We start from the raw sequence: 55,254 nt of genomic DNA on the forward strand, positions 1-55,254 counted from the left end.
TGCTTCGTGGGACCACGTCGTCGAACAGCGCGCCTTGCTCGGCGGGAGGCGGGGGAGGCTGGAGGACCCGAGGCGGAACCGGCATTTCGTCGTCTTGCGTGAGTTTTTCCGCGCTGCGGGCATAGTCTGTGTGGGCCGTGAACTCGGAATGGACCAGGATGGCGCGGCAGAGCGTGAGGTCATGGCAACGCTCCAGTTCCACCCCCGCTTGGAGCATCGCCGGGTACCAATCCTGGGTCCGGTTCCAGACCCAGCGCGGATGGATCTTCTCCAACATGGTTACGACGCCGGCGAGATCGGCCGTTCGTACGACGCGCGGCTCCGCCACGGCTACTCCGGCGGCGTCGCTTTCCTGAATAGCTGCGCCGTCTGGATGGGCGGCGAGCAGCAGGTACATGCTGACAATTCTGCCCTGTGATTCCGTGGAACCTTGCACTTTGCGGACAGCTGCCGTCCGCGATGCTTAGTCGTCCCCCACAGGGGTTGTTGTGGCTGCTTATCCACATACGCCGATACCGGCCTTCAATGCTCGCGGCGAAACGGAGAGAGTGGCTTCATGAGCGGGCAACATCTTGAGCGGAACCACAACAGCGGTGGAAGCGGGGCCGGGTCTAACGGCGAGCGCGGCTCGACGGTGCTTCAACGTGGCCGTCCACGGCCCGGAAGATCGGGTCCACGGTCCGGACCGGAGCCAGACCATGTGCCCGGAGAGCCGTGGCTTCCTGCCAGTTCCGGGGAAGTCCTCTTAGTGACAGGAAACGTCAGGTTACAAGCTGAAACAGAGAGGATCGCGGCCGCTGTCGGCGCCAATCTCCGTACAGTCGTCGATTCATCCGCTGCCTTGCCTATGTGGGACACCGCACGGATGGTTCTTCTTGGCAGCGATGTCCGCGAACTTCCGCCCCGTCGTCGTGCACCTTCCATCTTGCTGGGCCTCAACGGTGAAGGGGACTCTTTGTGGCAATTGGGAGCCGCACTGGGGGCCGAACGCGTGGCCGTATTGCCGGAAGCTGCAGCCTGGCTGGCGGAGCACCTCGGTAGGTCCCATGATCCGGACCCCGGAGGACTGGTGCTCGGGGTGATAGGAGGATGCGGCGGTGCCGGCGCGTCCACGACTGCGGTCTGGCTGGCCCAGGAAGCGGCCGTCCACGGAGTCCGGACGCTACTGGTTGATGGGGATCCCCGAGGAGGGGGCCTTGAGCTTTGCCTGGCCGCTGAAGATGCGCCAGGACTGCGCTGGCCCGATCTTGCAGGTGCCAGCGGCAGCATCGGAACCGGGCAGCTAAGCGACTCACTGCCCACAGCCGGAGGATTCTCCTTTTTGTCTTGGCCGGGCAGTCGCGACCGCTCCCCGGACGTGGAGCCCGGGGCCGTCACGGCTGTCCTTGATGCGGCGAGGCGGGGATTTGAACTAGTCATTGTCGACATCGGCCGCGGAACAGAATCGCTTGGCAGCTTCGCCTGGGACTGCGACCGGATCCTTCTGGTGGCACCGGCCCAACTCCGGGCAGCAGTCGCTGCAGCCAGGCTTCTGCAGGAGTTGCCGCCCGTGGACACAGCCCTGGTGATCCGGGGGAATGCCGGTTCGGCCCTGGACGCACCGCTCATAGCCGAATCGCTGGGATTGCCTCTCCACGGCGTGCTCCCCGAACTCCGCGGCACTGCCGCGGCGGCTGAGCTCGGACGCCTTTTGGAATTCGGCAAGCGCAAGGCCGTGCGTCGCTTTGCGGAGTTAGTCCTTCAACTACTCGGCGACGGCGCAGTATGAGTGCCTCATCATTCCCCAGCGGCGAGCGCCGACGCAATACCCCGCTCTTGGACGCCGCGCTCCTTGAAACCGTGCGGGAAACCGTCATGGCCGACGCCGGACCGGTCACTCCGTCGCGCGTGGCAGCGGCCGTCCACGCGACGGGCAGGCTGCTCGGAACCGCGGGGGCGCTTGCCGCCGTCGAATCGATCAGCGCAGAACTAAGCGGACTTGGACCGCTCCAACAGCTTGCACGCGATGGCTCAGTGACGGACATCTTCGTCAATGGCCCGGACTCGGTGTGGTTCGACCGCGGCAAGGGGCTGGAACGGGCCCGGGTGCATTTCGACGGCGAATCCCAGATCCGTGCCTTGGCCTCCCGGCTTGTGGCGGCCGGTGGGCGTCGCTTGGACGACAGTTCGCCGTGCGTCGATGTCCGTCTCGAGGGCGGATACCGGGTGCACGCGGTACTGCCTCCGATTTCCACCGCCGGAACCTTGTTGTCCGTGCGGATTCGGCGCGAGGAGGTTTTCTCGATGGACGAGCTGCGTTCTGGAGGCATGTTCGGGGCGCCGGTCCAGCAGGTGCTGCAGGCCATGGTTGACCGCAGGCTGAGCTTCCTGATCAGCGGGGCCACCGGTTCCGGGAAGACCACATTGCTGTCCACAATGCTCGGCTTGAGCAGCCCGCATGATCGGCTCGTCCTGATTGAAGACGCTTCGGAGCTGAACCCGGTGCACCCTCACGTGGTTTCCCTTGAGTCCAGGCACGGGAACCTCGAAGGCGGTGGCGCACTCGACCTTGGCGAACTCGTTCGGCAGGCGCTGCGGATGCGGCCGGACCGGTTGATCGTGGGCGAGTGCCGCGGTGCCGAAGTCCGGGAGCTGTTGACGGCACTCAATACCGGCCATACAGGCGGCGGCGGAACAATCCACGCCAACACTGCTTCCGCGGTCCCGGCCAGGCTCGTGGCCTTGGGCGCGCTTGCAGGCTTGAGCCGGGAAGCCGTTCGACTGCAGCTTTCAACGGCATTGGACGCAGTGGTCCACGTCGAACGGACGCCCGCCGGAAGGAGAGTGTCCTGCATTGGATTGTTAGCGGAGGACGCGTCCTCCCAATCGATCGTTCCTGCTGTCGAACTGCTGGCGGGTGCCGCCGTTGCAGGGCCCGCGTGGAAGGACCTCGCAGCTCGCCTTGAGCTGGACCCCAGGCTCCTGCATAGGCCCCTGGGACCGATTTCCCGATCAGATCACCTTGGGGCGGTCGCGTGAGCGGATTCCTCATCCTCGTTCTGGCGGCCGCTGCGTGGGTGGTCTTCCAACCGTCCCGGGGATTTGGCAAACGGATAGTGCGCGCTTTGCCTGGTGCCCCCTCGGCTGGGCCAGTGGCTGTTGCTGGGGCCGTGGCGCGCATGCCGCGGAGACGCTCTCGCGCGGACGCATTGCCGCTGACGGTACTCGTACAGCAGTTGGCCGCTCTCCTTCGGGGAGGCCGTTCGACGTCGAGGCTCTGGGAGGAGCTCTGGATGGTGCATGGAGCCAGGGATCGCCGCAATGGTCCGGGCGACGCGGGGGTCCTCAAGGCGCGAGGAAAAGACCCGGGATCGCCCAAGCTGTCGTCTGGGTCTCTCCAAGTTCTCGCGGCAGCGCGGGCGGCCTCGATGATGGGGACGTCGGTCGCCGAAGCCATCAGGGTGTCGTCAGCGAAGGATCTCCGGGGCGGGAATTCCGTGGAACGCCGGATCTGGGGAGAACTTGCCGCCTGCCTGGATGTTGCGGAGGCCAGTGGTTGTCCGTTAGCCGACGTGCTGACCCGACTCGCCGCCCAGCTTGAGGCCGAGGACGACGCCGGTGATGCGCGGCAAACTGCCTTGGCCGGCCCGCAAGCCACCGTGCGCCTTCTGACCTGGCTGCCGGTGTTCGGCCTGGGGCTGGGCATGATGCTCGGCGTGGATCCGCTGGGGGTCCTGCTGGCGAACGGCGTCGGATTGGCAGCCCTCGCGGCTGGGTGCGTCCTGACCGTCACCGGCAGAATCTGGTCATCTCGATTGGTGGATGCCGCGGTGGGCGTTGACTGATGGGCTCGACCTTCCCTGCCATCGCGGTGTCCCTGGCGTTGATCTTCGCGGCCATTCTCGGACTGGCGTATCAGGGAAGAGCCCGGCGGCGCATAGCCTTGCGGATGCTTCGCGGCTCACCCGGGAGCAACGGCCCGCTGAAGAACGCTCGGACGGGCCAGGCAGCGGGCAATTTCCGGAATCCCGAGGGGCAGGAAGGCTTGCGCAATGTGCCCATGATCCTTGAGCTGGTGGCTGCCATGCTCGACTCAGGGGCGGGACTCGGACGGTCTCTTGAGTTGATCGCCGGATGCGCGTCCCCGCAGCTCAGCCGCTCCCTGCGAACCGTGGTTGCAGCCCTCGACATCGGAATGGACTGGGAGGCGGCATGGCGGAGTTCGGGCCAGAATTGCACTGAAGCGCACAAGCTCAAGGATGCGCTCGTCTTCGCTGCCCTGACCGGAGCGCCATCCTCGGCCATCCTTTATGCCCAGGCAGCACGCCTGCGGCGGGAACAGTTCAGGATGGCGGAGAAGCGCGCTGCCGCGCTCGGAGTGAAACTCGTGGTTCCACTGGGTCTGTGTACCTTGCCTGCCTTCATCTGTTTCGGTGTCGTCCCGGTGCTTTTGGCAATGCTTCCGTCCGGGGGATAGCCGGCAGTCCGGCCCGAGTTTCCCTCCACACGAACCGTCAGAAGGGAGTTTTCCACTTAGGAGACTTGGGGACTTTCGAAGCCTCGATGCCGACGGAAGAGTCGAAGTACAGCCGGCAGCCAGGCCGGCACGAAGAGAGGAACTGAAGTGAACGCAACCGTCGATGCCGTCGATACGGCCCATACCGCCCTGGCCCTCGCCCAGGCAGCTCCTCCTCGGCGGGAGGCCGAGGTCGTTGAACTGTTCCCGGGTTCGTCGGGAAGCAAGCCTGTCAGGCTGCCGATCCAGCTGCATTCCAGCGCAGAAACAAGCCGTGCGCGGTCCAGCGACGATTCTGCGGCTCAGAAACGGTCGAAGAAGCGGCTCATGGGGTCTGAGCTGGGGATGGCAACGGCCGAGTATGCCATTGCCACTCTTGCCGCTGTGGGCTTCGCCGGACTCCTGGTGGTCATCCTTCGCAGCGAGGAAGTACGTGGCTTCCTCCTCAACCTCATTCGCAGCGCACTCTCCCTGCCATGACACGGCGCCGGGGTTCAAAGCGCGGTGCCGAGCATTCGATGAGTCCGCGGGCATCGGCCTGGGCGCTCACTGGGAAGCAAGCCCGTTCGGCTGCCGCAGGTGTGCGGCGGTGGCCTCCTTCGATCAGACGGCCTCCTCCGACGGAGAAGCTGGATGGCCCGCGGAGGGACCGTCGGCGAGATGCTTTCCCTGAGAGGGACTACGGTGCCGTCACTGCGGAATTCGCCGTGGCACTGCCCGCTGTCCTGCTTCTTTTGGCCTTGCTTCTGGCAGGATCCGCCGCGGGAATTACGCAGCTTCGCTTGGAAGAGGCCGCCAGGGCAGGCGCCAGGGCCCTCGCCCGCGGAGATGGCCACGCGGTCGTAGACGGAATCGTTCGAAGACTGGCAGGCGATGGCGCCTCGGCTGCCGTTTCCGAAGACGGCGAATGGATCAACGTCACAGTCTCCGCCCGGGTCGCCGGCCCGTTGGGCTCCCTCATTCCGTGGAGGCTTTCAGCGACGGCATCTGCAAGGGGAGAGACCCCGCAGTCGTCAGCGGCCACTGAGCCCCTCCTTGCCGTCGGAGACTGCGTTGTCCACTTCAACGAGACTATGCCGTTGCTTGGGCTCCAAGCCACTGTGAAAGAGGTCGCGGCGTGAGGGCTGATGGCGCCCGCGCCGGTGATGGCCGTCGCGCGGCGGAGCGCGGCGTGAGGGCTGATAGCGCCCGCGCCGGTGATGGCCGTCGCGCGGCGGAGCGCGGCTCGGGAACCATCCTGGCTGTTGCGCTGGGCCTTGTTGTCATGATCTGCATGGCGGCGGCTTTGACCCTGGCCCAGGCCATGGCGATGGCCCAACGCGCAGCATCTGCCGCCGATCTCGCTGCGCTCGCGGGAGCCGACGCGGCCCGCGGCCTGACAACCGGAGATCCTTGTGTGGTTGCCAGCGAAACGGCCGCGCGGCACGGAGCTTCGTTGTCGGCTTGCACTGTGGGCGAAGGCGGGATCGTAGAGATCCGCACTGAGCTGGACCGCGGCGCAGTCTTCGGGACCGCAACCGGCCGCTCTCGGGCCGGGCCGCCGCCCTAGGTCGCGTCCCGCAGGAGCACATCGATCAGGGTAACCGCGGCGTCCTTGTCCAGTGGATTGTTCTTGTTGCCGCATTTGGGGGACTGGACGCAGGAAGGGCAGCCGGTGTCACACTCGCATGCTTTGATGGCGTCCCTTGTAGCGGTTAACCACACTTTGGCTTTCTCAAAGCCGCGCTCGGCAAATCCGGCGCCGCCGGGATGGCCGTCGTACACAAAAATCGTGGGAACTCCGGTGTCGGCGTGGAGGGCTGTTGAGACTCCACCGATATCCCAACGGTCACTTGAAGCGACCAGTGGGAGAAGCCCGATGGCGGCGTGCTCGGCGGCGTGAAGAGCGCCCGGGAACTGGGCCTCGACAAGTCCTGCGCCAGTCAGCGAACGGTTGTGAACCACAAACCATACCGCCTTGGTGAAGAGATCCCTGGCCCCGAGTTCCAGCGGTTCTTCCCCCAAAACCTCATTGGAAATCAGCGCCTTACGCTGGAAGGAGACGACCTGTGTTGTTACCTTCACTTCGCCGAAGTGGACCGCGATATCCCCCCACTCCATGGTCCGGAGAGTCTGCAGGACCTCAATCTGGGTCACGTCCCGCGCTGTGGTGTAGTAGTCCGGGTTGGTGCGACGAACCACCACGCAGTGGTCCTCTTCGTTCAGTTCCTCGACCAAGTAACTGTCGCCTTGGTGCACATAGATCGCACCCTTATGCGCCTGATAGTGCGTCTGTGGCGAGTCCATGGTGCCCAACAGGGAGCCAGTCTCGGAGTCCACGATGCTTACCGGGCCGCCGCCATCTGCGCGGAGGTTCACCATGGCCGCGGCGCTCTCGGGATGGGTCCAGAACCAGCCCGCAGGCCGTTTCCTCAGGTACCCCTGTTCCACCAGCTGATTCAGCAGGGACTCGGACGTTGGCCCGAACATGTCAAGTTCGGCCACGCCGATCGGGAGCTCGGCCGCCGCCGCGCACAGATGGGGGCCGAGCACGTAGGGGTTTCCGGGATCGAAGACGGTGGCCTCGACTGAGACATCAAAGATTGCCTCCGGATGGTTGACGAGGTACGTGTCCAAGGGATCGTCGCTGGCCACGAATGCGGCAATGGCGTCTTGGCCTGCGCGGCCGGCCCGTCCGATCTGTTGGAACAGGGACGCCCTCGTCCCGGGCCAGCCGGCTACAAGCACCGCGTCGAGCCCGGAAATGTCGATACCCAATTCCAATGCGGACGTGCTCGAGACGCCAAGCAGCTCACCGGAACGCAGAGCCCGTTCCAAAGCCCGTCTCTCCTCGGGGAGATAGCCGGAGCGGTACGCAGCAACCCGCTGGGGCAGGCTGGGGTCCACCTCATCGAGGAGGCGCTTGGTGATAGACGAAATTGTTTCTGCGCCGCGCCTGGATTTGATGAAGGCGATGGTCCGTACACGGGAGGACACCAGATTGGCCAGCAAGTCCGCGGTCTCGGCCACGGCTGTTCTGCGGGATTTTGCCCCGTTTTCGCCCTTCAGCTCGGTCAGGGCAGGTTCCCAAAAAGCCACCGTGGTGGAGCCATGCGGTGAACAGTCCTCGGAAACTTCGCGGACGGGGGTGCCGATGAGCCGGGCAAAGGATGTGCCGGGGTCCGACGCTGTCGCAGACGCCGCAATGAATACCGGTTCAGGAAAGGAGGTGCCGGCACCGTAGTAGGCGCAGATTCGCCGGAGTCTCCGCATGAGGTTGGCGACGTGGGACCCGAACACCCCGCGGTAGCTGTGAGCCTCGTCCACGATGACGTACCGCAGCCTACGGAAAAAGCGGGCCCACCACGTGTGGTTGGGCAGGATCCCGAAGTGCAGCATGTCGGGATTGGCGAGGATGAAGTTGGCGTGGTCGCGGATCCAGCGGCGCTGGGACTGCTCGGTATCGCCGTCGTACGTTTCCGCCCGGACCGTTGGGAGCTTGAGTGCGCGGATCGCTGCTAGCTGGTCGGCCGCAAGCGCCTTGGTGGGAGAGAGGTACAGGGTGACGGCACCGTCGTCGTGGATCTTGCCCGGCTCGGACAGCACCCGCAGCTCCGAACGATGGATCGCGTCGAGGGCAGGCAGCTGATAGGCAAGTGACTTGCCTGAGGCGGTCCCCGTCGCAATGACGACGTTTTGGCCCGAGTGGGCGAGCTCGGCTGCTTCGATCTGGTGCCGGTACGGTTCGTGGATGCCCAAGGCCCCATAGGCGGCAACCACATCGGGGTGGGCCCAGCCCGGCCAGGACTCATGGACGGCTTGGCGCGCCGGAATAGTGCGGACATGTCGCAACTGCTCCGGGTCCGGGCTCCTGCCCAGAAGGGAGATCATCGATTCAGTTGCGTTCACTTGAACATTCTGTCATCGCGCCGGAAACCGACGGTTGTCGGTACGGCCGCTGACTGGTTGTCGGACCCGCCGCGGACCCGCTGCCGGCACCTTTCGGCGCCGAAGGCCGGCTTACGCCACAGGAAGGCCGGCTAGGCCACAGGAAGGCCGGCTAGGCCACAGACAGGTCAGTCTCGTCGACCAGTTTGGTGGACATCATGAGTACCTGGCACACGTGCTTCCAGCCAAGGTGGGAGTAGAGATGTTGTCCGTCCAAGGAAGCCAGGAGGAGGCCGCTTTCAACATCGTGTTGAAATGCCTGGGCGGCGAGGGCTTTCATGATGAAACTTCCCAGTCCCCGGCGCTGGTAGTTGGGTTCGGTGACGATCTTGTCGAAGACCGCCGTCTGCCTGACCACGAACACCTGACCGCTGGCCGCCACCTTTTCACCGGCATGGACCACCGCGTAATGGACCCCTTTGCTTTCGGAAGTCGTGAGCTTGAGGTCGTCATCCGAGAGCCACGGATCTTCCGCGTCCTGCGTCCCCATGTCCACGATCATCATGGTCTGGGAATCCGAGGTGATGTTCAGCCCGTTCTCGCGAGCCAACTGGGTATAGCGCGCGACGTCGTTGGTGAGGATCGTCAGGATACGAGTGTCCGCCTGGGCGGTCTTGGCTGCTAGCTCGGCGAACTCAGCATCCGACGGGTCGTGCGCAAAGAATTCCCAGTCGCCGGTTTTGTCCGCACGCAGGGCTGCCGGGAAGCGGCCTTCCTTGCGCGTTTCGTAGCTTCGGGACCCGGACCAGCCAGCCACCCAGACTTCGAGCAGCTCAGCGATGTCTTCAACCAAGGCGTCGTGACTCATGTAGAGAGACTATGCCAGCCGTCTGGGAATCAACAGGGGCCGTCAGTAACAGCTCCATTAACACTTAGAGCAGCCCGAAGACAGCCCGACACATGGTCTTGGGGCCAGCAAGTACCCTTAAATACGTGGCTTTAAACAGAATTGTGCTCTTCTATGGCTTTACTCCGATCACGGACGCGGACGCCGTCCGGCTCTGGCAGCGCGCCCTGTGCGAGAAGCTTGGCCTGACCGGGCGCATCCTCATTTCGCGGGACGGCATCAACGCCACCGTTGGCGGGGAACTGAACAACGTCAAGCAGTATGTGAAGACCACCAAGGAATACAAGGGCTTCCACGGTATCGACTTCAAATGGTCCGAAGGCGGCGCGGACGACTTTCCGAGGCTCAGCGTCAAGGTTCGCGATGAGATCGTGTCTTTCGGGGCCCCCGGCGAACTGAAGGTGGATGAGAACGGCGTCGTCGGCGGCGGCACACACCTTCAGCCTGAAGAGCTCCACGCACTCCTGGAGGAAAAGAAGGCGGGCGGCCAGGATGTGAAGTTCTTCGACGGACGCAACGCCTTCGAAGCCCAGATCGGCAAGTTCAAGGACGCAATCGTTCCCGACGTCGCCACGACCCACGACTTCATCAAGGAACTCGACTCGGGAAAGTACGACGACCTTAAGGACCAGCCTGTCGTCACCTACTGCACCGGCGGAATCCGTTGCGAAGTCCTATCCAGCCTCATGGTGAACCGCGGTTTCAAGGAGGTTTACCAACTCGACGGCGGAATTGTCCGCTACGGCGAAACGTACAAGGACCAGGGCCTGTGGGAAGGCTCCTTGTACGTTTTCGACAAGCGAATGCACATGGAATTCAGTGAGGAAGCCAAGACGATTGGCCAATGCGTCCGTTGCCAGGCGCCCACCAACAAGTTTGAAAATTGCTCCAATCTGAGCTGCCGCAACCTCACGCTGTATTGCGCCGAATGTGCCTCGAGCCCTGAAACGCTGCGTTGCCCGGAAGGCTGCGCCGCCTAAGCCCGGTCATTAGATCCGGCTCACCCGGTACGCGAAGTTCGCCGGTGCATTGCCGGTGATCGTGACACCCAGGACGGCGTCAGTCTCCAGCTGCAGGACCTTGACCCGTGTGGTGCCGCACCGCAGCATCATCTCGATGAGGACTTCGCTCCCGTTTCGCACGGTGAATTCGGCGCTGCGGGCACCTCGGCACGCCAGCGTCACCGCGTACGTGCCTCCGGGAAGCTGGGTGGTCTCTTCGTCGCGGGACTCTCCAGCGGACAACAGGCCGAAGCTGCTATAGAAGGACAGCCCGTTTACGTCCGGAAGCGCGTCCTGCGCCCAGGCCTTCAGCGCATCGCCCGTGACGGTTTGTCCCAAGGCCGGGTCGCGGGTCAGTACCGGATCCGTGATGGCCGGCGACGGCGGACTGCTCATTGGCGCACGGCCGTCGTCGTAGGTGTATTCGCACGACGCCATGGTGCCGCATGCGAGCACACTGGAAAGCACGACGGCGGGAATCGCCGACCGCGTCGTCGGTACCTTCAGGGCGCGTGCCCACCCCATAATCCGACTCTACGCCGCGCTGTAGACCCGAACGAGGGGCCGGTTACGAAGCCGGTACCAGTTGGTACGCGTAGATCACCGGCGCATCCACGCTGCTTGCGCTGATGCTCAGCGGACCGGTCGAAGGAATCTTGATACGGGACGTTTCTCGGCTGCCATTGCATGCAGCCCCGGCCTCGGTGATCTGCGTACCGCCCGAGGAAACGTCGAAGAATGCCTTGCCGCCGCCGTCGCAGGCAACAGTCAAGACGTAGCTTCCCGCAGCGACGCTGGCGAAGCTCTTGACCAGGGGGTCGCGGTTCGGGATTTTCCCGGAGTCCTCCACGACGACCCCGGCTGCGGAGGGCATGGTGGTCGCCTTCCACGCTGGGACGTCGGCGTTGGAGACAGACCCCCCGGAGGAGCATGCCGTCATCGCCAGGGTGGCTGCGCCAATGACCAAAAGTGCAGCGCGACGCCAAGTGGAGGGGTGAAATGCCATGATTCAACGCTACCTGCTCGAACGCCTCCCCGCCGACGCAGCCGCCGACGCCGACGCAGCCGCCCAGCCACAGCCCCAATAGACTTGCACGGTGACTGATCCCGCAACGCCCGCCATCTTTGGTACTACCCCCACCGCCCTCGACGCTCCCCGCAGCGACCTTCCCGAACTGCTCACAGCGCTCGCCGACGACCTGCGGAACGTTGGCTACACCGTGGACGGAGTGGCAGGACTTCTGGGGGAGTCCGCCCACGCGGCCCTCGCCCGGGATCAGCTCATCCCTGCGCTCATCGTCACCGAACCGGCTGCCTTAACCGAAGACCCGGCGACGGACCGCGCGAAAGCCGCGCTCGCCGTCGTCGTGCGCTTGTGGCTTCTCGCTGTCCCGCAAACCGAAGGCGACGTCGACGCCGCCCTGCCGCGCGTCCGCACCTCGGGCCTGATGGAGCTTGGCTTGGTGGAGAAGAACGACGGCGGTGCTGTCGCCGCCAAAGTGGATTTGCGGCCGTACGGTTGGGAGGGCGACTTCGGAGCAGACAACAGCGGCAGCGGCGGCGCCGAACTGTGGGTTTCCAGCGATCTCGCCGCCCACCAGCAGCCCGGCGTGCTCCGGCATGACCATGTGCTGGGCATCGGGCAGGCCTCCACCACGCTTGTCCAGACCACCATCCGCCGGCACTCGAAACGCGCCCTTGACCTCGGGACGGGCTGTGGAATCCAGACTTTCCACCTCCTGCACCACAGTGAGCACGTCACGGCCACGGACATCTCCGAACGGGCCCTCGCGTTCACCCGCTTTAACCTGATGCTCAATGCGGAGGCCCTGCACCTTGACCCCGCCGATCTCGAGTCACGGGTGAGCTTGCGGCTGGGCTCGCTCCTGGAACCCGTTGCCGGTGAGACTTTCGATCTGGTGGTGTCCAATCCGCCTTTCGTCATTACGCCGCGAAGTGCCGGCGAGCATTCTTCGGAGCAGTTCACCTACCGCGACGGCGGGCTGCCCGGTGATGACATCGTCGCCAACCTCGTCCGCACGCTGCCCGACGTCCTCGCGCCCGGCGGCACGGCGCAAATGCTCGGCAACTGGGAGATCCCTGCGGGCAGCGGCTGGAGCGAGCGGCCCGCTTCGTGGCTCGCAGGGTCCGGCACGGAGGCGTGGTTCATCCAGCGGGAACAGGTGGGTCCGGAGCTGTACGCGGAGACCTGGTTGCAGGACGCCTCCGAGGGCCGCGACCGCGAGCTTTACCGTGATGCCTACGCCGCCTACCTGGAGGATTTCGCGTCCCGTAACGTGCAGGCCATTGGATTCGGAATGATCTGGCTGCGCCGGCCGCAGGACGCGCGTCCAGGAGCCGCGCCGGTTCGTTTCGAGGAAATCACCTACCCGATCGAGCAGCCGATCGGTCCGCACCTTGCCGCGTCGGTCGAACGCGCCGACTGGCTGGCCACCCACGAGCTCTCCGACGCCCACCTGGTGGTGGCTGAGGACGTGACCGAGGAACGCCACCAGCGGCCCGGCGCTGAACACCCCGGCGTCATCTTGTTGCGCCAGGGCGCGGGGCTGCGCCGGACGAATCTGCTGAGCACCGAGCTGGCCGGCTTCGTGTCGGCATGTGACGGCGAGCTGTCCGTCCACCAGCTGATCGGCGCCTTGGCCGCCCTGTTGGGTGGAGGGGACGACTTCGACGACGACGCCTTCCGCGCCGGGTTGCTCTCCGACGTGGGGAACCTGGTCCGCGATGGCTTCCTGCTTCCCGCGGCATAGGACAATTGCGGCGGCACCGGCGGATAAACTGTTCCGGTGAATGAAGACAACGGGGTATCCACCGGGCTGGCATCCCCGAAGCGCCGGAAACGGCCCGAGAAGACGGTGGAGATCACCGACCCCAAAGCGATCCGTGCGCTTGCGCATGCCGCCCGGCTTGAGGTCATCTCGGAACTGTATTCCACACAGCTGAGCCGCACGGCCACGGAGCTCGCCGCGCAGACCGGGCTCACGCCGAGCGCCATGAGCTACCACCTGAGGGCCCTCCAGAAATGGGGGATTGTGACTGCCGCGGACAACGAGGGCGACGCGCGCGAACGCCGTTGGAAGGCCGCGGGTTCGGACTTCACCATCAAATCCGGCGGCAACGCGCCGAGCCCGGAGATCGCCGTCGTCGAACTCGAACTGGACGCGTTCCGGCGTCGGGCGACCGCCTTCACCCGGGCCCGTGGTGAGCGGCGCCAGCGCGGCGAGGCCGCGAACGAGGCAGCCGCCATGGTGTTGTCCAGCGATCTGCTGTACTTGACTCCGGATCAGCGGACGGATCTCAAGGCCAAATTCCAGGACCTCATCAGGTCATATGAACTCGAAGATCCCACGCGGATTCCCGAAGGAGCGGTGCGAATCGCTACGATGTGGTCAATGATTCCGGACGACCGGACGCCGTCTTCAAGCTAGTCCCCACCGCCACCCTAACCTCGCAAGCTCGGCCAGGGAACCCTGGCGGCGTGGGCCCACCCCACTGTTCGTCCACAGCACTTGTGCACATGGAAACGCACGATTCTGCAAAATATGGTGAACTAGGCCAATATGGGCACGAGCCCAAGCAATTCATTTTTCTGTAGGAGAACCGTGCCCAGCAAGGCAAAAACCGGCAAGAAACTCGTGATCGTGGAGTCTCCGGCCAAGAGCAAGACCATCGCCAAGTACCTGGGCGAAGGCTTCATTGTCGAGGCCTCGATCGGTCACATCCGCGACCTCCCGCAGCCGTCGGACCTCCCTGCAGAACTGAAGAAGACTTCGGTGGGCAAGTTCGCCGTCGACATCGAGAACGACTTCAAACCGTATTACGTGGTGTCCCCGGACAAGAAGAAAAAGGTTGCCGAGCTCAAGGCCCAGCTGAAAGACGCTGACGCGCTCTATCTCGCAACCGATGGGGACCGCGAGGGCGAGGCCATCGCGTGGCACCTCCTGGAGGTCCTGAAACCCAAGGTTCCCGTCTACCGCATGACCTTCGGTGAAATCACCAAGGAAGCCATCCACCGCGCCATGGACAACCTGCGCGACGTCGACAGCGCCCTCGTGGACGCCCAGGAAACGCGCCGCATCCTGGACCGACTGTACGGTTACGAAATCTCCCCGGTGCTGTGGCGCAAGGTTGCCCGTGGCCTGTCCGCCGGCCGTGTGCAGTCGGTCGTGACCCGTATGGTGGTCGACCGCGAACGCGAACGCATGGCGTTCAAGTCCGCTTCGTACTGGGACCTGACCGGTCAGTTCGGCACCGGCTCCGCGACCTTCAAAGCGAAGCTCGCTGCCGTCGACGGCGCGAAGGTGGCCAGCGGCCGTGACTTCAACGACGATGGCGTCCTCACCTCCGCGAACGCGGTCCACCTCAACGAGGAACTCGCGACGTCGTTGGCCGCCGGACTGGAGAACGCGGACTTCCGCGTCCGCTCAGTCGACACCAAGCCGTACACTCGCCGTCCCGCGGCGCCGTTCACGACGTCGACCCTTCAGCAGGAAGCCGGCCGCAAGCTGCGCTTCTCCTCCAAGAGCACCATGCAGATCGCCCAGCGCCTGTATGAAAACGGCTACATCACCTATATGCGTACAGACTCGTCCGCATTGAGCGACGAAGCCCTGACGGCCGCACGCCGCCAGGCGGCCGAGCTGTACGGTCCCGAGTACGTGCCGCAGTCCCCCCGCGTCTACGCCAACAAGGCAGCCAACGCACAGGAAGCCCACGAAGCCATCCGACCCGCGGGTGACTCCTTCCGTACCCCGGCCCAGGTGGCCAACCATCTGACCGGCGACGCGTTCCGCCTCTACGAACTCATCTGGAAGCGCACCATTGCCTCCCAGATGGGTGACGCCAAGGGCTCCACCGCCACTATCCGCCTCGGCGCAGTGGCTAACGATGGGCGCGACGCCGAATTCTCGGCCTCCGGAACCGTCATCACCTTCCCCGGCTTCCTCGCGGCCTACGAAGAAGGCAAGGACGAGAGCCGCGGCGACGACGACTCCGACGAAGCCCGGCGCCTGCCCAACGTGGCCAAGGACGATTCCCTCACGGCTTCGGAAATCGTTGCTGTTGGCCACGAGACCTCGCCACCGCCGCGGTACACGGAAGCATCGCTGACGGCGGAGCTGGAAAAGCGCGGGATTGGCCGTCCGTCCACTTACGCGTCCACGATCTCCACCATCCAGGACCGCGGCTACGTCCGGAAGCAGGGATCGGCGCTGGTTCCCAGCTGGATCGCTTTCTCGGTAATCCGCCTGCTCGAGCAGCACTTCACCGACTACGTGGACTACGAATTCACGGCCGACATGGAAGGCGACCTGGACAAGATCGCCAACGGTCAGGCTGTCGGCGCCGCCTGGCTCAAGCACTTCTATTACGGTGAAGACGCCGATCCCGGACTGCTGAGCATCGTCAACAACCTCGGTGAAATCGATGCACGCGAGATCAACTCGGTGCCGATCGCCGAGGGCATCACGCTGCGCGTCGGCAAGTTCGGCCCGTACCTGGAAAGCTCGATCCCCACAATCGATCCCAAGACCGGCGAAGTCGTGGAGTCGGCGCGTGCCAACGTCCCCGAGGACCTCGCTCCGGACGAGCTCACTGCGGCCAAGGCCGTGGAGCTCATGGAAACGGCTGCACCCGAGGAACGCGTCCTGGGCGCGGACCCGCACACCGGGCACACCGTGGTCGCCAAGAACGGCCGCTACGGCGCCTATGTCACCGAGATCATCCCGGAGATGACGGAAGAGCAACTGGCAAACCAGCCGGTGGAATACTACAAGAACGGCAAGCCCAAGCCGCCGAAGAAGCCGGTCAAGGCCAAGCCGCGGACAGGTTCGCTCTTCAAGTCAATGGCCGTTGACTCGGTCACGCTCGACGAAGCCATTCAGCTCATGAGCCTGCCCCGTGTCCTCGGCGCGGACGCCGAAGGCAACCCCATTACGGTGCAGAACGGCCGCTTTGGGCCTTATTTGAAGAAGGGCACGGACTCGCGGTCCATCGGATCCGAGGAAGAGATCTTCACCATCACCCTGGAACAGGCACTGGAGATCTACTCCCAGCCGAAGCAGCGTGGTGCCCGTGCTGCCGTGCCGCCCCTGGCCGAGTTCGGCCCGGACCCTGTTTCGGAGAAGAACATCGTGGTGAAGGAAGGCCGTTTCGGTCCGTACATCACCGATGGCGTCACCAACATCACGGTTCCGCGTGCCACGTCCCTCGAGGAGCTGACCCGGGAGCAGGCAATCGAGCTGCTTGCCGAGAAACGCGCCAAGGGCCCCGTCAAGCGGACCGCCACGGCCCGCAAGGCGCCTGCGAAGAAGGCAGCGGCGAAGAAGTAGTTCCGAGTTGCCGAATTCGTGGGTGTGGGCCGGGGGCTGCGTTCTGGAACGCAGCCCCCGGCCCACACCCACGTACGGGGTTTCCCTGGTTTCCACATAGCTCGATTAGCTGCTTCCGGGCACTCCGCTGTTCGCCGAAGCTAGAGCAGTGAACAGTTACGGAAACATTGACTCTGTTGTCCCGGTGGACCCGCTAGCGGAACTTTGGGATCAGTTGGAACCGGCGAAAGCCCCTGTGGCTTCAGCGCCCTCGGGTCCGGTACGCTCGGCAGTTCCAGCGCGCACAAGCTCGGGAGCGCCGTTGCTTCCCCTGCATGGAAACATGTGGCGGACAGAGGAATTGCTGTCCCAAGGACTGAGCAAGCGACGGATCAATGCGCACCTCCGCTCCGGCTCACTGGTGAGGGTCCGCACGGGCGTCCTGGTCCGGTGCGACTTCTGGAATGGGCTTTCGGACGATGGCCGGGAGCGCAGTCAGTTGGCGGCATATTGCCGTCGGACCCTCCGCGTTACGGCGGACGGGTTGACGTTCAGCCACACCTCCGCCGCCCGTCTGCACCGTTTGTATTTGTGGCAGGCAGATCAGTTGATCCACGTCATCATTCCCTACCACGCAGCTAGTGGATCCCATGCCGCCGACGTCAGGGCTCATTCAGCCCTCCTCCTGCCCGGGCAACGGATCGAGATTGATGGACTTCCGGTGACATCACTTGACCGCACCGTTCTGGACTGCGCGCAGATACTGAATTACCGGCAGGGCCTGATTCTCTTGGACCACGGATTGAGGCGCGGATGCAATCGCGAGTGGTTGGAGTCAGCGTGCGCCAATCTGGTCGGTGCCCGGGGAGTCACCGCGTTCCGAAAAGCCCTGGCCTTTGCGAACCCATTGTCCGAATCCCCAGGGGAGACATTGACCCGGGACGTGATCGCCAAGCTCGGATTCCCGGATCCTGTGCTCCAGTTGCGGGTCCAAACACCTCGTGGCGCTTACCGATTCGACTTCGCGTGGCCGCACCTTCGGGCCGCGCTCGAATTCGACGGCAAGGCAAAGTACTTCGACTACAAGCCAACTGCGGAAGTAATCTTCGAAGAACGGCAAAGGGAGAAGCTGCTGACTGAGCAGGGCTGGCGGATCCTGCGCATTGGTTGGAAAGACCTCTTCGACGAACGCGGCCTGAAAGTACGTCTGCTCAGGCTTCTTAGGGGCTGAGATCGTGGGTGCGGGCCGACGACTACGTTCCGGAACGCAGCCCCCGGCCCACACCCACGATCTCGACGGCGGGCGGGAGGCGGCGGGGGTGCGGGCCGGGCGGGCGGGCGGACCGGGAATTGCTTCGAGCGGGGGAACCGTGATCGAGTGGAACCATGACAGATCAGCCTGCAGCCCCGGAATCCTTGCCTTTGAACGACCTCGAATCCAAGCTCGCAAAGGCCGGGCAACCTGACGCGAACCCGGTGGACGTCATCCTGGCCTTCCTGAACAACGAGGTCTACATCCTGAGCACCGACTCCTTGGATAAGCCTGACGCCGCCGTGGAGCCACTTGTCCTCGCAAACTCGGAGGGCCAGCCTGTCCTCGCCGTGTTCAGCCACCCGAGCCGCGTGGAGTCGCACTTCCTCGAGGCCGCGCCCAACGTCCTGGGCACCCATGGTTCTGCGATTCTGGACAGCATCGGCGACGAGCTGGGCCTTGTGATCAACCCCGGCAGCGAGCACGGCTTCGAGATGGGCCCGGAAGGTATCGCCAACGTCCGCCGCGACTTCACCCGCACCGATGGCGCCGAAGCCGCCGACGAAGCCGCCGCCCCGGCCGCAGATGCGACCGTAGAAGCAGGCACCGACGGACCCCAAGACTAATTGACTAACTGCCGGTACGAATCGGCGGTCGAACTTGCTTCACACGCTTCGAATCGGGGAATAATGGCAGAATGCGTCTTGGCGTCCTAGACATCGGTTCCAACACCGTCCATTTGCTTTTGGTGGACGCGCATCCAGGCGCACGCCCGGTCGCGTTTGCCTCCCATAAGCGACCACTTTCGCTGGTTCAGTTCCTGGACGCCGAAGGTAACATCAACGACGCCGGACAACACGAGTTGATCGAGTTCGTCCTCGAAGCGTGGGAGTTCGCGGCCCGCCACAAGGCCGAGGACCTCCTGGCTTTTTGTACTTCGGCCATCCGCGAGGCCACGAACGGCGTCGAAGTCCTCGCCCGCGTGAAGCACGAGACCACCGTGACCTTGCAGGAACTGACCGGCAGCGAAGAAGCCTCCATGACGTTCTTCGCGGTTCGACGCTGGTACGGCTGGGGCGCCGGTCCGATCCTGGACCTGGACATTGGCGGCGGCTCCTTCGAAATGGCGTTCGGCCAGGACGAACTTCCCGAGCTCGCGGTGTCGGTACCACTCGGAGCAAGCCGTTTGACCAGGGACTGGCTCCACAATGACCCTCCCACGGCCAAGAGCGTCAAAGAGCTGCGCAAGTACATCCGCCACACTCTCAAGCCCGTCGTGCGTGAGTTCAAGCAATTGGGCCGGGCCAACCTGGTGGCCGGAACCTCGAAGACCTTCCGTTCGCTTGCACGCATCGCAGGCGCGGCCCCCAGCGGCGCCGGTCCGTACGTCAAGCGCGAACTCCACGCCACGGACCTGGGACTCTGGGCGCAGCGGATTTCGGCTATGACGGTCGAGGATCGGCTGTACCTCCCGGGCGTCTCGGATGCACGGGCAGCGCAGATCCTTGCGGGTGCCCTCGTGGCCGAGGCGGCATTGGAAATGTTCGAGTTTCCCAGCATGGAGATCTGCCCTTGGGCCTTGCGCGAGGGATTGATCCTGCGCCGGCTCGACCAGCTGATCTTCGACGGCCCGCTTGCCCCGGCCCCGCATGTCGGGCTCGGAGGTGCGGTACCGGTACCACGCCTGGGCGCCAACACCGGAACGGCCGCGCCCGCGGCAGTACCTACACCAATCCCCATCGCCGGGAGGCAGGCCAACTAACATGAGCACCGACGTCGAGCACTCCGAAGAAGACACGCCGAGGATCCCGGTGGCGCTATCCAGCGCTTCTGTCTATCCGCTCAGTGTCCATGACGCCTTTGCCGTGGCGCAGGACCTGGGGTACGACGGTGTCGAGGTGATGGTGACCAACAACGCCACCAGCCAGAACCCGGATGCCCTCATCCAGCTAAGCCATCGCTACGATCAGCAAATCGTCTCCATCCACGCGCCCACCCTGTTGCTGACCCAGCAGGTTTGGGGCCCGGCGTGGAACAAGATTGAGATGTCCTGCCAGATGGCGCGCGAGGTCGGCTGCAACACTGTGGTGGTCCATCCGCCGTTCCGGTGGCAGTCGAACTATGCGGAGAATTTCGCTGCCGGCGTGCGCGAGATCGCGGCGATGTACCAAGTGCACATCGCGGTAGAGAACATGTACCCGTGGCGTGTGCGCGGCCGGGAGGCGCTCGCTTACCTTCCGCACTGGGATCCGATGGGCCAGGATTACGACGACGTCACCTGGGACTTCTCGCACGCGGCCACCGCGGGGGCCAACAGCCTTGAGGCGATACGGGCGCTCGGGAGCAAGCTGCGTCACGTCCACCTCACGGACGGTTCGGGCTCGGGCAAGGACGAACACTTGATCCCCGGTTACGGGACCCAACAGTGCGCCGAGGCGCTGCAGTATCTCGCGTCCAACGGATTCGAGGGCACGGTGGTTGCCGAGATCTCAACGCGCAAGGCCAAAGCTGCTGGTGAACGCGAGGAGTGGCTCGCCGAAACGCTGCGCTTCGCGCGCCAGCACTTGGGGGCGCCACTCGTGGGAGCCTTCGAGATCTAGGTTCCTTAAACGAGAAAGCACCGGCGGTCGATACGGGAAAATGGGGGGAAACCCGTTCGACCACCGGTGCTTGTGGCGGACATCCCCATGCCCGCCTCATCACTCGCACCCTCAATGAGGTAACTACTAAGTTACGGAGCGATATTGGGTGCAGCCTGCAATAACCTTGGGAACTAGCTGGGAATCCTGGGCTCTCTATCGAACCCTGCAACTGGTTCTGCAGCGGCGCAGCTGAACTGGCATTATGGAGCCATGAGCAACCGAATCGCATTCCTTGGCTGTGGGTCCATGAACGAGGCCATCCTGGGTGGCCTGCTGGCCGCCGGCACGGATCCATCGGACGTGGTCGCCACGGTACGTCGAGCAGAACGCGCCGCCGAACTGGCTGAGCGCCACCACGTGATGACCATCGCCGGAGCCGAGGAGCCAGACAACAACAAGCTGGCCACGAAGGGCGCTTCGGTTGTCATCCTGGGTGTCAAGCCTGTGGGCATTGCCGATCTCGCCCGGGAGATCTCGCCGTCGCTGGCGAAGAGCACCATTGTGATCAGCGTTGCCGCAGCCGTGTCCATCGCCCAGTTGGAGGCTGCCCTGCCGGCGGGCCAGCCTGTCATTCGCACGATGCCCAACACGCCTGCCAAGCTCGGCCGTGGAGTGGTCTCCGTTTCGCCTGGAACCAGCTGCACTCCCGAGCAGCTCCAGCAGGCCAAGGACATCCTCGCCGCCGCCGGCACCGTGGTGGAAATCCCTGAGGAACAGGTGGATGCCCTGTCCGCCATCAGCGGCTCGGGCCCCGCGTACGCGTTCTACCTTGCCGAGGCCATGGCGGCCGCCGGCGTCGAACTTGGCCTTGATCCTGAGCTCTCCCTCATGATTTCCCGCGAGACCGTGGCAGGCGCGGGTTTCATGCTTGCCGAACCCGGAGCCGACCCCACTGCACTCCGCATCGCAGTGACCAGCCCCAACGGCACCACGGAACGCGCCATTGCGGCATTCAACGACGGCGGCATACCCGCGATCATCGCCGACGGAGCCCGCGCAGCCGCGGCCCGAGCCGCGGAAATCACGCAGCAGCTCGCCTAGCCTCGCCCTAAGAGTCAGCCTCGCCCTAAGAGTCAGCTACGGCCGCGCCGCGAACCGTTCCAGCAGGTCCACGTGCCCGGACACAATCAGCATGTCGCGGCCGGAAACCTTCGTGTCCGGCCGGGCGTAGGTGAAGTCCTCGCCCGGGGACTTCACGCCGACAATGGTCACGCCGTACTTGGAACGGACCTTGGACTCATCCAGCGTGAAGCCCACGGTTTCCTTGGGCGGGTACATTTTCACGATGGCAAAGTCGTCGTCGAACTCGATGAAGTCCAGCATGCGCCCCGACACGAGGTGTGCTGCACGGACGCCGGCGTCGGCCTCGGGGTAGATGACGTGGTTGGCGCCGATGCGCGTGAGGATCTTGCCGTGCGAGGCAGTGATCGCTTTCACCCAAAGGTGTTCGATGCCCAGATCCACGAGGTTCACCGTGATGAGCACCGAGGACTCGATCGACGTTCCCACACCCACCACGGCAGAGCTGAATTCCTGCGCGCCGAGTTGGCGGAGGGCATCGATGTTGGTGGCGTCCGCCTCGACGACGTGGGTCAGCACGGAAGCCCAATTCTGGACGAGCGTGCGGTCCCGCTCGATGGCCAGGACTTCGCGCCCCTGTTTGACGAGCTGCTCGGCGGTGGCTGCACCGAATCGGCCCAAGCCGATCACCAGCACGGGCGCGTTGTGCGCCGGCCGGTTGGGGGCGCCTGTTGAATTAGCCAATGATCGGCCTCTCTTCCGGATAATGGAATAGCTGCCTGCGCTGGCGGAGGGCCAGGGCGGAGGCAAGGGTTATGGTGCCGATGCGGCCGGCGAACATGAGGGCGGCGAGGACGTAGACCCCCGACGGCGGCAGTTCGGCGCTGAGGTTCGTGCTGAGTCCCACGGTGGCAAAGGCTGAAATGGTCTCGAAGAGTACCCGGTCCAGGCTGGCGCCGCTGATAGCCAAGAGCAAGAATGCGGATGCGCACACCAAGGTGGCACCAGCGACGATCACCGAGATGGCTACCCGCATGGTGCCTTCCGGGATCGTGCGGCCGTAGACCTTGACGTCGTCGTCGCCCCGGGCCTCAGCGACGATGGCGAGGAACATGACCGCTATGGTGGTCACCTTGATGCCGCCCGCCGTGGACGCCGAACCACCGCCGGCGAACATGAGCGCGTCCGACAACAGCCTGGTGGTTGAATCCATGTGGCCCTGGTCGACCAGGTTGAAGCCACCGGAGCGCGTCATGACCGAGGCGAAAATGGAATGCGTGATCTTGTCGCCGACGCTCATGTTGGCGATGGTGTTGGTGTTGTCCCACTCCATCAAGGCCCAGAGGGCTGCGCCGGCAACGAGGAGGATCAGGGAAACCTGGATGGTCAGCTTGGTGTGGAGGCTCCACTTCTTCCAATTGAAGCCATGCCGTCGGAGCACCAGCATCACCGGGAAGCCGAGGCTGCCGAGGAACACGCCAAGCATGAGCGGCACAAGAATCCACAAATCGGTCTCGTACGGCACGATTCCGTCGGAATGGGGTGTGAAACCGGCATTGTTGAAGGAAGAAATCGAGTAGAAGACCCCGTGCCAGACGGCCTGCCAGAAGTCCTCGCCGAGTGTCAGGAACCGCGGAATCATCGCGATGGCCAGTATGGCCTCAATGGTCACGGACGTCGAGATGACGATCCGCAGCAATGTACCCACTTCGCCCAAGCGTCCGGCGTTGTTCATGGCCTCCTGGGCAATGAGCTTGCCCCTCACGCCCAGCCGTTTGCTGACCATGAGTGCCAGGAGGGATGCGAGTGTCAGGGTTCCCAATCCACCCACGAAGATGCCCACGAGAATCACGAGCTGGCCGAAGAAGGTCCAGTGCGTCGCCGTCGACACAACCGTCAAGCCAGTGACGCAAACGCTGGAAACAGCGGTGAACAAGGCCTGGTGGATCGGAGTGACCGCACCGTCGGCCGATGCCGCTGGCAGGGAAAGCAGGCCGGTGAACAAGAGAATCGCGAAGACGTACGCCGTCAGCGCCAATCGCGCCGGCGAGGAGTTGGCGATGTTGTCGATGAAGTCGCGGATACCCGTGAAAATCCACAGGCCTCCCCGCTCCGGCTGGACGGTTTGCCAGCTGGCAGGGTCTCGGGACCTCGACTGGCTCTGAGTCATGGCAGTGCTGTTCGCTTCTGGTCGATTGATTCTGCTTTCCTGAGTAGTAAACCACTAATCGCCGGCCGTAACGGGGCAGGTGCGTTCCCGCCGCTCGGGTAGCCTGTCATTGATGACTTCCTGGGCAGGCCTCCGTCCGTCCCCGCTGCCAACGACGGTGGCGTGGGATCCCGCCATGACCGCATACGATTTCGGTCCCTCGCATCCGATGGCCCCCGCGCGGCTGGAACTGACGGCCAGGCTCGCAGCGGCGCTCGGACTCTTCGACCTGGAGCATGTGTCTGTCCAGGCGCCCCAGGTCGCGTCCGACGTTGAACTCCAGTCAGTGCACAGTGCCGAATATGTCGCCGCCGTGCGGCGTGCAAGCGAAGACCCGACCACGCCTGACCCCGAACGCGGGCTCGGCACCGAAGATGATCCCGCTTTTGCCGGAATGCACGAAGCCAGCGCCCGGCTTGCCGGAGGGTCGTTGCTCGCGGCCGAGGCGATCCTGTCCGAGACCGCGGTCCGCGCCGTCAACTTCGGCGGCGGCATGCATCACGCCTCCCGCGGGCGTGCCAGCGGCTTCTGTATCTATAACGACGCCGCACTCGCCGTGCAGAGGCTGCTCGACGGCGGTGTCCGCCGGGTTGCGTACATCGACGTCGATGCCCACCACGGCGACGGCACCCAGAGTATCTTCTGGAACGACCCGAGGGTCTTGACGATTTCCCTGCACGAGAGCGGCCTCTCGTTGTTCCCAGGAACGGGATTCGCCAACGAGATCGGCGGCCAGGACGCGCTCGGCACAGCCGTCAACGTGGCACTGCCGGCGTGGACGGGCGACGCCGGGTGGTTGCGCGCCTTCCACGCCGTGGTGCCGCAAGTCGTGCAGGCCTTTGAACCGGAAGTCATCGTCAGCCAGCATGGCTGCGACTCCCACAAACTCGATCCCCTCACGCACCTCAACCTGAGTGTGGACGGCCAACGCGAGGCTGCCACTTCCGTCGCGGGCCTCGCCGCCAGGTTCTGCGAAAACCGTTGGATCGCCACCGGGGGAGGGGGGTACGACATCACGGGAGTGGTGCCACGCACATGGAGCCATTTGATAGGCATCGTTGCCCAACATCCCGTCCAGCTGACGGCTCCGGTCCCGGAGGCTTTCCGGAGCTATGTCCGGGAAAAGTACGGGGAAACGGTACCGGAACTCATGGGCGACGGCGTCGACACTTGGTGGCGTTCGTGGGAGGTCGGGTACGACCCCGCGGATGCTGTGGATCGCACCATCATTGCCACCCGCAAGGAGATCTTCCCGCTCTACGGACTGGATCCCTGGTTCGACTGATGCGCGCTCATCCAGCTGGCCTGGGGTTGGGGCAACGGCACGCGCATCTGCGAAATAGTTGATGCCTTTTGGCGTATATGTCGCTAGGGTGGGAGGCATGGTGACTGACGACGTATTTGCCGTCATTGCTGAGGCAACCCGGCGTGACATTCTGGTTTCCCTCCGCTCTGGGGATAAGGCTGTGGGGGAACTGGTGGAGGAGCTCGCCGCGAGCCAGCCCACCATTTCAAAGCATTTGAAGGTACTCCGCGAGGCGGATCTCGTCAGCATGCGCGCGCAGGGACAGAAACGCTATTACGCGTTGAACCCGAAGCCGCTCGCCGGGGTTGCCAGCTGGCTGGAGACGTTCGACGTCGGTCCCGCCGAGGCTGAAACCGAAGCCGCCACGCCGACTCGCAGCCCCCGCGCACGTTCGGTTGGCCAGCCGGGCGCGGTTGGTCAGCAGGGCCAAGGCGCCGCGAAGAAGCAGCTCAAGCAGCCCGACGGCGAGCCGCTCGGCACGTCTCCGGCGAGCACCGACGTCGAGCGCTCGCCTGAAACCGTTCCGGCCTCCGGAGCAGTTGCCTCCGCAGCAGGAATCGACGACACCAGGCCGCAGCAGATCGGCCGTACGGTTGGCCGTGCCGCCACCAAGGCTGCGGACCTCTTGGCGAACCTGCCCAACCTACCCAACCTGCCGAAGTTCGGGCGGAAGAAGTAGCAGCAAACGGGGGTGATCCCGGTCAGGCCGTGATTCGCTCCTGTCCAATGTTTCCTTGAAGTACAGCGCTTTCGACGGCCGCTGATTCGCGGGCTGCCCGGTCGTAATCGGTTCGGATGGAGACTGCCGCGCGTCTGATGGGAGCATGGGCGGGATTGTACGCAGACCCGCCACTCGGCGCTGAAGTTGTAGGGAGTCACATGGATTCGAGGCTGGAAGCAGTCCGGGACACCGTCTTGGCGCGGAACCCGGGCGAGCTGGAATTTCACCAGGCAGTCACCGAGGTCTTTGAAAGCCTCGGCCCTGTACATGACAGGCACCCGGAATTCCTCGAAGGCGCCGTCCTTGAGCGCCTGTGCGAACCGGAGCGCCAAATCATCTTCCGCGTCCCCTGGACCGACGACGCCGGATGCGTTCACGTCAACCGCGGTTTCCGCGTCGAGTTCAATTCAGCCTTGGGCCCCTACAAGGGCGGACTGCGCTTCCACCCCTCGGTCTACCTGGGCATCGTCAAGTTCCTCGGCTTCGAACAGATCTTCAAGAATGCCCTGACAGGCATGCCGATCGGTGGTGGCAAGGGAGGCTCGGACTTCGATCCCCGTGGCCGCTCCGACGCCGAAGTCATGCGCTTTTGCCAGTCCTTCATGACCGAGCTGTACCGCCACATCGGCGAATACACAGATGTTCCTGCCGGCGACATCGGCGTGGGAGGCCGTGAGATCGGCTACCTGTTCGGCCAGTACAAGCGCATCACCAACCGCTACGAGTCGGGCGTCCTGACGGGCAAGGGAATCTCGTGGGGCGGCTCCCTGGTCCGGCCGGAAGCCACTGGTTTCGGTACCGTCATCTTCGCCCAGGAGATGCTCAAGACCCGGGGCCAGTCCTTCGATGGCCAACGCGTCGTGGTCTCCGGTTCGGGCAACGTCGCCATTTACGCCATCGCCAAAGCCCAGGCCCTTGGCGCCACAGTGGTGGCCTGCTCCGATTCCGCGGGTTATGTCGTGGACGAGGCCGGTATCGATGTCGCGCTGCTCCGCCGGATCAAGGAAGTCGAACGGGGCCGCCTCACGGAATACGCGGAGCGCCGCCGGGGAGCCAACTATGTGGCCGGCGGCTCGGTCTGGGACGTCAACGGCACCGTTGCACTGCCGTGCGCGACGCAAAACGAGCTCGACGGCGACGCCGCGGCCAAGCTCGTCAGCAACGGTCTGCTGGCAGTCGCCGAAGGCGCCAACATGCCCTCCACCCGCGAAGCCGTTGCGGTTTTCCAGGACGCGGGCATCCTGTTTGCCCCGGGCAAGGCGGCCAACGCCGGCGGAGTGGCGACGTCGGCGTTGGAGATGCAGCAGAACGCCAGCCGCGATTCCTGGTCCTTCGAACACACGGAAGCGCGCCTTACGGAAATCATGGTGGGAATCCACGATCGTTGTGCCGAAACCGCGGAGGAATATGGTGCGCCGGGCAACTACGTCCTGGGTGCCAACATCGGCGGATTCGTGAAGGTAGCCGACGCCATGTTGGCGCAGGGCCTCATCTAGGCCCCAACTGACTGACAGTAGGTGTCGTTTTGAGGCCCCAAAACGACACCTACTGCGAGTTACTTGGGCAGCCCGACCTAGCGCTGCAGCAGGCGCACGTGTTCCGGGTTGAGTTCCGAAATCTTCGTGACTCCGAGCAGGGCCATGGTGCGGGCCATGTCCTTCTCCAGGATCTGGATGGTGCGGTCCACGCCTGCCCGGCCGCCGGCCATGAGCCCGTAGAGGTAGGCGCGGCCGATCAACGTGAAGTCGGCGCCGAGTGCCAGGGCCGCCACGATGTCGGCACCGCTCATGATGCCCGTGTCCAGGATGATGGCCGCGTCGCTGTTGTCCGCTTTCAGTGCGGCGGCGACTTCCGGAACGAGGTGCAGCGGAATCGGTGCCCGGTCCAGTTGACGCCCGCCGTGGTTGGAGACCACGACGCCGTCCGCGCCGTGGTCCACCACCTTGCGGGCGTCTTCCACCGTCTGGATGCCCTTGACTACGAGCTTGCCCTTCCAGGTTTCCCGCAGCCAGTCGAGGTCGTCGAAGGTCAGGGTGGGATCGAACATGGAGTTGATGAGGTCGGCCACGGTTCCTGTGTAGCGGGAGAGGGAGGCGAACGTCAGCGGCTCGTGCGTGAGGAAGTTGAACCACCATGCGGGCCGGTAGGAGGCATCCAGGACCGTCTTCACCGTGAGGGCCGGCGGAATGGTCATACCGTTGCGGACGTCCCGCAGCCGGGCACCCGCGACGGCGGTGTCCACCGTGACCATGAGGGTGTCGTTTCCGGCCTTGGCGGCGCGTTCGATCAGTTCCAGGGAACGGTCCCGGTCTGTCCAAAGGTACAGTTGGAACCAGTTGCGGCCGTTCGGAGCCGCGGCGGCCACATCCTCGATGGAGGCCGTGCCCATCGTGGACAGGGTGTACGGAATGCCGGCCGCTTCGGCCGCCTGCGAGCCCGCGTACTCACCCTCCGACTGCATCATGCGGGTGAATCCCGTAGGAGCGATGCCGAACGGAAGCCGTGATTCCTTGCCCAGGATCTCGGTCCTGAGGTCGATGCTGGAGACGTCGCGCAGGATTCCCGGCCGGAACTCGATGTCCTGGAACGCCTGGCGGGCCCGGCGAAGCGTGATCTCCGCCTCCGCTGCACCGTCCGTGTAGTCGAACGGCGCCTGGGGAGTGCGTCGCTTGGCCATGTCCCGCAGTTCCCAAACGGTGGATGCGCGGCGCAGCTTCGCCGCGTTGCTGAACTCGGGCTTCTTGAACTTCATGAGCGGCGCCAGGTCGGCGTATTTGGGCACCCGGCGCTTGAGTGCTGCGGGGCGCCCGACGGCGGCGGGGACGTTCGCGGGCACCTCAAGGGAAGGTGCGTTGCTCGGCTGGACGGTCTGCGTCATGGTGCTGTCTCCAGTGTGCTTGTGTGGTTAGACCACACTCTATGCCATGTGGTCCAACCACATCAACTACTATTTATCCATGCGAACGCACGAGCTCGTCCTGAGTTGGATCGAAAAGCAATTGTCCGACGGGCACTTGGTGCTTGGCGGACGGCTTCCCGCTGAGCGGGCGCTTGCCGAACAGCTGGAAGTCTCGCGGACGTCGGTCCGCGAAGCCATCCGGATCCTGGAAGCCATGGGCGTGGTGCGGGCAGGTGTCGGCTCCGGCAAGGATGCCGGGACCGTGGTCATCGCGGAACCGGCCACGGCTCTCGGCTCCGCACTCCGCCTCCATGTGGCCACGCAGCATTTGCCGGTCGCCGACATCGTGGAAACGCGTGTCCTGCTCGAATCATGGGCGGTATCCCGCGCCAAGGCCGACGCCCCCGAACTCGGGGAAGCAGCGAGGCTCCTAGACGAAATGGACGTGAGTGCCGCCGTCGACGACTTCCTCGCGCTGGACGTCGCCTTCCACCTGGCGCTGGCGGAAGCCGCCGGAAATGCCGTGGTGAGCACCATCATGGGATCGCTCCGGGAAGCGATTGAGGGGTACGCGGCGGCGCTCACGGCAAACTTGCCGGATTGGGATAGCACCGCCCAGCGGCTGAGGTCCGAGCACCGCGCGATTTTGTCGGCGGTGAACGACGGCGCCGGCGGACGGGCAGCGACCCTCGTTGCCGCACACATCGAGGGGTACTACCGGGAGGCCGGGCTGGGGCAGGCCCCTGCGGAACCTAGGCTTTGACGGGTCCGGTGCTGCCCCTGAGCTCAATCCGCGGCGGGAAGTAGTTCGTGGGGGAGGCGGCGTCTTTGGTCTGGATCTGCTCCCGCATGCGGCGCCACGCAAGGTCCCCGAGGTCGGAGATCGGCACGGCGGCGGTGGTCAGCGGAGGCATGGTGTACCGGGCGAAGGGCATGTCGTCGAAACCGGTGAGCGACAAGTCTTCCGGCACGCGGATCCCGCGCTGGCTTAGTCCGCTCAAGAGGCCCATCGCCGCGACGTCGTTGAAGACGAGGATCCCGGTGGCACCGCACGAGGCGACCGCATCGCTTGACTCGAATCCGGCGTCGAACGTGTTGCCTCCGGGAATGAACTGCAATTCGACGTTCGGGAATTCGGCCGTGAACTTTTCGAGCCCGCGGAGGCGCTGCACGTTGGACGCGCTGCGGTCCGGTCCCGTCAGGTAGGCCAGTTTGCGATGGCCCAGCTCCACCAGATGGGCGGCGAGCTCCTGGATGCCTTGGCCGTAGTCCACCACGAGGCTGGGAGTCGGCACCGACTCGGTGGTGCGGTTGATGAGGACGAGCGGATAGAGCGTGGGGGCGAGTTCTTCCAGTTCCGCGTCGCTCATGCGGGGGGCGCAAAGAACGACGCCGTCGCATCGCCTCCGCGCTTCCCCGGCGAGGATCGCTTCTTCGCTGGAGACTTCGGAGGAGTCCGCGATCAATACGCGGTAGCCGTCGCGGGCCGCGGCAATACTCAGTCCGCGGAGAATGGCCTGGAACGTGGGGTTGGACAGGTCCGGCACCACGATTCCGATAGTGTCGGTTTTTCCCAGGGCCAGGCTGCGGCCTACCGGGTTCGGCTTGTACTTCAGCTCCAAGGCGGCCGCGCGCACGCGAGCGGCAATGTCCGCGTCCACGGTTGTATTTCCGTTCATGACGCGGGAAACCGTGGCATGCGAAACACCGGCCATGGATGCCACATCTGCGATGCCCACCCGCCGGGTGTTCCTTCTGCCTGGCATGGTTTCCTTCCTTGAGCTGTGGCCGCCCTGCTCCAACGCGGCGGCAACAATTGTTCTGAGGTGAAGTTTATAGTGCGTGGGGAAACGGTTTCCCTTGATGTCGTTGCATTTCGATTTGCGGGCATCCGGAGCCTGACGCTATGGTTTGGCTATGACTAACCGTTGGTATGCGTATTTTTCGTTGGCTCTGGAGGGGCCCGCGTCTAACTGACACGCATCCAACTTTCCTTCAGAGCCAACAGGGCAGAGATCATTCTCTGCCCTTCGCCATTTCCAGGCGGGCTCTGAGTAGGGTCCGCACCTCTTTCGGAACAGGACCCCTTTCATGACCAGCATCGCAGCAGAGCCCACCACACATAACGTCGACGTCGAGAATGCCGGCGCCCAGTCGACGTCGAACCTGCGCGTCAGCCGCTTCGAGCCGCTCCCCACGCCGCAGGAAATCAGCGCCGAACTGCCGCTCGACGCGAGGTCCGCCGCCGTCGTCGAGCGTGGACGCGATGGAGTCCGCGCCATCATGGACGGCGTGGACGATCGCCTGCTGGTGATCGTAGGCCCTTGCTCCATCCACGATCCGAAGGCCGGCCTGGAATACGCACGCAGGCTGGTCAGCCAGGCGGAGCAGCACAAGGAAGACCTCTTGATCGTCATGCGGGCGTACTTCGAGAAGCCGCGGACCACGGTGGGCTGGAAGGGCCTCATCAACGATCCCCATTTGGACGGCAGCCACGACATCGCGGCCGGACTTCGTGCGGCGCGTGGATTCCTGCAGCAAGTCACGGCCCTCGGCTTGCCGACGGCCACCGAGTTCCTTGAGCCCATCAGTCCGCAATACATGGCCGACCTCGTGGCGTGGGGCGCCATCGGTGCGCGGACCACCGAAAGCCAGATCCACCGTCAGCTCGCCTCCGGGCTTTCCATGCCGATCGGCTTCAAGAACGGGACCGACGGCGACCTCCAGGTAGCGATCGATGCCTGCGGTGCCTCTGCCGCACCCCAGGCGTTCCTGGGGATCGACGGTGATGGCCGCGCCGCCCTGGTGGCGACTTCGGGCAACCCGGACACGCATGTGATCCTGCGCGGTGGCCGCAAGGGTCCTAACTACGCCGCCGACCAGGTTGCTGCCGCCTCGGAGAAGCTTGCGGCGAAGGGGCTGAATCCGCGGCTGATCGTTGACGCGAGCCATGCCAACAGCGGTAAGAGCCACCATCGCCAGGCCGAAGTCGCCTTGGAGATCGGTGCGCAATTGGAAGACGACGTTGCTTCGCCGATCGCCGGCGTCATGCTGGAGAGTTTCCTTGTGGGTGGGGCGCAGAACCTGGATGTGGAGCGGCAGTCGGCTGGCAAACAAGAGCTCGTCTACGGCCAGAGCGTCACCGACGCCTGCATGGAATGGGACGTAACAGTGTCGGTCCTGGGCCAGCTGGCGGCCTCGGCCCGCAAACGTCGGATGGCCGTTTCCAACTAAAGGAACCGAGCCTCCATCTAGCCGAAGGACTTTCACTTTGGTACCAGCAGCCTCTAGAGTATCTAGCACATGGTTGTTTGATGGCTCAGCATCGGCACACCAGGTAATGAATGCTGGGGTTCGCCGCTAACCGCTGAGAGCAAAGGAATATGGAGAAATGTCCGCAGAGACTAACTTCTCGAACGCGCGTTTCATGACAGTGGCTGAAGTTGCCGAAGTCCTCCGGGTTTCCAAAATGACCGTGTACCGTCTGGTTCACTCGGGAGAATTGCCGGCCGTCCGATTTGGACGATCATTCCGTGTCCCCGAAGAAGCAGTGAGCCAGTACCTCAAGGGCGCGGTCGTCGACGGACACTCAGAGACGGCTTGAGTCTTGCTTGGTCCCCAAAGGGCCAGCGGTCATTGGGTGCCCCCGATAGGCGGTACCCTGTTAAGGAACGTTTTACGTCATTGTAAGAATCTGTCAGTTGTAAAGTCTGTTGCTCAGTTCAAGGACCTCACCCAGCAGACAGAGTCTCAATCTAGTTTGGTTAGGAACTTACGTGGGTTCAGTTATTAAGAAGCGCCGCAAGCGTATGGCCAAGAAGAAGCACCGCAAACTGCTTCGTAAGACCCGCCACCAGCGTCGCAATAAGAAGTAGAGATACTTCCTACAGCGTGAATGCCCGTTGCCTCCCGAGGCGGCGGGCATTTTTGCGTCCGGGGGTGGCCCGAACTGCCTGGCGATGCGCGAAATCCCTGGTGACACCCGAATATGGTGCGCGCCAGGGATTTTCTGTGTCGCACAGCTCTTTGCGTGTTGCAGGAAGAGTGTGGGTCAGGCCCTCGGGCTGCGGAACTTGGAGAAACCCCGCCACAAACCGTAGACGGCGCCTCCGACGGTCGCGGCTTTGAGGCCGAGCGTGGCTGCCCGGCGGCCGGAGCGGAAGTCGTAAACGGGCCAGTTGTTCTCCCGCGCATGGCGGCGTAGCCCGGCGTCGGGGTTGATGCACACCGGGTGGCCCACCAAAGTGAGCAGCGGGATGTCGTTATGTGAATCGCTGTACGCCCAGCAGCGCTTCAGGTCCAGGCCTTCTTCGTCCGCTATTCGCTGCACAGCCACGGCTTTGGCTGGTCCGTGGAGGATCTCGCCCACCAGCCGGCCAGTGTAGGCGCCATCTTCGACTTCGCCCACAGTACCCAGGGCGCCCGTCAGGCCTAGGCGCGTGGAAATGACGGTGGCAACTTCGATGGGCGTGGCGGTCACGAGCCAGACCTTCCGGCCGACACGCAGGTGCTGTTCTGCCAGCGCCTTGGTACCAGGCCAGATCCGAGACTCGATCATCTCGTCGTAGACCTCTTCGCCCAACTCCTTGATATCGGACACCTGGATACCGGCAGCGAGGATCAGCGCGGAATCCCGGACGGAATGGACGTCCTCCATTTTTTCGCCCCGCAGGACGAACTTGAACTGCTTCCAGGCAAAGCCCGCGGCTTGGGAGAGTGTGAAGGCCTTGCGTTCATACATCTTCCGGGCGACGTGGAAGAGGCTGGCACCCTTCATCAGGGTGTTGTCGACGTCGAAGAATGCGGCTTCGCCGTGTTGCTGCGTTGCAGCCGGCGCGGTGGCCACAACGGCGTTCTTCTCGACGGGCATGCCTTGAGTCTAGTCAATCGCCCGGCCCCCTGCCGTTCGCGACGGTTGTGCCGACGCTGAAGCGATACCGTTGAACCATGCCAAATCCCGACGTCGTACTCCTCACCAAAGCTGACTGCCACCTTTGCGCCGCCGCGCGTGACGCCGTCGAACGCGTGACCTCAAGCCTTGGCCTCAAGTGGACGGAACAGTCGATCGACACTGACCCGGTACTACGCGAGCGCTACGCCGAGGAGATCCCGGTGGTGTTCGTGGACGGAATCCAGCGGGATTTCTGGAAAATCGATGAGGCACGATTAGTGCGGGTCCTGAAGAAGGCCATCGCCGCCTGAACATGCGTGCAGAGCTTTGTTGGCAATAGAGTGGGAAAACAAAGCGACGCAATGGAGAAGAACGTGACTGCGCTGGAACCGTCCGCCGAAGCTGTACCCGGGGACAAGGACTCTGCCGCGAAGCAGATACCACCCGCGGCTGTGGCCCGGATGACGCTTTACCTGCGCGCTCTGAACTCCCTGCTGGGCGAAGGCGTGGAACGTGTTTCCTCCGAGGCTTTGGCCGAGGCGTCGGGAGTCAGTTCATCCACTTTGCGCAAGGATCTCTCTTACGTCGGCTCCTATGGAACGCGTGGCGTGGGATACGAGGTCCAGTACCTTAGCCGGCACATCGCGGCGGCGCTCGGCCTGACCCACGACTGGAAAGTGGCCATTGTGGGCGCCGGAAACCTTGGCAAAGCCTTGGCACGGTACGGCGGATTCGAATCGCGCGGTTTCGACGTGGTGGCGATCCTCGACGCCGATCCCATGATCATCGGGAACGAAGTCGGCTGGCTGCGGGTCAGCGACGCCGCCAATCTTGAAACGGTCCTTCAGCGGACCGGCACCAACATGGTTGTCCTCGCCCTCCCGGCCGCAGTGGCACAGGACGTCTGCGACCGCGTGATCAGCGCGGGTATCCGCAGCATCCTCAGCTTTGCTCCGGTGCTGTTGCAGGTTCCGCCGTATGTGAATCTGCGCAAGGTGGACATGGCCACTGAGCTTCAAATCCTGGCGTATCACGCACAACGGGCGCAAACTCCGCGCCAGGCCCTCTAGGCCAAGCCGGGTCTGCGCCCGTTGTTGGTTTTGTTCTTGGCTATGGGCTCTGTGGCCGTTCGCCGTCTGGCTTTGCGGCCGTAAGGCGCTGTCCTCAGCGGCCGTACGGCGCCTGGCCGTAGGGGTTCGCGAAGGGCTGGGCTTTCCGGAAATACGGCGCCGAGGCCGGCAAGTACAGCAGCACGATCGCGGCGATGCCCAAGAGGATGGTGACGGTGCCCATGCCGATCTGGGTCAGGCCCAACAGGGAAATTGCGGCAAAGACCGTGCCCAGGATGCGGGCCCAGTTCTTCCCCTTGCGGACATTGAACGCAACCAGTGCGTAGAGCCCGGCAAAGATCACCGAGAAGATAACCAGGACGGTCACCAAAATATTGATGAAGCTGCTGGTATCTATGCCTGAAGCGTTGCTTCCTTGCGCCGACAAGGCCTGATCCAGCATGCTCTTGCCTGCCGGCGAGTTCAGCGTAGCGATGGTGAAGGGAATGCCGATCAAGGTCAGCAAACCGGCTGCAAGCATGAGCCAGAAGGAGATGTTGACCAGCTGCGGGACTCCGGACGTCGCGGCGGGCTGCTGGCTCGGCCAAGTGACCGGTCCGCCCTGGCCGTACTGCGGGACGGAAGGCTGGCCGTATTGCGGCGGCTGAGGTACCTGCTGGCCGTACTGCGGAGCCTGCTGCCCGTACTGGGGTGCGGACGGTTGTCCGTATTGCGGCGCGGAAGGCTGGCCGTAAGGGGGCTGCTGACCCTGCTGCGGTGCCTGTTGGCCGTATTGCGGCTGCTGACCCTGCGGGGGCGTCTGCTGGCCGTATTTCGGTTCCTCAGGGGTGGGATTCTCGCCGGGAGTGGACGGCGGGTACGGAGGGGTGCTCATGGCATTCCTTTGCGTGTCGACTGCAGATACGGCTGCCGGGTGCAACGTGCCCTGCCCCCAGCTCGGCTTAATTCCACCGTACCCCGACGGCACAGTGCTGGTGCTGATTCACGGGAAGAATTCTCGCTAAACAAGCTTCGGCGGATCTGCCGTGAACGGTGCGAAGACAAAGGGAAGGCCGCGGGGCCCTCCCGGGACCTGCCGCGGCCTTCAGCTCGGCTTGGAACGGTGTGGCTAGACGGCGCTCCTCGCTGACTTGAACCACGCCTGCGAATTGGGCAGCCACATCAGGATGGTCGCGATAAGGCTAATGACGAAGCTGAACCAGTTGTTGCTCTGTCCATTGGCCATCGCTCCTCCCACGATCGAGAGAATCAGGGAAATTCCCGCAATCACGGTCAGCCCGAGGCGGGCCCACTCCTTGCCTTCCTTCATCTTCATCGCGAAGACGATCTGGGCTGCACCCACAACCAGCGCTATCAGTACCAGAAGGAGGACGACGACGGCGACCCCCGGCGCGAGCGTGAAAAGCACAATGGAGCCAAAGAGGCCGAGTAGGCCACCCAGGAGGCCCAGGAGCCCGCCGATAAGCCAGATCCAGTACGAGACCTTCAGCTCTATCGGCATGCCAGCAACGCTGAACATGCCGGAAAAACCGCCCTTGGGCAGCACATCGTTGAAGCTCTTGGGACCGTCGGTAGGCATCTCGAAGTGGAAACCCTCGCCGTGCCCGGGTTGCCCCGGCTGCTGGTTTCCAGGGGCGGGCTGCTGGTAGGAGGGAGGCGCTTGGTAAGAAGGAGGTGCTTGGTATCCCTGCGGAGGCTGGTAACCCGCAGGAGGGACATTGCCGGGCTGCGGTGGCTGGGCTCCGGGCTGTTGAGGCTGAGGAGCTTCGTTTGGGTTACTCATGGCATCACTTTAGACCTGAGGTTTAAGGATTCATAGGAAATTCTTGGCTAATTCGCCGCTAAATATCGGCTTTTGGACCAAAAATAGGCGGGTGACACCGCAAGCAAAGAAATGGCGCCTCCGGGGCTGCACACGGAATCGCGTGCAGCCCCGGAGGCGCCATTCAGTCCGGGAATCCGGCGGATTAGGCGGCAGGTGCGATGAAAGCCAGTTCGAGGTTGATGACAACCTTGTCGCTGACCAGCACGCCGCCGGCCTCGAGTACTGCGTTCCAGGTCAGGCCGAAGTCCTTGCGGCTGATGGTGGTCTCACCCGAGACGCCTGCGCGGGTGTTGCCGAACGGGTCGACAGCCACGCCGTTGAACTCGGTCTCGATGGTCACCTCTTTGGAAACGCCCTTGATGGTCAGATCGCCCACGAGGTCGAAGCTGTCGCCGTTGGCCTTGACGTGGCGGGAGACAAAAGTGATTTCCGGGAACTTCTCCACATCGAAGAAGTCCTCGCCCTTGACGTGGCCGTCGCGGTTGGCATCGCCCGAGTCGAAGCTGGCGGTCTGGATTGTTGCGGCGACCTTGGAGTCGGACAGGCCGCTGCCGAGTTCAAGCGTGGCCTCGGCCTCGGTGAACTGGCCGCGGACCTTGCTGATGCCTGCGTGGCGGACGGTAAAGCCGATCTCGCTGTGGGAGTTGTCGAGGGTCCAGACGCCGGTGGTGACGTTTGCGGGAAGAGTCATGGGGTTCTCCTTGGGAAGGTGTGATCGTAGCTTCATCGGGCGTTCGGCCGCACTTAGTTGAAGTGTCAACCGAACCTTGTGTCAAGTATAAACATGCAAATGCATCTTTTATTCCACCTTCAGGGAACATTCTGAAGAAACTTTCAGTTCTACGAAACGTAGAAGATTTCAGATCGCCCGCCTTCTTTGAGAAACTGGTAAACATGCCCCAAGCAACTGTCCATCTGCTCCGCCATGGCGAGGTCTACAATCCCGACGGCATTCTGTACGGCAGGCTGCCCGAATTCCACCTCTCCGAACGCGGCCGCGAGATGGCCAAGATGCTCGCGGACCACTTTGCTGCCCGCGTCGCGCAGGGGGCGAACATCGTCCACCTCGGCTCCTCACCGCTGACCCGCGCGCAGGAAACCGCCCTGCCCACTTCCGAGGCCTTGGACCTCCCGATCCACACGGAACCGAGGATCATCGAGGCGGAGAACCACTTCGAGGGGCTCAAGGCCAACATCTCCGAATTCATCAAGCCCAAGCACTGGTTCGAGTACCGCAACCCGCTGCGTCCGTCCTGGGGTGAGTCTTACCAGGACCAGGTCACCCGCATGCGTGCCGCCGTCGAGGACGCCCGGCTGAAAGCGATCGAACTGGGCGGCGATGGCGCCGAAGCCATCCTCGTCAGCCACCAGCTCCCCATCTACGCCACGCGCCTCAGCGCCGAGGGCCGGCCCCTGTGGCACGATCCGCGCAGACGCGAGTGCACTCTGACGTCCCTGACTTCCCTGGTGTTCGACGACGGCAAGGTTGTGCGGGTGGAGTACAGCGAACCTGCCGCCGTGCTGCTGCCCGGTGCCGCGAAGACACCCGGAGCATGACAATGGACCGCAACACCACCAGCCGCAAGAACGGCGGCCAGAAGATCAATGGCGCCTTGACTTCGCGCCGCAGCTTCCTCGCTGTCGGGGGAGTGGCACTCTCTGCATTGACCATGGGCCTGTCCGCCTGTGCCCAGGAAGACGCCCTGGCCCAGCAGGCCAAAGCCGGCGACAACAAGAACTACGTCGCCGGAGACGGCTCGGTGACCGAATTCGCCAAAGCGGACCGCAAGGCCGCCGTCGGGATCAAAGGCACTTTGTTCGACGGAACTGCCGTGACCCCGCAGGACCTGCTCGGCAAGGTGACCGTCCTCAATTTCTGGTTCGCCGCGTGTGCGCCGTGCCGGGTTGAAGCGCCGATTCTTGAGGAACTGCACCAGGAGTTCAAGAGCAAAGGTGTCCAGTTCTACGGCGTGAACCTCCGGGACGAGAAGGCAACGGCGGACGCGTTCGACAAGACGTTCAACCTCACGTACCCCAGCTTCGACGACAAAGACGGCGCCGTGCTGCTGTCTGTCTCCGGCATTGTGCCTCCGGGTGCGGTGCCGACCACACTGGTGCTGGACAAGGAAGGCAAGGTTGCCGCCCGCGTCCTGGGCGAGATCGAGAAGAGCACGCTCAAGGCGCTCATCACCACCGCGGTTGCCGAGTAGGTGGCCCCGACAGCGTGAACAGCCCTTTCGCCGAGACCATCCTGAGCGGTTCCCTGCTGCTGGCCATCCCCGTGGCTTTGCTGGCCGGACTCGTGTCCTTCCTGTCGCCTTGCGTCCTGCCCCTGGTACCTGGCTACCTCGGCTACGTGACCGGGTTGACCGGCGTCGACCTCCAGAAGCAAAGGCGCGGGCGCATGCTCGCGGGAATCGGCCTGTTCGTCCTCGGATTCTCGGTGATTTTTGTCCTGCTCGGTGGTGCCTTCGGCCAGCTAGGGACACTCATCACCGGCCCGCAGAACGCGTGGATCACGCAATTGCTGGGCATACTGGTGATTATCATGGGCGTCGTCTTCCTGGGCGGCTTCGGGTGGTTGCAGCGCGACGCCAAAATCCATGCCAAGCCGCCGGCTGGGCTGTGGGGGGCCCCTTTGCTGGGCATCACGTTCGGACTGGGCTGGGCGCCCTGTATTGGTCCCACCTATTCCGCCGTTCAGTTGCTGAGCCTTTCCGGGGGATCGTCCGCGGCGAAGGGGGCTCTCCTGGCGTTTGTCTATAGTCTTGGCCTTGGCATTCCCTTCCTGTTGATAGCCCTCGCAGTCCGCCGGGGGATGGGTGTGATGTCCTTCTTCCGCAAGCATCGCCTCGCGATCCAGCGGATGGGCGGGGGCATCCTGATCCTCCTGGGAATCCTGATGGCCACGGGAGTGTGGGGCGCCTGGGTAACCGGGCTCCAGTACTGGTTCCAAACCGATGTGAAGTTGCCGATCTGATGAGCGAGCCCGTGCAAGGTAAAAAGAAGTCCAACAAGTCCGCCAGCGAACCAGCGGCAGCTGACAAGGCGAACGGCAAGGCGATCGACAAGGCCAAGGCCGAAGCGGCACTGCCGGTCCTGGGGATCGTAGGCATGCTGCGCTGGGCCTGGACCCAGCTGACCAGCATGCGTACTGCGCTGTTCCTGCTGCTGCTCCTGGCCGTCGCGGCGGTTCCCGGCTCGCTGTTCCCGCAGCGCCCGGCGAACCCTTCGATCGTGACGCAGTACATCAGCGACCACCCGGACTACGGCAAGCTCCTGGATTCCGTGCAGCTCTACGACGTGTACTCCTCTGCCTGGTTCTCGGCGATCTACATTCTTTTGTTCATCTCCCTGATCGGCTGTGTCACGCCACGGGCCATCGCCCACTACAAGGCAATGCGCTCCCAGCCGCCGCGGACCCCGAAGCGTCTCTCCCGCCTCCCGGAGTACGGCACGCTTGTGCTGGCCGCCGACGCCGGGATCCCGGCGTCGAAGGCTATTTCGGACGCCGCCGCGGTACTGAAGAAGCGCGGCTACCGTGTGGAGGTGCGCGACGTCGACGCCGCCATGCCTTCCTTGGGTGCCGAGCGCGGCTTCCTCAAGGAAGTGGGCAACCTCGTGTTCCACGCCTCGCTGATCGGAGTGTTGGTTTCAGTGGCGGCCGGCGGGCTGTTCGGCTACAGCGGCCAGCGCATCCTGGTGGAAGGCGACACCTTCGTGAACACCTTGGTTGGCTATGACCAGTTCAGCCCAGGCACCAACTTCCAGAGCAGCTGGCTGCAGCCGTACTCCATCCAGCTGAACAAGTTCGATGTCCAGTTCGACCGGGAATCGCCGGCGCATTTCGGCCAGCCCATCGACTTCACGGCCGACGTCACCACCAAGGACACCCCGGACGCGCCTGCCAAGAAGCAGGTCCTCAAGGTCAACGATCCCGTGACACTTGGAGATACCAGCATCTACCTGACGGGCAACGGCTACGCTCCCGTGGTCACGGTCCGGGACGGCGCAGGCAACGTCGCCATGCAGGGACCCGTCGTGGCCAAGCTGCAGGGTGACAACTACTACTCCTCGGTGGTCATCAAGGTTCCCGATGCCAAGCCCGATCAGCTCGGCTTCGCAGGGTTCTTCCTGCCGACGGCGATGGTCACGGACAAGGGTGTCGCCTACAGCGGCGATCCCGAACTCATCAACCCGCAGTTGAACCTCAACTCGTACTACGGCGACCTCGGCCTGAACAAGGGCACCCCGCAGAACGTCTTCGAGCTCGACGTGGCCAAGCTGACTCCGCTCAATGGCCGCGGCATGGCCGAGAAGGCCATTGCCCTCGCCCCCGGAGGCACTTACACGCTTCCGAACGGCAAGGGCAGCATCACTTTCGACGGCGTCAAGAAGTACGTTGGCGTTGACATCCACCACAATCCGGGCCAGGCCACCGCGCTCGTGTTCGCCCTGCTGGCGGTCGCCGGACTGATTCTCTCCCTCTACCTGAACCGCCGCCGCGTCTGGGTCCGGACCGGAACCCACGACGACGGGCGCACAATGGTGGAGTACGGTCTCCTTGCCCGCGGCGAGGACCACAGGCTGGCCGGCGAAGCTGCCGCGATCCGCGAACTGCTGCAACGAGAATGGCTGCTCACCACAGAGCAGTCCACCGACACCGTTTCTTCCTCAACCTCGAAGGACCAGTAATGTTCCCCATCAACGAAACCATGGGCCAATACAGCGAGCTTTTCATGCTGCTCGCGGCCGGCACCTACACGGTGGCGTTCGTCGCTTTCGCGTGGGACCTCGCCAAGAGCAGCAAAATGCTGAAGGCAGTGGACCTGAAGGCGGCCTCTTCGGTGGCAGCCGAAGTCAAGGTTCCGGTCGCCGCCGGGCGTGCCGGTGGAAACGACGTCGGGGGACCTGCCGGCCGTACTGAGCGCCCGACGTCGGCGATCACCTCCGTCAACCAGACCGCCGGCGGTGACATGAAGTACGCCGCCGAGCGCCGCATTCCCGCCCGCGCGGCAGTTGCTGTCGCGATCATCGGCGTGGCAATCCACGGTGCCGGGGTTATCACCCGAGCGATCGGCGCAGGCCGCGTGCCGTGGGGGAACATGTACGAGTTCCTGACCACCGGTGCTTTCCTGGTGGTTGCAGTCTTCCTGCTCTCGCTCATCCGCCGCGACCTGCGCTTCCTGGGCACCTTCGTGCTCGGCCTCGCTGTGATCATGATGGTGGCAGCGTCGGTGACCTATTGGACCCCGGTAGGCCACCTGGTTCCGGCACTCCAAAGCTACTGGCTGGTCATCCACGTCTCCATCGCGGTGATGTCCGCGTCCCTGTTCACCTTGACGTTCGCCATGTCAGCCCTGCAGTTGCTGCAATCGCACCGGCAGAAAACCCTGGCGGCCGGCGGGGTGGACAAATTGGGCTTCATGCGGCTCGTCCCGAACGCGCTGAGCTTGGAAAACCTGTCCTACCGCATCAACACCGTGGGATTCGTGGGTTGGACCTTCACCCTCATGTTCGGCGCCATCTGGGCCGAGAAAGCCTGGGGCCGGTTCTGGGGCTGGGACACCAAGGAAGTCTGGACCTTCGTGATCTGGGTGGTTTACGCCGGATACCTGCACGCACGCGCCACCCGCGGCTGGACGGGAACCCGTGCGGCCTGGTTGTCGATTGCAGGCTACCTGTGCGTGATCTTCAACTTCACCGTGGTCAACGTGTTCTTCAACGGCCTGCACTCTTACTCGGGGCTTTCGCAGTAGGGCTTCCCTCCGAAGGGGCGCCTGACCGTCCTGATCCTTTTTGAATTAACGACGACGGCGACACTCCGCACTTGCGGGCGTGTCGCCGTCGTTCTTGGTTCAAAAGAGGTCAGGAAGGGAACGTCAGCTGTTGACGTCGCCGCTGTCGTCGGCCTTGGATTCGCCCTTGAGCTTGCGTTCCTTGGCTTCGAGTTCGGCCTTGAGTTTCTTCAGCCGTTCGGCTTCGGCCTGGTTGCGACGGCGGACCTCGAGGTTGCGGAGAAAGTCGGGGTCGTCGTCGGGGGCGGTGGGGTGGCTCGCGGGCTGCGGGGTGGGGCGGATGTTGTAGGGACGGCCGATGAGGAACCAGAGGACCGCGCCGAGAACCGGCAGAAGGATCATGACGACAATCCACGCGGTTTTGGAAATTCCCCGGGTAGAGCGGCGGTCGGTGCGGATGACGTCCACCAGCCCATAGACGAACACGAGAAGGACGGCGACAACTGCAACAACGCGGAGCATACCGTCAAGTCTAGTCGCCGCCGGGTCCAACGATAGCTGTGCGATCAGGGTGCAATCAGGCTGTGAGGCTAAACTTGATCCGTGGCTTTCCTCAAATACTCCCTGATCCGCCTTGCGATCTTTGTACCGCTCTTCGTCCTCTTCGCCCTCCTGCAGACGGGTTTGTTCCTGGCGGCGATTTTCGCGGGCCTCATCGCGTTCGCCATCAGCTACCTGTTCTTCCAGAAGCAGCGCGACGCCGCCACTGCCGCCATGCACGAACGTTTCTCCGGGCGGGCCAAGCCCATCCGCTCTGCGTTGGAGATTGAAGATGCCTCGATCGAGGACCGGCTGGTCGATGAAAACCCGGCGGTAAAGGTCGAGAACGACCGACGCCCCAAGGAATCCCAGAAGCCCCACAACTGAGCGGGGGTTCGGGGAAACCGGGCTATATGTGAGCGGGGGTTCGGGGGGAAGGACGCCCGCTCACTTTTGAGGTGTTTTCGGCGAACCCTCGCTCACGTCATGTGAGCGAGGGTTAGAAGCCGTGGCTCAGGATGAGGCCCAGCGAGAACAGCACGCTGTAGCCAAGGTTGATCAATCCGGTCTGCTTGAGCACCGGGATGAGGCTCTTGCGCTTCCGGCCGTTGACCATGAGCCAGGCCGGCATGAGGCAGGCGGGGATCAGCAGGAGGACTATCAGCATCCAGGGCTTGGTAGGCGCGAGCACCACGACCAACAGGATCGCGACTGCCAGCATCAGGACGTAGCTCTCGCGGGCGTGGCGGTCGCCCAGCCGCACGGCCAGTGTCCGCTTGCCTGCCACCATGTCCGTCGGGATGTCCCGCACATTGTTGGCCATCAGCAGGGCACAGGCGATCAATCCCGTGCCTATGGCGCCGATGACGGCCGGAAGGCTCACTTGCCCGGCCTGCGTATAGGTGGTGCCCAGCGTTGCCACCAGGCCGAAGAAGACAAACACGAAGAGGTCGCCAAGGCCCAGGTAGCCGTACGGGTTCTTGCCGCCGGTGTACCCCCAGGCAGCGAGGACGCAGCCGAGGCCCACCAGGATCAGCCACCAGCTCTGGGTAATGATCACCAGGACCAGGCCGAAAATCATGGCCAAGCCGAACGCACCGAAGGCGGCCCACTTGACATGGTCCGGGCGTGCCGCCCCGGATCCGACCAGCCGGAGCGGACCCACGCGGTCCTCGTCGGTGCCGCGGATGCCGTCCGAGTAGTCGTTGGCGTAATTGACCCCGATCTGCAGCAGCAGCGCCACGAGGGCGGCGAGGATGGCATTCAAGAGCCGGAAAGATTGCAGCTCGTAGGCAGCCGCGGTGCCGATCAGCACCGGCGCGATTGCTGCCGGCAGGGTGCGCAGGCGGGCGCCTTGAATCCATTGTGCAGCAGTTGCCACGTTCAGTACCTCGTGTTGTTTCGCGTTGCGGAAGGCAAATGACGGTCAGGGAGGACGTGTCTATTCTCCCTGATGCACCTCGGTGAGAAGCTCGATCATCGCCAACCGGTCCGGCTTTCCATTGGGGAGCAAGATGAGACCATCCGTCGTGAGCACCGTTTTCGGAGCGAGGTTCCCAAGCGATTCCTGGCAGTGGGCCTTGTAGTCCGCGATGCTTTCCGGGGAGCTGTCCTCGACGGCAACATAGGCGGCCACCGCCTGGCCCCACTCACGGGAAGGCACGCCGGCCACGAAAGCCGCCGTGACGCCGTCGAACTTTTCAAGCTCCGCCTGGATGAACGCGGCGGAGGCTTTGACGCCGCCAGTGATGATGACGTCGTCGGCGCGGCCCAGCACGGTAAGCGTGCCGTCGGGGGCGAGCTCGCCGAGATCGTTGGTGCGGTACCAGCGGGTGCCGTCCTCCTCGAAAAACGCCTCGGCAGTCGCCTCGGGCGCGTCCAGGTAACCGGAAGCCACGGTGTCGCCGCCCAGGAGGACCAGGCCGTCGTCGTCGAGCATGACCCTGACGCCGTCAAGCGGGCTTCCGTCGTACACGCAACCGCCGCACGTCTCAGCCGAGCCATAGGTGGTCACTACCTTCAGCCCGGCCTCCCTGGCGGCGTCCAGCAGTGCGGCGCGCGCGGGCGCACCGCCCAGGAGGATGGCGTTGAAGCGGCGAAGCACCGCAAGGGTCCGCGGCGAGGGCGAGTCCAGGAGCCGCTGCAGCTGCGTCGGTACCAAGGAGGTGAAGCGGATGGTGTCCGTCAGCTCTTCGGCGGCGGCGGTGAAAGCCTCCGGAGTGAAGCCGTTCGAGAGGTCCATGGCCCACGGACGCGTGCCGGCGAAGAGCGAGCGGACCAGCACCTGCACCCCGGCAACGTATTGCAGCGGCAGGGCAAGGAGCCACTGTCCCTCGCCCCGGAGCGCGATGGCCGTGGCCATCGAAGAAGCAGCGAGCTCGTCGACCGTAAGCACCGTGGCCTTGGGCGTGCCGGTGGAACCGGAAGTGCGGACCACTACTGCGGCGTCCTCGAAGCCCGGTGTTTCAACCGGCACCGCCGCAGGGGTGCCGTCTTCCAGGATGACGATTTCGACGGCGGGTCCCTCGTCGTGGAGGGCGGCGGCCAGGGCTTTGAGAACGGGATCGATGTTCACGGGCGAGTCCTAGAAGTAGTAAGGGAAGTTGGACCAGTCCGGATCGCGCTTCTCGAGGAAGGCTTCCTTGCCCTCGACGGCTTCGTCCGTCATATAGGCCAGGCGCGTGGCCTCCCCGGCGAAGACCTGCTGGCCGGCCAGGCCGTCGTCGGCGAGGTTGAAGGCGAACTTGAGCATGCGGAGGGCCTGCGGGGATTGGCGTGCGATGTCCGCGGCATACTCCAGGGCTACCTCCTCAAGGCGCTCGTGGTCCACGGCTTCGTTGACGGCACCCATGCGCACCATGTCCTCGGCGGAATACTCACGTGCCAGGAAAAAGATCTCGCGGGCGGCTTTCTGCCCGATCTGGCGGGCGAGCAGCGCCGAGCCGTAACCGGCGTCGAAACTTCCCACGGTGGCGTCGGTTTGCTTGAACTTGCCGTGCTCGCGGGAGGCGATGGTGAGGTCCGAGACGACGTGAAGCGAGTGCCCGCCACCGGCGGCCCAGCCGTTGACGACGGCGATGACCACCTTGGGCATGGTCCGCATGAGGCGCTGGACTTCCAGGATGTGCAGGCGGCCGGCGCGGGCGGGATCGATGCTCTCCTGCGTCTCGCCGTCTGCGTACCGGTACCCGTCTCGGCCGCGGATCCGCTGGTCCCCGCCGGAACAGAAGGAGTGGCCGCCGTCCTTGGGGGAGGGGCCGTTCCCGGTGAGGAGGACTGTGGCGACATCCGGAGTCATCCGGGCGTGGTCCATGGCACGGTAGAGCTCGTCAACGGTGCCGGGGCGGAAGGCGTTGCGGACCTCCGGGCGGTTGAAGGCGATCCGCACCGTGGGAAGGTCCCGTGCCACCTTTCCGTCGGCGTCCCGCTCGACCTGCCGATGGTAGGTCATGTCCTGGAAATCGTCGAAACCGGACACGGTGCGCCAGCGCGACGGGTCAAAGACGTCGGATACCTTGGCGGGGAAGTCGTTGCTCACCCTCAGAGTCTAGTAATCCCCTCAGCTGATGCAGAACTCGTTGCCTTCCGGATCCGCCATGGTGTGCCATTCGTGTGGCCCTTGTTTGGCTGTCCAGAGGTATTTCGCGCCCCGTGCTTCCAGCGCGGCGCGCACTTCGTCCTTGTCCTGCCCGTTGAGGCGCACGTCCCAGTGGACACGGTTCTTGACGGTCTTGTCCTCCGGAACGGTCTGGAACAGGAAGCGGCGGCGGGTGTCCTTGTCTTGGTCTTCCGCCGGGCCAATGGCTGCGCCGTCCTTCCACACCAGCTTGCCGTCGTGGGTGGTCGTTTCAGCCTCCGTGGCGAAGCCTTGATCGACCATGGACCGGATGAAGGCCTCGTCCTGGGGCTCCACAATCCAGTCGAGCGTCTCGGCCCACCAATCGGCCAGGACGTGCGGATTCTTGCAGTCGATCACTACCTGAAAGTTCAGTGCCATGGACTGAACCTACGACGACGGCGCTTGGCCGGGGAAGTGCCTAGCGGACAGTTCCGGTCCGGGTTTCCCAACTAGCTCGCATTTGTTGTCGTTTAGAGGCCTGAAAACGACATCTACTGCGAGCTAGTTGGGTTGGTTAGCCGCCCAGGAGTTGCGGGGGGATCGCGTAGATCAGCACGACGGCCAACAGGTTCTTGGCGGCGTGAACAAAGTAGGAGAACATCACGTTCTTGCCCGTCCAGACGTAGACGGCCACCAGGACGACGCCCATTCCGAGGTACGGGGCCAGGGCGGGAAGTACCAGGCCTTCACGCCCCACGACGTGGATGGCCGCGAAGCAAAGCACGGACAGGACGCTACAGAGCCAAATATTGACGCGGCGGGACAACTTACCGATGAGCAGGTGCCGGAAGAGGTATTCCTCCACGAAGGGACCCAACACCACCAGCAAAGGCACCACGAACCAAGCCGGCAGTTGCAACACCAAGGACTGCAGGCCCAGTTGGTTCTGCGATTCCTTGGCCGAGCCGGTAACTGTCACCAGAATGGCGGTGATCACCAGCATCGCCACGATGGACAGCGGGATCATGGCAAGCGTGAACCACGGACGAGTCGCGAGGATCAGGAGGTCGCGGGCTATGACGCGCCACGCAGCCGCAGCCGCAAACATGCCCACCGAAGCGTAGAAAGCGAGGTTGATGGCGAAGACGGCGGTGGCGGGGTCGGGGAAGACCTGCTGCACGAAACTCGTCACCGGCGCGGTGGCGAGGCTCAGAACGGCCGCTAATGACACATAGAGTCCGAAAGCCGCAGCGTCCAAGCCCGTGAAACGGTATAGCCTGCCGGCCGGCGGAATGGTGCCCATACGTCCAGCGTAACGCCCCTGTTTGTTGCCCGCGTCACGCTCCGCCGAAATCACCGGGTAGGATGGTTTTGCCGGATTTACCTTCGACGCTTCCGTGTTTTCGCTATTGATTCGACTCGCCAACAGGGTGAATGCTCGAATTGCTCGTGCCGATGCGCGTGAAGCTAGGGCCGGTATCTCCTCAACCCACAAGGAACAGCTGTGCCTCAAAAAACCACAACCGACCTTCAGCGTGAGCCGGGAACCCTGGCTGCGCCCAGTACCGCTACAACTTCCGAAAACCTCAGTGCCGAGGGCTACCAGAAGACCCTGAGCCGCCGCCACGTCACGATGATCGCGATGGGCGGGGCGATCGGCGTCGGCCTCTTCATGGGCGCGGGTGGACGCCTGGCTTCCACCGGCCCGGCCCTCATTTTCTCCTACGCCATTGCCGGCGTCATCGCCTACCTGCTGATGCGGGCCCTCGGCGAACTGATCATGTATCGCCAGACCTCCGGCTCTTTTGTCAGCTACGCCGGTGAAATGTTCGGCAAAAAGGGTGCCTTCCTCTCCGGTTGGATGTACTTCATCAACTGGGCCATGACGGGTATCGCCGAACTCATTGCCATCGGCCTGTACTTCCAGTTCTTCTTCCCGAACGTTCCCGTTGAACTGTCCGCCATCGCCGCGCTGGTGCTGCTGGTTGCCGTGAACCTGTTCAGCGTCAAGGCCTTCGGCGAGTTCGAATTCTGGGCTTCCTGCCTCAAGGTCGCCGCGATCCTGATCTTCCTGGCCGTGGGCACCTTCATGGTGGTCACGAACGCGCAGGTCGGCACTGGCCACGCTTCGGTGGGGAACCTCTTCGCTGCCGACGGCGGCATGTTCCCCAAGGGCGGCCTGGTGATGATCCTGGTCCTGAACGCCGTGATCTTCGCTTACAACGCCATCGAACTGGTCGGCATTACCGCTGGCGAGATGCAGAACCCGGAACGCGAAGTGCCCAAGGCGATCCGCGCCGTCGTGATCCGCATTGTGGTTTTCTACGTCGGTTCCGTCACCCTGCTGGCGATGCTCCTGCCCTCCGACCAGTACCACGCGGGCACCTCCCCGTTCGTCACGGTCTTCGGCCAGATGGGCTTGCCGTGGATGGGTGACGTCATGAACATGATCGTCATCACCGCTGCGCTGTCCTCGTGCAACTCGGGCCTGTACTCGATCGGCCGCATCTTCCGCACCATGGCCAACAATGGACATGCCCCCAAGTGGCTCACCAAGATGTCCACCCGCCACGTGCCGTACGCAGCCATCCTGGCAATCGGCGCCGTGTACCTCGTGGGCATCCTGCTCAACATCTGGTTGGGCGGTTCGCACGCCTTCGACCTCGCGCTGAACACAGCCTCGATCGGCGTGATCTTCACGTGGGGCTCGATTTTCGCCAGCCAGATCGCCCTGCGCAAGAAGAAGGGCAACGTTTCCAGCCTGCCGATGCCGGGTTCACCGTGGACCAGCTGGGTTGGCCTGATCGCCCTGTTGGCCATCACCGTGCTGATCGGCATGGACACCATGACGGACAAGGCCACGGGCGAGGTGTTCCTCCTGGGCCTCTGGACCCTGGCGACCATCCCGTTCTTCGCCCTCGTGCTGTGGCTGGGCTGGCAGAAGGTCAAGAACAACGAGCCGAAGAGCGAGCTGTTTAGCTAGTCCCCACCGGCTCCCAACCTTCGCAAGCTCAGGTCGGGGCCCTCGCCGGCGTGGGCCCACCGACGACGGCGGGCGCCTCCCGCTCCGGGGGCGCCTGCCGTCGTACTCTGTTCAGGCCCTAGTCCCTCAGGTACTTCGCGAAGTGGTCCTCGATCCGCTGCCAGGCTTCCGGAGCTGCCGCCGGATCCGGCTTGATGCCCATAACCCGCATCAAAGGCCGCAGTGGCCGGGGCCCGACCGGAACGTCGTTCATGAAGGCGTGGCCCGCCGTCGGGAATTCCTTGACGTCGTGCTCGATCCCGAGGTTCGTCAACACAGCCTCCAACTTCGCGGCGGCTCCCGGCATCGTCCGGTCCTTGCCTCCGTAGTTGGCCACCACGGGGCATGCTCCCTCCAAAGCCTGCTCCAGGTGCCGGGGCAGCCGGCCGTAGTTCACGGAGGCCGCGTCGAAGTCGTCGTGGGCCGCGAGCAGGGCGAAGGCGCCGCCCATGCAGAATCCGATGACCCCCACCTTTCCTGTGCACCGGGCATCGCTGCGGAGCCAGGAGCGTGCCGTGGACACATCCGTGAATGCCCGGCCCGTGCCCGACACAAGGGAGCGCATCGTCGCCACGAGGCAGCGCCTCGCGCCGCCGTCGCTATAGAGGTCGACGGCGAGAGTCAGGTAGCCCGCCGCGGCGAGCCGGTCGGCGTGGCGGCGCATCATGTCGTCGAGCCCAAAGGCTTCATGGATAAGTACGACGCCGGGAAACGGCCCCTCGCCGTCGGGCTCGGCAAGGTAACCCTGCAGGGTCCGCGAGCCTCCGGCCGCGACGCTTTCCTCGCTCAAGTCGATGTGCACCATGGATGCAATCCTGCCAGACCGCGCAAGTGTCTTGTCGGCTGTTTTTGTCAGCTGTTTTTGTCGGCGGTCGCCGATAGGCTCGATGCATGGACCACAGCACCACGCTCAGCCAGCACGTCAACGCCTCCCGGGAGAAAGTCTGGGCCGTGATCTCCGACATTCCCGGCTCGGCCAAGACCCTGTCTGGTGTCAAAGCCATTCAGATGCTCAGCGAGGGACCTTATGGTGAGGGCACGCGTTGGAAGGAAACCCGCGCCATGATGGGCAGGGAGGAAACCGTGGAAATGCACGTTTCCCAGTGCGATCCTCCGCGCGGCACCACGGTCACTGCACGGCAGGGCGGTGCGGACTACACCACCCGCTTCACCCTGGAAGAGCGCGACGGCGGGACCGAACTTGCGTTGTTCTTCGGCGCCGAGGTCCTCAAGCCGACTTTCTTCGGCAAGGTCATGATGGCCGCGTTCGGAAAGCTTGGGATGAGTGTCACTCGCAAGGCGCTCGCGAAGGATCTCGCCGACATCGCGGCGAAAGCGGAGGCGCTCTGATGGCTGCGGTCGCCAAGGTGACGGCACCCCGGATTTCCCCGATCAGGCTTGACGAGCTCCGCGACGATCCCGCGCCGGACTTCCAGCGCGGCGAGCGGTACGACGGCGTCCGCCTCACCCGTGCCGTGGCTGACGGAGCGGAGCTGAGTGGAGCGGACTTCATCGAGTGTGAATTCAACGGAGTCTCCTTCAACGAAGCCCAACTGCGTGGCGCGACCTTCCGGGATTGCATCCTGAATGAGCCCTACGCGCCGGTATTTACGGCTGCGCGCACTTCGTGGCGTGAAGTGGAGATCAGCAACCCTCGTTGGGGTTCAGCGGAGATGTACGAGGGCGCCTGGCATTCGGTGAAGATCGACGGCGGCAAGCTGGACTTCCTGAACCTGCGTGGATCCAAGCTCACGGATGTGGTGATCACGGGCTGCATCATCAACGAGCTCGACCTCGCGGCTTGCACCGCGACGCGGGTGGTGCTCAAAGACTGCACCATCGGGACGCTGGATGTCACAGGGGCCAAGCTCAAGGATGTGGACCTGCGTGGCTCGGACTTCCGGATGATCAATGGACTTGGCGGCTTGTCCGGCGTGGTCATTGACGATTACCAGCTCAGCCTGTTGGCACCCCTTTTGGCCGGACACCTGGGTATCCGGGTGATCTGAGTGGAGCAACGGGGTCGCGAGGTGACGGTTGACGACGTGACGGTTGACCGCGGGGCGGCGCCGTGTAATCTTTATAGAACGAACGGTCGGTAAATTATTCACCGGCCCCGCTCCCTTCGCGAAGGATGTTCTCATGGTCGAGGCTTTTCTTGTTGGCGGTGCCCGCACCCCTGTAGGCCGTTACGGCGGCGCGCTTTCCGCGGTCCGGCCCGATGACCTGGCAGCCCTCGTGGTCCGCGAAGCCGTGGCCCGTGCCGGCGTCGACCCCGACGCGATCGATGAAGTCATCCTGGGCAACGCCAACGGCGCCGGCGAGGAAAACCGCAATGTTGCCCGCATGGCCACCCTCCTGGCGGGACTTCCCATCCATATCCCCGGCATTACGGTTAACCGCCTGTGTGCCTCCGGCATGAGCGCCATCATCATGGCCAGCCACATGATCAAGGCCGGTGCGGCGGACATCGTGGTGGCAGGCGGCGCCGAGTCGATGAGCCGGGCCCCGTGGGTGCAGGAGAAGCCCTCCACGGCCTTCGCCAAGCCTGGCCAGATCTTCGACACGTCCATCGGCTGGCGCTTCGCCAACCCCCTTTTCAGCAAGGGCGAGCTGTCCCGCGGCGGCAAGATGACGTATTCCATGCCTGAAACTGCTGAGGAAGTTGCCCGCCTGGACGGCATCTCCCGCGAGGACGCCGATGCCTTCGCCGTACGCTCGCACGAGCGCGCGCTTGCTGCCATCGCCGGCGGTCGCTTCAAAGAAGAGATCGTGCCGGTCACCGTGAAGACCCGCAAGGGCGAAACCGTGGTGGACACCGACGAAGGCCCGCGCGAGGGAACCACCATGGAGGTCCTCGCCGGGCTCCGTCCAGTGGTTCCCGGCGGCTCGGTTGTCACGGCGGGAAACTCCTCCTCGCTCAACGACGGCGCGTCAGCCATCATCGTCGCGTCCGAGGCTGCCATCGAAAGGTTCGGCCTCACCCCGCGGGCCCGCATCATCGACGGCGGCTCGGCGGGCTGTGAACCGGAAATCATGGGCATCGGCCCTGTTCCGGCCACCCAGAAGATCCTGGGCCGTTCCAGACTCACGGTCGGCGACCTTGGCGCCGTCGAACTCAATGAAGCGTTCGCGACACAATCGCTCGCGAGCATGCGGCGTCTGGGCCTGGATCCTGACATCGTGAACCTCGACGGCGGTGCGATCTCCCTGGGGCATCCGCTCGGTTCCAGCGGCTCACGTATCGCGATCACCTTGCTGGGCCGCATGGAACGTGAGCTGGGCACCGCCGACCGGAAGATCGGCCTCGCGACGATGTGCATCGGCGTCGGGCAGGGCGCCGCCATTCTCCTGGAAGGCATGTAATGGCGTTGAACCCCGAGGAATTCGCAACGTTGCTCATCGAGGACCGCGAGGACCGCGTCATTGTCCTCCTGAACCGGCCCGAGGTCCGCAACGCGATCGACCAGCAGATGGTGGACGAACTCCATCAGGTGTGCGATTACCTTGAACGCGAGCCCAAAATCCTGATCATTGCCGGCGTCGAAGGCGTCTTTGCATCGGGCGCAGACATCGGCCAGCTGAGGGAACGCCGCCGCGACGACGCCTTGCGCGGCATCAACTCCACCATCTTCGTGCGGATTGCGAAGCTGCCCATGCCCGTCATCGCGGCCCTGGACGGCTATTGCCTAGGCGGCGGTGCCGAACTCGCCTACGCCGCGGACTTCCGCATCGGTACGCCCGGCCTGCGCATCGGCAACCCGGAAACCGGACTGGGCATCATGGCCGCGGCCGGCGCCACGTGGCGACTCAAGGAACTCGTGGGGGAGCCGATCGCCAAGGAGATCCTCTTGGCGGGCGCCGTCCTCCGCGCCGAGGAAGCCCTCCGCATCAATCTCATCACCCAGATCCATGAAGCCCCAGTGCTGATGGAAGCGGCCCACAACCTCGCTGACCGGATCGGCCGGCAAGACCCCTTGGCCGTGCGGATCACCAAGTCCGTGTTCCACGCTCCGGCCGAAGCTCACCCCGTGATCGACACCCTGGCCCAGGGCATGCTTTTCGAATCGCAAGCCAAGTTCGACCGCATGCAGGCGTTCCTGGACAAAAAGAGCGCTAAGCAATCCAGCGACAACCCAGACAGGACCCGAAAATGACAGCAACGCCCGCCATCCCGCATGTTGTCGGTGTCCTCGGCGGTGGCCGCATGGGCGCCGGGATCGCCCATGCTTTCCTGATCAAGGGCGCTACCGTGATCGTCGTCGAGCGCGACCACGAATCCGCCGCTGGAGCGCAGGGTCGCGTTGCCGAGGCTGTGGCCAAGTCCGCCGCCCGAGGCACACTGACGGAAACCGCTCAAGAGGCCCTGTCTCGATTCAGCACCTCCACCGACTATGACTCCTTCGTCCATTGCGGGCTCGTGGTCGAAGCCGTGCCCGAAGACTACGAACTCAAGGTTGCGGCCCTCAAGGCTGTGGAGGAGCACCTCTCCGCTGACGCCTTCCTCGCCTCCAACACCTCGTCGCTCTCCGTGACCGGCCTCGCTTCGCAGCTCCGGCGGCCCGCCAATTTCGTGGGCCTGCACTTCTTCAACCCGGTCCCGGCTTCAACGCTCATCGAGGTGGTCCTGGCCAAGGAGACTTCGCCGGAGCTCGCCGCCACGGCGAAAAGCTGGACCGAGGCACTCGGCAAGACCGCCGTCGTCGTCAATGATGCGCCCGGCTTTGCCTCGTCCCGGCTGGGCGTCGCGATCGCACTTGAGGCGATGCGCATGGTGGAAGAAGGCGTGGCCTCCGCGGAGGACATCGACGCCGCCATGGTGCTCGGCTACAAGCACCCCACGGGACCGCTCAAGACCACGGACATCGTGGGCCTGGACGTGCGCCTCGGCATCGCCGAGTACCTGCATTCGACGCTGGGGGAGCGCTTCGCCCCGCCGCAGATCCTGCGCGACAAGGTTGCTCGCGGCGAGCTGGGACGCAAGACCGGCAAGGGATTCTTCGACTGGACTGAGTAGCCTCTGTTGGCCCAACTGACTCGCATTTGTTGTCGTTTTCAAGCCCCATAACGACAACAAATGCGAGCTAGTTGGGGGTCCAGCCTCGGTCCAAAAGCACGGCACGGACTTTCGCGACGGCGGACCGTGCATCGTTCTCCATGTGCCGTTTGGAGATCCTCACCAAGTGCCAGCCCGCACGGGCGAAATCCTCTTCTCGGGCGATGTCCCGGACTATCTGGGCCGGCTCGGAATGCGGTTCGCCGTCGTATTCGACCGCCACACGGTGTTCCGGATAGGCCAGATCCGGTTGACGTACGACGCCGGCACCTAGCTCAGTGGCTACGTTCAGTTGGGGTTCGGGCAGTCCGGCGTTTTCGAGGGCCAGCCGGAGCCGCGTTTCGGGCGCCGAGTCTGAGCCGATCCGCGCCTGTTCGAGGGCCAGGCGCGCCTTGCGGATCCCGGGAGTTCCTTTGTGCCGGTCCAGCATTTCGGCCAGTTGTTCCAATGTTGCGTACGGCTCTGTCCGGCCTTCAAATTCCGGCCGGGGGATCCGCACCAGATGGTCGGCGACGACGGTCAGTTCGTCAACACCCATCTTCCTGGACACATCAAGCCAGGTCCGGGTGCGCGTAGTGACCAGAAGACCGTCAAGACTGGTGATTTCGTCGTCGAAGAACTGCCCCACATGCCCAACCACTCCGGTTCGTCGAGGAATGGCCATGGTGTCCGGACGCGAAATGTGGATGCGCGTGTCATTGCTGCCTGGCAGGAACCCCGGGAATGACCACAGACCGAAGGCCGTGGCGTGCGACGCAGCCGAGAACTCGGTCACCGCCGTGAAAGGCCGGACGAAACTGACGTCCGTCGGCTGCCCTTGGACCAATGCCTGGTCCGGAACCCTGATGCCCCGGCTTGGCGAGGGCAGCGATCGGTGCCGCAACTGCCGGAGGCTCACACCGGCG

Annotated in this window: 58 protein-coding genes (2 of these 58 running past the window's edge); 37 read left to right on the plus strand and 21 right to left on the minus strand. The window is 64.0% G+C overall.

The window, feature by feature from the left end:
• Positions 1 to 397, minus strand: the beginning of a protein-coding gene (locus QRN59_RS15265; protein WP_284983345.1) for a bifunctional 3'-5' exonuclease/DNA polymerase. Its footprint begins 1,298 nt before the window's first position; only the first 397 of its 1,695 coding nucleotides appear in the window; it begins with the start codon at positions 395 to 397; its stop codon lies off the left edge, out of view.
• A gap of 351 nt (positions 398 to 748) precedes the next feature.
• Between QRN59_RS15265 and ssd the strand changes: the two genes are divergently transcribed.
• The 7 genes from ssd to QRN59_RS15300 all read left to right on the plus strand — a co-directional run bounded on the left by ssd (position 749) and on the right by QRN59_RS15300 (position 6,044).
• Entirely contained in the window at positions 749 to 1,768 is a 1,020-nt protein-coding gene (gene ssd, locus QRN59_RS15270; RefSeq protein ID WP_284983346.1) for a septum site-determining protein Ssd, read from the plus strand.
• Positions 1,765 to 3,018: a TadA family conjugal transfer-associated ATPase gene (locus tag QRN59_RS15275; RefSeq protein WP_284983347.1), complete on the plus strand. Its 1,254-nt coding sequence runs from the start codon at positions 1,765 to 1,767 to the stop codon at positions 3,016 to 3,018. The genes ssd and QRN59_RS15275 overlap by 4 nt, the downstream gene beginning before the upstream one ends.
• Before the next feature lie 113 nt (positions 3,019 to 3,131).
• Positions 3,132 to 3,824: a type II secretion system F family protein gene (locus QRN59_RS15280; RefSeq protein ID WP_350225239.1), complete on the plus strand. Its 693-nt coding sequence runs from the start codon at positions 3,132 to 3,134 to the stop codon at positions 3,822 to 3,824.
• Positions 3,824 to 4,456, plus strand: a complete 633-nt coding sequence (locus QRN59_RS15285; protein WP_284983349.1) for a type II secretion system F family protein — start codon at positions 3,824 to 3,826, stop codon at positions 4,454 to 4,456. Before QRN59_RS15280 ends, QRN59_RS15285 begins: the two co-directional genes overlap by 1 nt.
• 147 nt (positions 4,457 to 4,603) lie before the next feature.
• On the plus strand, positions 4,604 to 4,975 hold the full coding sequence (locus QRN59_RS15290) for a DUF4244 domain-containing protein (protein WP_284983350.1): 372 nt from the start codon (positions 4,604 to 4,606) through the stop codon (positions 4,973 to 4,975).
• A 149-nt stretch (positions 4,976 to 5,124) separates the two neighbouring features.
• Positions 5,125 to 5,616 carry a TadE family type IV pilus minor pilin gene (locus tag QRN59_RS15295; RefSeq protein WP_284983427.1) on the plus strand — a complete coding sequence of 164 codons (492 nt, stop codon included), beginning with the start codon at positions 5,125 to 5,127 and terminating at the stop codon, positions 5,614 to 5,616.
• Entirely contained in the window at positions 5,613 to 6,044 is a 432-nt protein-coding gene (locus QRN59_RS15300; protein ID WP_284983351.1) for an Rv3654c family TadE-like protein, read from the plus strand. Before QRN59_RS15295 ends, QRN59_RS15300 begins: the two co-directional genes overlap by 4 nt.
• Here the strand turns inward: QRN59_RS15300 and QRN59_RS15305 are convergent.
• Both QRN59_RS15305 and QRN59_RS15310 read right to left on the minus strand, forming a co-directional pair.
• Positions 6,041 to 8,365 (minus strand): DEAD/DEAH box helicase, encoded by a 2,325-nt coding sequence (locus QRN59_RS15305; RefSeq protein ID WP_502871063.1) that lies wholly within the window; start codon positions 8,363 to 8,365, stop codon positions 6,041 to 6,043. The two genes, QRN59_RS15300 and QRN59_RS15305, sit on opposite strands and share 4 nt — an antisense overlap.
• Positions 8,366 to 8,534: 169 nt before the next feature.
• Complete coding sequence (locus QRN59_RS15310; protein ID WP_284983353.1) at positions 8,535 to 9,230, minus strand: GNAT family N-acetyltransferase; 696 nt, start codon at positions 9,228 to 9,230, stop codon at positions 8,535 to 8,537.
• A gap of 125 nt (positions 9,231 to 9,355) precedes the next feature.
• On the opposite strand from QRN59_RS15310, the gene trhO reads away from it, so the two are divergent.
• Positions 9,356 to 10,249, plus strand: coding sequence for an oxygen-dependent tRNA uridine(34) hydroxylase TrhO (trhO, locus tag QRN59_RS15315; RefSeq protein WP_284983354.1), 894 nt, complete (start codon positions 9,356 to 9,358; stop codon positions 10,247 to 10,249).
• A 9-nt stretch (positions 10,250 to 10,258) separates the two neighbouring features.
• Here the strand turns inward: trhO and QRN59_RS15320 are convergent, their stop codons facing one another.
• Both QRN59_RS15320 and QRN59_RS15325 read right to left on the minus strand, forming a co-directional pair.
• Positions 10,259 to 10,795: a DUF6023 family protein gene (locus QRN59_RS15320; protein ID WP_284983355.1), complete on the minus strand. Its 537-nt coding sequence runs from the start codon at positions 10,793 to 10,795 to the stop codon at positions 10,259 to 10,261.
• A gap of 43 nt (positions 10,796 to 10,838) precedes the next feature.
• Positions 10,839 to 11,276, minus strand: a complete 438-nt coding sequence (locus QRN59_RS15325) for a DUF6023 family protein (RefSeq protein ID WP_284983356.1) — start codon at positions 11,274 to 11,276, stop codon at positions 10,839 to 10,841.
• A gap of 91 nt (positions 11,277 to 11,367) precedes the next feature.
• Between QRN59_RS15325 and QRN59_RS15330 the strand changes: the two genes are divergently transcribed.
• The 8 genes from QRN59_RS15330 (at position 11,368) to proC (ending at position 21,534) form a co-directional block, all read left to right on the plus strand.
• Positions 11,368 to 13,041, plus strand: coding sequence for a DUF7059 domain-containing protein (locus QRN59_RS15330; RefSeq protein ID WP_284983357.1), 1,674 nt, complete (start codon positions 11,368 to 11,370; stop codon positions 13,039 to 13,041).
• Between the two features lie 36 nt (positions 13,042 to 13,077).
• Positions 13,078 to 13,719: an ArsR/SmtB family transcription factor gene (locus tag QRN59_RS15335; protein WP_234748750.1), complete on the plus strand. Its 642-nt coding sequence runs from the start codon at positions 13,078 to 13,080 to the stop codon at positions 13,717 to 13,719.
• A 174-nt stretch (positions 13,720 to 13,893) separates the two neighbouring features.
• Positions 13,894 to 16,620, plus strand: a complete 2,727-nt coding sequence (gene topA, locus QRN59_RS15340; RefSeq protein WP_284983358.1) for a type I DNA topoisomerase — start codon at positions 13,894 to 13,896, stop codon at positions 16,618 to 16,620.
• Between the two features lie 322 nt (positions 16,621 to 16,942).
• Positions 16,943 to 17,830 (plus strand): hypothetical protein, encoded by an 888-nt coding sequence (locus QRN59_RS15345; RefSeq protein WP_284983359.1) that lies wholly within the window; start codon positions 16,943 to 16,945, stop codon positions 17,828 to 17,830.
• A 155-nt stretch (positions 17,831 to 17,985) separates the two neighbouring features.
• The gene (locus tag QRN59_RS15350; protein WP_284983360.1) at positions 17,986 to 18,477 is read left to right on the plus strand and encodes an SseB family protein; all 492 of its coding nucleotides are present in this window, start codon (positions 17,986 to 17,988) and stop codon (positions 18,475 to 18,477) included.
• A gap of 71 nt (positions 18,478 to 18,548) precedes the next feature.
• The gene (locus QRN59_RS15355) at positions 18,549 to 19,613 is read left to right on the plus strand and encodes a Ppx/GppA phosphatase family protein (protein ID WP_284983361.1); all 1,065 of its coding nucleotides are present in this window, start codon (positions 18,549 to 18,551) and stop codon (positions 19,611 to 19,613) included.
• A 1-nt stretch (position 19,614) separates the two neighbouring features.
• Entirely contained in the window at positions 19,615 to 20,451 is an 837-nt protein-coding gene (locus QRN59_RS15360) for a sugar phosphate isomerase/epimerase family protein (protein WP_059389509.1), read from the plus strand.
• A 252-nt stretch (positions 20,452 to 20,703) separates the two neighbouring features.
• Positions 20,704 to 21,534 (plus strand): pyrroline-5-carboxylate reductase, encoded by an 831-nt coding sequence (gene proC, locus QRN59_RS15365; RefSeq protein ID WP_284983362.1) that lies wholly within the window; start codon positions 20,704 to 20,706, stop codon positions 21,532 to 21,534.
• 36 nt (positions 21,535 to 21,570) lie between these two features.
• On the opposite strand, the gene QRN59_RS15370 is transcribed toward proC, so the two are convergent.
• Positions 21,571 to 22,209 carry a potassium channel family protein gene (locus QRN59_RS15370; protein WP_171983496.1) on the minus strand — a complete coding sequence of 213 codons (639 nt, stop codon included), beginning with the start codon at positions 22,207 to 22,209 and terminating at the stop codon, positions 21,571 to 21,573.
• Positions 22,210 to 22,249: 40 nt separating this feature from the next.
• Positions 22,250 to 23,683 carry a TrkH family potassium uptake protein gene (locus QRN59_RS15375; protein ID WP_284983363.1) on the minus strand — a complete coding sequence of 478 codons (1,434 nt, stop codon included), beginning with the start codon at positions 23,681 to 23,683 and terminating at the stop codon, positions 22,250 to 22,252.
• A gap of 112 nt (positions 23,684 to 23,795) precedes the next feature.
• Between QRN59_RS15375 and QRN59_RS15380 the strand changes: the two genes are divergently transcribed.
• From QRN59_RS15380 to gdhA, 3 genes are all read left to right on the plus strand, one after another.
• Positions 23,796 to 25,007, plus strand: coding sequence for an acetoin utilization protein AcuC (locus QRN59_RS15380; RefSeq protein WP_284983364.1), 1,212 nt, complete (start codon positions 23,796 to 23,798; stop codon positions 25,005 to 25,007).
• A 97-nt stretch (positions 25,008 to 25,104) separates the two neighbouring features.
• On the plus strand, positions 25,105 to 25,707 hold the full coding sequence (locus QRN59_RS15385; protein WP_284983365.1) for an ArsR/SmtB family transcription factor: 603 nt from the start codon (positions 25,105 to 25,107) through the stop codon (positions 25,705 to 25,707).
• Between the two features lie 200 nt (positions 25,708 to 25,907).
• Positions 25,908 to 27,245 (plus strand): NADP-specific glutamate dehydrogenase, encoded by a 1,338-nt coding sequence (gene gdhA, locus QRN59_RS15390; protein WP_284983366.1) that lies wholly within the window; start codon positions 25,908 to 25,910, stop codon positions 27,243 to 27,245.
• Positions 27,246 to 27,322: 77 nt separating this feature from the next.
• Here the strand turns inward: gdhA and QRN59_RS15395 are convergent, their stop codons facing one another.
• Entirely contained in the window at positions 27,323 to 28,627 is a 1,305-nt protein-coding gene (locus QRN59_RS15395) for an alpha-hydroxy acid oxidase (protein ID WP_502871062.1), read from the minus strand.
• Between the two features lie 79 nt (positions 28,628 to 28,706).
• Between QRN59_RS15395 and QRN59_RS15400 the strand changes: the two genes are divergently transcribed.
• Entirely contained in the window at positions 28,707 to 29,411 is a 705-nt protein-coding gene (locus tag QRN59_RS15400) for a FadR/GntR family transcriptional regulator (RefSeq protein WP_284983367.1), read from the plus strand.
• Here QRN59_RS15400 and QRN59_RS15405 read toward each other — a convergent pair.
• A complete protein-coding gene (locus QRN59_RS15405) occupies positions 29,401 to 30,414 on the minus strand; it encodes a LacI family DNA-binding transcriptional regulator (protein WP_284983368.1) in 1,014 nt (337 codons plus the stop codon). The genes QRN59_RS15400 and QRN59_RS15405 overlap by 11 nt on opposite strands.
• 325 nt (positions 30,415 to 30,739) lie before the next feature.
• Here QRN59_RS15405 and QRN59_RS15410 point away from each other — a divergent pair, with 325 nt between their 5' ends.
• From QRN59_RS15410 to QRN59_RS15420, 3 genes are all read left to right on the plus strand, one after another.
• Positions 30,740 to 31,882 carry a 3-deoxy-7-phosphoheptulonate synthase gene (locus tag QRN59_RS15410; RefSeq protein WP_284983370.1) on the plus strand — a complete coding sequence of 381 codons (1,143 nt, stop codon included), beginning with the start codon at positions 30,740 to 30,742 and terminating at the stop codon, positions 31,880 to 31,882.
• A 157-nt stretch (positions 31,883 to 32,039) separates the two neighbouring features.
• A complete protein-coding gene (locus QRN59_RS15415) occupies positions 32,040 to 32,252 on the plus strand; it encodes a helix-turn-helix domain-containing protein (protein ID WP_078107672.1) in 213 nt (70 codons plus the stop codon).
• 172 nt (positions 32,253 to 32,424) lie between these two features.
• Positions 32,425 to 32,523: a 30S ribosomal protein bS22 gene (locus QRN59_RS15420; RefSeq protein WP_003792170.1), complete on the plus strand. Its 99-nt coding sequence runs from the start codon at positions 32,425 to 32,427 to the stop codon at positions 32,521 to 32,523.
• Between the two features lie 176 nt (positions 32,524 to 32,699).
• Here QRN59_RS15420 and QRN59_RS15425 read toward each other — a convergent pair whose 3' ends face one another.
• Positions 32,700 to 33,518, minus strand: a complete 819-nt coding sequence (locus QRN59_RS15425; protein ID WP_284983371.1) for an HAD family hydrolase — start codon at positions 33,516 to 33,518, stop codon at positions 32,700 to 32,702.
• Between the two features lie 77 nt (positions 33,519 to 33,595).
• On the opposite strand from QRN59_RS15425, the gene QRN59_RS15430 reads away from it, so the two are divergent.
• A complete protein-coding gene (locus QRN59_RS15430) occupies positions 33,596 to 33,850 on the plus strand; it encodes a glutaredoxin family protein (protein WP_269998811.1) in 255 nt (84 codons plus the stop codon).
• Between the two features lie 51 nt (positions 33,851 to 33,901).
• Positions 33,902 to 34,609: a redox-sensing transcriptional repressor Rex gene (locus QRN59_RS15435; protein ID WP_268818795.1), complete on the plus strand. Its 708-nt coding sequence runs from the start codon at positions 33,902 to 33,904 to the stop codon at positions 34,607 to 34,609.
• 94 nt (positions 34,610 to 34,703) lie between these two features.
• Here the strand turns inward: QRN59_RS15435 and QRN59_RS15440 are convergent, their stop codons facing one another.
• The 3 genes from QRN59_RS15440 to QRN59_RS15450 form a co-directional block, all read right to left on the minus strand.
• Positions 34,704 to 35,483: a hypothetical protein gene (locus QRN59_RS15440; protein WP_284983372.1), complete on the minus strand. Its 780-nt coding sequence runs from the start codon at positions 35,481 to 35,483 to the stop codon at positions 34,704 to 34,706.
• Positions 35,484 to 35,717: 234 nt separating this feature from the next.
• Positions 35,718 to 36,392, minus strand: a complete 675-nt coding sequence (locus QRN59_RS15445) for a hypothetical protein (RefSeq protein ID WP_284983373.1) — start codon at positions 36,390 to 36,392, stop codon at positions 35,718 to 35,720.
• Between the two features lie 184 nt (positions 36,393 to 36,576).
• Positions 36,577 to 37,125, minus strand: a complete 549-nt coding sequence (locus tag QRN59_RS15450; protein ID WP_284983374.1) for a YceI family protein — start codon at positions 37,123 to 37,125, stop codon at positions 36,577 to 36,579.
• 203 nt (positions 37,126 to 37,328) lie between these two features.
• On the opposite strand from QRN59_RS15450, the gene QRN59_RS15455 reads away from it, so the two are divergent.
• Genes QRN59_RS15455 through ccsB form a run of 5 tightly spaced genes read left to right on the plus strand, consistent with a single transcriptional unit; the run spans position 37,329 to position 42,193 of the window.
• The gene (locus tag QRN59_RS15455) at positions 37,329 to 37,991 is read left to right on the plus strand and encodes a histidine phosphatase family protein (protein ID WP_284983375.1); all 663 of its coding nucleotides are present in this window, start codon (positions 37,329 to 37,331) and stop codon (positions 37,989 to 37,991) included.
• Positions 37,992 to 37,993: 2 nt separating this feature from the next.
• On the plus strand, positions 37,994 to 38,644 hold the full coding sequence (locus QRN59_RS15460) for a TlpA family protein disulfide reductase (RefSeq protein ID WP_502871064.1): 651 nt from the start codon (positions 37,994 to 37,996) through the stop codon (positions 38,642 to 38,644).
• A 14-nt stretch (positions 38,645 to 38,658) separates the two neighbouring features.
• Positions 38,659 to 39,414: a cytochrome c biogenesis CcdA family protein gene (locus QRN59_RS15465; RefSeq protein WP_284983376.1), complete on the plus strand. Its 756-nt coding sequence runs from the start codon at positions 38,659 to 38,661 to the stop codon at positions 39,412 to 39,414.
• The gene (resB, locus tag QRN59_RS15470) at positions 39,414 to 41,129 is read left to right on the plus strand and encodes a cytochrome c biogenesis protein ResB (RefSeq protein ID WP_284983377.1); all 1,716 of its coding nucleotides are present in this window, start codon (positions 39,414 to 39,416) and stop codon (positions 41,127 to 41,129) included. The genes QRN59_RS15465 and resB overlap by 1 nt, the downstream gene beginning before the upstream one ends.
• On the plus strand, positions 41,129 to 42,193 hold the full coding sequence (ccsB, locus tag QRN59_RS15475) for a c-type cytochrome biogenesis protein CcsB (RefSeq protein ID WP_284983378.1): 1,065 nt from the start codon (positions 41,129 to 41,131) through the stop codon (positions 42,191 to 42,193). Before resB ends, ccsB begins: the two co-directional genes overlap by 1 nt.
• A 123-nt stretch (positions 42,194 to 42,316) precedes the next feature.
• Here the strand turns inward: ccsB and QRN59_RS15480 are convergent, their stop codons facing one another.
• Complete coding sequence (locus QRN59_RS15480) at positions 42,317 to 42,694, minus strand: PLD nuclease N-terminal domain-containing protein (protein ID WP_284983379.1); 378 nt, start codon at positions 42,692 to 42,694, stop codon at positions 42,317 to 42,319.
• An 81-nt stretch (positions 42,695 to 42,775) separates the two neighbouring features.
• Here QRN59_RS15480 and QRN59_RS15485 point away from each other — a divergent pair, with 81 nt between their 5' ends.
• Positions 42,776 to 43,099 carry a DUF4229 domain-containing protein gene (locus QRN59_RS15485; protein WP_284983380.1) on the plus strand — a complete coding sequence of 108 codons (324 nt, stop codon included), beginning with the start codon at positions 42,776 to 42,778 and terminating at the stop codon, positions 43,097 to 43,099.
• A gap of 112 nt (positions 43,100 to 43,211) precedes the next feature.
• Here QRN59_RS15485 and QRN59_RS15490 read toward each other — a convergent pair whose 3' ends face one another.
• From QRN59_RS15490 to QRN59_RS15510, 5 genes are all read right to left on the minus strand, one after another.
• Positions 43,212 to 44,093 (minus strand): 1,4-dihydroxy-2-naphthoate polyprenyltransferase, encoded by an 882-nt coding sequence (locus tag QRN59_RS15490; protein WP_284983381.1) that lies wholly within the window; start codon positions 44,091 to 44,093, stop codon positions 43,212 to 43,214.
• Between the two features lie 60 nt (positions 44,094 to 44,153).
• A complete protein-coding gene (locus tag QRN59_RS15495) occupies positions 44,154 to 45,287 on the minus strand; it encodes an AMP-binding protein (protein WP_284983382.1) in 1,134 nt (377 codons plus the stop codon).
• 9 nt (positions 45,288 to 45,296) lie between these two features.
• Entirely contained in the window at positions 45,297 to 46,250 is a 954-nt protein-coding gene (locus tag QRN59_RS15500) for a 1,4-dihydroxy-2-naphthoyl-CoA synthase (protein ID WP_284983383.1), read from the minus strand.
• A gap of 21 nt (positions 46,251 to 46,271) precedes the next feature.
• Positions 46,272 to 46,709: a VOC family protein gene (locus tag QRN59_RS15505; RefSeq protein ID WP_284983384.1), complete on the minus strand. Its 438-nt coding sequence runs from the start codon at positions 46,707 to 46,709 to the stop codon at positions 46,272 to 46,274.
• Positions 46,710 to 46,845: 136 nt separating this feature from the next.
• Positions 46,846 to 47,574, minus strand: coding sequence for a CPBP family intramembrane glutamic endopeptidase (locus QRN59_RS15510; protein WP_284983385.1), 729 nt, complete (start codon positions 47,572 to 47,574; stop codon positions 46,846 to 46,848).
• A gap of 201 nt (positions 47,575 to 47,775) precedes the next feature.
• Between QRN59_RS15510 and QRN59_RS15515 the strand changes: the two genes are divergently transcribed.
• A complete protein-coding gene (locus QRN59_RS15515; protein WP_284983386.1) occupies positions 47,776 to 49,254 on the plus strand; it encodes an amino acid permease in 1,479 nt (492 codons plus the stop codon).
• A 118-nt stretch (positions 49,255 to 49,372) separates the two neighbouring features.
• Here the strand turns inward: QRN59_RS15515 and QRN59_RS15520 are convergent, their stop codons facing one another.
• Positions 49,373 to 50,098, minus strand: a complete 726-nt coding sequence (locus QRN59_RS15520) for a dienelactone hydrolase family protein (RefSeq protein WP_284983387.1) — start codon at positions 50,096 to 50,098, stop codon at positions 49,373 to 49,375.
• An 86-nt stretch (positions 50,099 to 50,184) separates the two neighbouring features.
• Here QRN59_RS15520 and QRN59_RS15525 point away from each other — a divergent pair, with 86 nt between their 5' ends.
• The 5 genes from QRN59_RS15525 to QRN59_RS15545 all read left to right on the plus strand — a co-directional run bounded on the left by QRN59_RS15525 (position 50,185) and on the right by QRN59_RS15545 (position 54,310).
• Positions 50,185 to 50,643 carry an SRPBCC family protein gene (locus tag QRN59_RS15525; RefSeq protein WP_284983388.1) on the plus strand — a complete coding sequence of 153 codons (459 nt, stop codon included), beginning with the start codon at positions 50,185 to 50,187 and terminating at the stop codon, positions 50,641 to 50,643.
• Complete coding sequence (locus QRN59_RS15530) at positions 50,643 to 51,302, plus strand: pentapeptide repeat-containing protein (protein WP_284983389.1); 660 nt, start codon at positions 50,643 to 50,645, stop codon at positions 51,300 to 51,302. The genes QRN59_RS15525 and QRN59_RS15530 overlap by 1 nt, the downstream gene beginning before the upstream one ends.
• Positions 51,303 to 51,435: 133 nt before the next feature.
• A complete protein-coding gene (locus tag QRN59_RS15535) occupies positions 51,436 to 52,659 on the plus strand; it encodes a thiolase family protein (RefSeq protein WP_284983390.1) in 1,224 nt (407 codons plus the stop codon).
• Positions 52,659 to 53,450, plus strand: coding sequence for an enoyl-CoA hydratase/isomerase family protein (locus QRN59_RS15540; RefSeq protein ID WP_284983391.1), 792 nt, complete (start codon positions 52,659 to 52,661; stop codon positions 53,448 to 53,450). Before QRN59_RS15535 ends, QRN59_RS15540 begins: the two co-directional genes overlap by 1 nt.
• Complete coding sequence (locus QRN59_RS15545) at positions 53,447 to 54,310, plus strand: 3-hydroxyacyl-CoA dehydrogenase family protein (protein ID WP_284983392.1); 864 nt, start codon at positions 53,447 to 53,449, stop codon at positions 54,308 to 54,310. The genes QRN59_RS15540 and QRN59_RS15545 overlap by 4 nt, the downstream gene beginning before the upstream one ends.
• Positions 54,311 to 54,377: 67 nt before the next feature.
• Here QRN59_RS15545 and QRN59_RS15550 read toward each other — a convergent pair whose 3' ends face one another.
• Positions 54,378 to 55,254 carry the 3' portion of an endonuclease domain-containing protein gene (locus QRN59_RS15550; protein ID WP_284983393.1) on the minus strand. The gene runs 68 nt beyond the window's last position, so the window shows 877 of its 945 coding nt (coding positions 69–945); its start codon lies beyond the right edge, outside the window; its stop codon occupies positions 54,378 to 54,380.

It is taken from the genome of Arthrobacter sp. efr-133-TYG-118, assembly GCF_030209755.1.
Classification (GTDB): domain Bacteria; phylum Actinomycetota; class Actinomycetes; order Actinomycetales; family Micrococcaceae; genus Arthrobacter.

Excerpts from the sequence above, each read along its gene's own strand:
- QRN59_RS15275 (WP_284983347.1), top strand. The coding sequence starts at position 1,765 with ATGAGTGCCTCATCATTCCCCAGCGGCGAGCGCCGACGCAATACCCCG.
- QRN59_RS15285 (WP_284983349.1), top strand. The coding sequence starts at position 3,824 with ATGGGCTCGACCTTCCCTGCCATCGCGGTGTCCCTGGCGTTGATCTTC.
- QRN59_RS15305 (WP_502871063.1), bottom strand. The coding sequence starts at position 8,365 with ATGATCTCCCTTCTGGGCAGGAGCCCGGACCCGGAGCAGTTGCGACAT.
- QRN59_RS15310 (WP_284983353.1), bottom strand. The coding sequence starts at position 9,230 with ATGAGTCACGACGCCTTGGTTGAAGACATCGCTGAGCTGCTCGAAGTC.
- QRN59_RS15320 (WP_284983355.1), bottom strand. The coding sequence starts at position 10,795 with ATGGGGTGGGCACGCGCCCTGAAGGTACCGACGACGCGGTCGGCGATT.
- QRN59_RS15325 (WP_284983356.1), bottom strand. The coding sequence starts at position 11,276 with ATGGCATTTCACCCCTCCACTTGGCGTCGCGCTGCACTTTTGGTCATT.
- QRN59_RS15345 (WP_284983359.1), top strand. The coding sequence starts at position 16,943 with ATGTGGCGGACAGAGGAATTGCTGTCCCAAGGACTGAGCAAGCGACGG.
- QRN59_RS15350 (WP_284983360.1), top strand. The coding sequence starts at position 17,986 with ATGACAGATCAGCCTGCAGCCCCGGAATCCTTGCCTTTGAACGACCTC.
- QRN59_RS15355 (WP_284983361.1), top strand. The coding sequence starts at position 18,549 with ATGCGTCTTGGCGTCCTAGACATCGGTTCCAACACCGTCCATTTGCTT.
- QRN59_RS15360 (WP_059389509.1), top strand. The coding sequence starts at position 19,615 with ATGAGCACCGACGTCGAGCACTCCGAAGAAGACACGCCGAGGATCCCG.
- proC (WP_284983362.1), top strand. The coding sequence starts at position 20,704 with ATGAGCAACCGAATCGCATTCCTTGGCTGTGGGTCCATGAACGAGGCC.
- QRN59_RS15375 (WP_284983363.1), bottom strand. The coding sequence starts at position 23,683 with ATGACTCAGAGCCAGTCGAGGTCCCGAGACCCTGCCAGCTGGCAAACC.
- QRN59_RS15380 (WP_284983364.1), top strand. The coding sequence starts at position 23,796 with ATGACTTCCTGGGCAGGCCTCCGTCCGTCCCCGCTGCCAACGACGGTG.
- QRN59_RS15385 (WP_284983365.1), top strand. The coding sequence starts at position 25,105 with ATGGTGACTGACGACGTATTTGCCGTCATTGCTGAGGCAACCCGGCGT.
- gdhA (WP_284983366.1), top strand. The coding sequence starts at position 25,908 with ATGGATTCGAGGCTGGAAGCAGTCCGGGACACCGTCTTGGCGCGGAAC.
- QRN59_RS15395 (WP_502871062.1), bottom strand. The coding sequence starts at position 28,627 with ATGACGCAGACCGTCCAGCCGAGCAACGCACCTTCCCTTGAGGTGCCC.
- QRN59_RS15400 (WP_284983367.1), top strand. The coding sequence starts at position 28,707 with ATGCGAACGCACGAGCTCGTCCTGAGTTGGATCGAAAAGCAATTGTCC.
- QRN59_RS15405 (WP_284983368.1), bottom strand. The coding sequence starts at position 30,414 with ATGCCAGGCAGAAGGAACACCCGGCGGGTGGGCATCGCAGATGTGGCA.
- QRN59_RS15410 (WP_284983370.1), top strand. The coding sequence starts at position 30,740 with ATGACCAGCATCGCAGCAGAGCCCACCACACATAACGTCGACGTCGAG.
- QRN59_RS15415 (WP_078107672.1), top strand. The coding sequence starts at position 32,040 with ATGTCCGCAGAGACTAACTTCTCGAACGCGCGTTTCATGACAGTGGCT.
- QRN59_RS15425 (WP_284983371.1), bottom strand. The coding sequence starts at position 33,518 with ATGCCCGTCGAGAAGAACGCCGTTGTGGCCACCGCGCCGGCTGCAACG.
- QRN59_RS15430 (WP_269998811.1), top strand. The coding sequence starts at position 33,596 with ATGCCAAATCCCGACGTCGTACTCCTCACCAAAGCTGACTGCCACCTT.
- QRN59_RS15435 (WP_268818795.1), top strand. The coding sequence starts at position 33,902 with ATGGAGAAGAACGTGACTGCGCTGGAACCGTCCGCCGAAGCTGTACCC.
- QRN59_RS15440 (WP_284983372.1), bottom strand. The coding sequence starts at position 35,483 with ATGAGCACCCCTCCGTACCCGCCGTCCACTCCCGGCGAGAATCCCACC.
- QRN59_RS15445 (WP_284983373.1), bottom strand. The coding sequence starts at position 36,392 with ATGAGTAACCCAAACGAAGCTCCTCAGCCTCAACAGCCCGGAGCCCAG.
- QRN59_RS15450 (WP_284983374.1), bottom strand. The coding sequence starts at position 37,125 with ATGACTCTTCCCGCAAACGTCACCACCGGCGTCTGGACCCTCGACAAC.
- QRN59_RS15455 (WP_284983375.1), top strand. The coding sequence starts at position 37,329 with ATGCCCCAAGCAACTGTCCATCTGCTCCGCCATGGCGAGGTCTACAAT.
- QRN59_RS15460 (WP_502871064.1), top strand. The coding sequence starts at position 37,994 with ATGGACCGCAACACCACCAGCCGCAAGAACGGCGGCCAGAAGATCAAT.
- resB (WP_284983377.1), top strand. The coding sequence starts at position 39,414 with ATGAGCGAGCCCGTGCAAGGTAAAAAGAAGTCCAACAAGTCCGCCAGC.
- ccsB (WP_284983378.1), top strand. The coding sequence starts at position 41,129 with ATGTTCCCCATCAACGAAACCATGGGCCAATACAGCGAGCTTTTCATG.
- QRN59_RS15480 (WP_284983379.1), bottom strand. The coding sequence starts at position 42,694 with ATGCTCCGCGTTGTTGCAGTTGTCGCCGTCCTTCTCGTGTTCGTCTAT.
- QRN59_RS15505 (WP_284983384.1), bottom strand. The coding sequence starts at position 46,709 with ATGGCACTGAACTTTCAGGTAGTGATCGACTGCAAGAATCCGCACGTC.
- QRN59_RS15510 (WP_284983385.1), bottom strand. The coding sequence starts at position 47,574 with ATGGGCACCATTCCGCCGGCCGGCAGGCTATACCGTTTCACGGGCTTG.
- QRN59_RS15520 (WP_284983387.1), bottom strand. The coding sequence starts at position 50,098 with ATGGTGCACATCGACTTGAGCGAGGAAAGCGTCGCGGCCGGAGGCTCG.
- QRN59_RS15525 (WP_284983388.1), top strand. The coding sequence starts at position 50,185 with ATGGACCACAGCACCACGCTCAGCCAGCACGTCAACGCCTCCCGGGAG.
- QRN59_RS15530 (WP_284983389.1), top strand. The coding sequence starts at position 50,643 with ATGGCTGCGGTCGCCAAGGTGACGGCACCCCGGATTTCCCCGATCAGG.
- QRN59_RS15535 (WP_284983390.1), top strand. The coding sequence starts at position 51,436 with ATGGTCGAGGCTTTTCTTGTTGGCGGTGCCCGCACCCCTGTAGGCCGT.
- QRN59_RS15540 (WP_284983391.1), top strand. The coding sequence starts at position 52,659 with ATGGCGTTGAACCCCGAGGAATTCGCAACGTTGCTCATCGAGGACCGC.
- QRN59_RS15545 (WP_284983392.1), top strand. The coding sequence starts at position 53,447 with ATGACAGCAACGCCCGCCATCCCGCATGTTGTCGGTGTCCTCGGCGGT.